Below are 57671 nucleotides of genomic sequence, written 5' to 3' on the forward strand. Positions count from 1 at the left end.
CAAAGTGCTTATTTCTTTAACGTTAAAGTACTTATCCATTAGGGGGGATGAAAAATTTGAAAGTGAAGGCTGTTTACTGATACACTCTTTGCTTCTATATAAATAACCATACTGTGTCATACAAAATGTTTTTTGGAAATAGAGATGGCTTAGTGTAGATGTTACTTTCTTTCATAGGGGAGCTCTGTTCTTCGCTCATTGCATTCAGGTGCATTATTACCAGTCCGCTCTATTCATAGTGGCTTTCCGTTTATATATAAAGGAAGAGAGAGGTATTAATGGTACTGAACATGCTGCAGTAATCGTTGAGCAAGTACCTATTATAAGGAGGAACTTCATTTGCATAAAAAAATTGGATATGGTATAGTTTTTATGGAAATGCTAACGATTACCGAGACAAGAGTGGGGAAACCCGCTCTTTTGTATTGAACAGGCAATTTTTGTCTCGACATTATTCATCCGTTTTCTGCTCCCCCTGCTCACATAAAGCAGGGTTTTTATGCAGAATGATTGATAAGAGCGTTTATCGAAAGCACAAGGAGGAAGAGAATGAGCAAAAAAGTAGTGGATGTCGTAAGCGAAATGGTGCAGCCAATTTTAGATGGCTTACAGCTTGAACTCGTTGATGTTGAATTTGTCAAAGAGGGTCAAAACTGGTTCCTTCGCGTGTTTATTGACTCTGATAAAGGTGTCGATATCGAAGAGTGTGCCAAAGTGAGCGAAGCCTTGAGCGAAAAGCTTGATGAGGCAGATCCGATTAGCCAAAACTACTTTCTTGAAGTGTCCTCTCCTGGAGCGGAGCGCCCATTAAAGAAAAAAGCTGATTTTGAAAAAGCACTTGGAAAAAATGTTTTCATGAAAACATATGAACCAATTGATGGTGAAAAAGCATTTGAAGGTGAGCTTACAAGCTTTGATGGTGAGATTGCAACAGTGACAGTGAAGATCAAGACAAGAAAGAAAGAGATCAATATTCCATACGAAAAAATAGCTAACGCAAGATTAGCAGTTTCGTTCAATTAACCTTTTCATTGATATAAGGGGGAACCATAAAAATGAGTAGTGAGTTGTTAGATGCCCTGACTGTTCTTGAGAAAGAGAAGGGTATTAGTAAAGAAATTATAATTGAAGCGATAGAAGCTGCACTCATTTCTGCATATAAGCGTAATTTTAATCAAGCACAAAATGTTCGTGTTGATTTAAACCGCGAAACGGGAACAATTCGTGTGTTCGCAAGAAAAGATGTTGTAGATGAAGTGTATGATTCTCGCCTTGAAATCTCTGTAGATGATGCAGCCAATATTAACCCGAATTACATGGTTGGTGACGTCGTTGAGATTGAAGTCACACCAAAAGACTTCGGACGCATTGCAGCTCAGACAGCGAAACAAGTTGTGACGCAGCGAGTGAGAGAAGCAGAGCGTGGTGTGATCTACACTGAGTTCATCGACCGCGAGGAAGACATTATGACGGGAATCGTTCAGCGGATTGACAGTAAATTTATTTACGTGTCACTTGGCAAAATCGAAGCCCTTCTTCCTGTCAATGAACAAATGCCAAATGAAGAATACAAACCACATGACCGCATTAAAGTGTTCATTACAAAAGTAGAAAAAACAACAAAAGGACCACAAATTTATGTGTCTAGAACACATCCAGGTCTTTTAAAGCGTTTATTTGAAATTGAAGTACCAGAAATTTATGATGGTACTGTAGAGCTTAAATCGGTTGCTAGAGAAGCTGGGGACCGTTCTAAAATATCTGTTCGTACAGATGATCCTGATGTTGATCCAGTTGGCTCCTGTGTTGGACCAAAAGGTCAGCGTGTACAAGCAATTGTCAATGAGCTAAAAGGCGAAAAAATTGACATTGTCCATTGGTCTAATGACCCGGTTGAATTTGTTGCCAATGCGCTCAGTCCATCAAAAGTACTTGATGTCATTGTGAATGAAGAAGACAAGGCGACAACAGTCATTGTCCCTGATTATCAGCTGTCATTAGCGATTGGTAAAAGAGGTCAAAATGCCCGCCTTGCAGCGAAGCTGACTAGCTGGAAAATCGACATTAAAAGCGAAACAGATGCAAGGGAACTCGGTATTTTCCCAAGAACTGAAGACTCTGAATCTCTTTTCTTAGAGGCTGAACCAGTAGCTGAGGAATCTGACGAATAAGAGGTGATATTAAAGGTGAAAAGCCGAAAAAAAATCCCGCTTAGAAAATGCGTCGTGACGGGAGAAATGAAACCAAAGAAAGAACTGATCCGTGTTGTTCGTTCTAAAGAAGGAGAAGTGTCTGTTGACGCTACCGGAAAAATGAACGGACGCGGAGCTTACCTTTCTCTCGATAAAGAAACCATTCTTGCGGCAAAGAACAAACGCAGTTTACAGCAGCAATTTCAGACACAGATTGACGAACACATATTTGAAGAATTACTAGAACTGGCTGAAAAGGTGAAAAAACCTAATGAATGAATCTGAATGGTATCCTTTGCTTGGTCTAGCAAATCGAGCTCGTAAAGTCGTGTCAGGAGAAGATCTGGTGATCAAAGAAATTAGACATGCGCGTGCTAAGCTGGTTCTTCTTGCAGCAGATGCCTCATCTAACACAGAGAAAAAGGTATCTGACAAATGCAAATTTTATAATGTTCCGGTTAGAAAAGTTGAAGACCGTTCCGTTCTCGGACGTTCTATTGGGAAAGAAGCTCGCGTAGTTGTCGCTGTCACTGACCAAGGCTTCGCTAAGAAGCTCATAAGCTTGCTCGATTAATTTATTTGGGGGTGAACGAATGGCTAAAGTGAGAGTATATGAATACGCAAAAGCCATAGATGTTTCAAGTAAAGATATTATAGCAGCGCTTAAGGATATGAACGTGGAAGTGAACAACCACATGGCGACGCTTGAAGACGACACTGTGAAAAAGCTAGACGCTATCTATAAAAAAGCCAAAGCAAAAGAGACAGCTAACGAGAAACCCGCAGAACAAAAAAAACAATCATCTAACAAAAACAATGATAGAAAGAAGAATGACGTGCAGAATAATCAATTTAATAAAAACAAAAAAAACAACAACCAAAATAAAAACAAAAATAAACGCGGTGGAAATAACAAATCGCAGCATCAGCAAGCTAGACCTGTGAAGCCTAAAAAAGAGCTTCCTGAAAAAATTGAATTTACAAATTCAATGACTGTCGGCCAGCTGGCTGATGAGCTTGGAAAAGAAACAGCTGAAATCATCAAAAAGCTGATGATGCTTGGTGTCATGGCAACGATCAACCAAGAACTTGATAAAGATACAGTTGAATTAATCGCTTCTGAATATGGTGTTCCAGTAGAGGAAGTCATTATTTTAGAAGAAACTGAACTTGAAAAGTATGAAGTTGAAGATAAAGAAGAAGATATGCAAGTACGCCCTCCAGTTGTAACGATCATGGGACACGTTGACCACGGGAAAACAACTCTTCTTGACAGCATTCGTAAGACAAAAGTCGTCGAAGGCGAAGCAGGTGGAATCACGCAGCATATCGGTGCATACCAAATTGAAGAAAACGGCAAAAAAATTACGTTCCTTGATACACCTGGACACGCAGCATTTACAACGATGCGTGCACGTGGTGCCGAAGTAACGGATACGACAATTCTAGTCGTTGCAGCAGATGATGGTGTCATGCCTCAAACAATTGAAGCGATTAACCATGCGAAAGCGGCAGAAGTGCCAATCATTGTTGCTGTTAACAAAATTGACAAACCAACAGCGAACCCTGACCGCGTGATGCAGGAATTAACTGAGCATGGTCTTGTACCAGAAGCTTGGGGCGGCGAAACCATTTTCGTTCCACTATCTGCGAAAACAGGTGAAGGCATTGACGAATTGATCGAAATGATCCTTCTTGTCAGCGAAGTAGCAGAACTGAAAGCCAACCCTAATCGTGCGGCAAAAGGGACTGTCATCGAGGCTGAGCTTGATAAAGGAAGAGGTTCTGTTGCAACCCTTCTTGTTCAAACAGGTACACTTCATGTAGGTGACCCAATCGTTGTCGGAAATACATTTGGCCGTGTACGTGCAATGGTCAATGACATCGGCCGCCGCGTGAAAACAGCAGGACCATCTACACCTGTTGAAATCACTGGTTTAAACGATGTACCGAATGCAGGGGATCAGTTCCTTGTATTCAAAGATGAAAAGACAGCTCGTCAAGTCGGTGAGGCGCGTGCTTCTAAACAGCTGGACGAACAGCGTTCAGATAAAGCAAAATTATCTCTAGACGACCTATTTGAGCAAATCAAACAAGGTGACGTAAAAGATATCAACTTGATCGTGAAAGCAGACGTACAAGGCTCTGCTGAAGCATTAACAGCAGCTCTTCAAAAAATTGAAGTCGAAGGCGTAAAAGTGAAAATCATCCATACGGGTGTTGGAGCGATTACAGAATCAGACATCATTTTAGCAAGTGCTTCTAATGCTATCGTGATTGGCTTTAACGTACGTCCTGATGGAAATGCGAAGAGCACAGCTGAAACAGAGAACGTAGATATCCGCTTGCACCGCATTATCTATAAAGTCATCGATGAAATTGAAGCTGCGATGAAAGGAATGCTTGACCCTGAATATGAAGAAAAAGTCATCGGTCAAGTTGAAGTTCGTCAAACGTTCAAAGTATCTAAAATCGGTACAATTGCTGGCGGCTATGTAACTGAAGGAACGATTACAAGAGATAGCGGAATCCGCTTAATCCGTGACGGCGTCGTTATTTTTGAAGGCGAAGTTGACGTGTTAAAACGATTTAAAGATGATGTGAAAGAAGTTTCACAAGGCTATGAATGTGGTATTACCATTAAGAAATACAATGATATCCGTGAAGGTGATGTCATGGAATCATTCGTTATGCAAGAAATCGAAAGAAAATGATCGGTTATACCGAATGTGAGTGCATGATCTATGATGCATCCTCACTGAAGGAAAAACGTGCGGTTCTTCAGCGAATATTGACAAGAACGCGTCATAAATTCAATGTAACCATTGCTGAAATGGATTACCAGGATACATGGCAGCGTACATCAATCGGAATCGCCGTGATTTCCTCATCTCGGGTTCAAGTGGAAAAGGAGCTTCAGCGTGTATTAAGCTTTATCGATTCTTTTCCTGAAATTGAACGAACGATCACGAAAACTGAGTGGTTTTAATTAGAGGTGATAAGATCATGAGTATGAGAGCAACCCGTGTGGGTGAGCAAATGAAAAAAGAATTGGGCGACATCTTAGGCAGAAAGCTAAAAGATCCAAGAATCGGCTTTTTGACTGTAACTGATGTCGAAGTATCCGGTGATTTGCAAATTGCCAAAGTCTACATTTCTGTTCTTGGCGACGAGAAGAAAAGAGAGGAAACCTTAAAAGGTCTTGCAAAGGCTAAAGGGTACATCCGCTCTGAAATTGGCAATCGAATCAGACTTCGCAAAACACCAGAACTGCATTTTGAATTCGACGAATCTGTAGATTACGGAAATCGAATTGAAAGCCTGATTGCTGAATTAAACACAAAAGATCACGAATAAGATGTTGAAATAAGGATAGGCGATGATCGTCTGTCCTTTTTCATCGTTTATGAAAGGAGAGAACGCAGATGATAAATGGTGTTCTTTTATTACATAAAGAAAGAGGCATGACCTCACACGACTGTGTGTTTAAAGTAAGAAAAATTTTGCACACAAAAAAAGTCGGCCATACAGGCACCCTCGACCCAGAGGTTTCAGGTGTTCTGCCTATTTGTATCGGAAGAGCAACGAAGATTGTAGAATACTTAACAGATAAATCGAAAACGTATGATGCGGAAATCACGATTGGCTTTTCTACAACAACAGAAGACCAAACAGGTGAGATCGTAGAAGAAAAAAAAGTGGAAAAACCGATCTCAGAAAAAGAAATTGATGAGGCGCTGAAGCAGTTTGAAGGAACCATAGAACAAATTCCTCCCATGTTTTCTGCTGTGAAAATTGGCGGGAAAAAGCTCTATGAATATGCAAGAGAAGGCATTGAAATTGAGCGGCCGAGCCGAGAAATTACTATTCACCGTATCGAGCGGACTACACCTGTCACATATGAGGATGGCAGCGTGTCATTTAGGTTTACCGTTCTATGCTCAAAGGGAACGTATGTGAGGACTTTAGCGGTTGATATCGGGAAGAAACTAGGGTTTCCAGCCCACATGTCACATCTCATTCGTACAGGGTCTGGTGATTTTACACTTGATGAATGTATCACGCTGGATGAGCTGCGAGATATAAGCGAGGAAGGAACTGTAGATGAGCACCTTGTTCCGATCGAGCGTGCGCTCAATCATTTGCCGAAATGGGAGATAAATGATACATTAGCAAGTAAAGTGGAAAACGGTGCAGTCCTGCCAATGCCTGATGAATTTGCTCATTTCGCAGAGGCGGATCGTGTCGCTGTTTTTGCTCCTTCAGGCCGTTGTCTGGCGATATATATGAAGCACCCGACCAAACAGAACCTGATGAAGCCGGCGAAGATCTTATCTCAGGACAAGCAATCTTAAAGAAAAGGTGACATCTCGTGAAGACTATACATATTTCACACCCACATACATTGAATCAAAAGGATCAAGTCCCGTCTGTTATGGCTTTAGGGTACTTTGACGGTGTTCACCTCGGGCATCAAAAAGTCATTGACGAAGCGAAAAGCATTGCGGAAAAAGAAGGATTGGCCTTAGCAGTCATGACCTTTCATCCGCATCCATCACATGTTTTGCAAAAGGCACGGGAACCAAAAGACTTAATTACACCGCTTGAGGATAAAATTGATTTTATCGAACAGCTGGGCGCTGACTATTTATACATCGTACAATTCAGCGAGAGCTTTGCAGCTCTATCTCCTCAAGAATTTGTGGATCAATATTTGGATGAATTGAATGTGAAGCACGCAGTAGCGGGGTTTGATTTTACGTTTGGCCGTTTTGGTGCAGGCACAATGGAAACGTTCGACGAATACGGAAAAGGCCGTATCAATGCAACCATCGTACCTAAGCTGTCCAATCAAGACCGAAAAGTCAGCTCCACTCTCATCCGTTCCGCATTAAAAAATGGGGATGTTGAATATGTGAGCGAGCTTTTAGGAAAACCTTATCAGCTTCGCGGCATTGTCATCCATGGAGACAAACGCGGACGGACGATCGGGTTTCCGACAGCTAATGTCGGCTTATCTGCTGAATACATTATTCCGCCAACAGGGGTATATGCAGTAAGAGCAGAAGTAAAAGGTAAAGTATATGACGGTGTTTGTAATGTCGGCTATAAACCAACATTTTATGAAAAACGTCCTGATCAGCCTGCCATTGAAGTAAACCTCTTTGATTTTAACGAAGAAATATATGGCCAGCCGATTAAATTACAATGGTTCAAGCGCATTCGCAGTGAACGAAAATTTAATGGAATCCAGGAGCTGACGGCTCAAATCAGTCAAGATAAAGAAGAAGCGATTCAGTTTTTTCAAGATCAGCATAAGCAAACAAAAAAATCATAGAAAAACTGCTCTACCATTTGCAAATTCAGCATATTTTTAGTATGATTATTCCTGTAGCTTTAAAACCACTTACTTGGCAGGCCGACTTCACCGACGGCTGCGAGGTAGATGGGGCTAACATGATTTGGAGGTGAAACAGGATGGCAATTACTCAAGAGCGTAAAACGCAATTAATTAATGAGTTCAAAACACACGAATCTGATACTGGATCTCCAGAAGTTCAGATCGCTGTCCTAACAGAATCAATTAACAACTTGAACGAGCATTTACGTACTCATAAGAAAGATCACCACTCACGTCGCGGTCTTTTGAAAATGGTAGGTAGACGTCGTAATCTTCTTACGTATCTACGTAATAAAGACGTAACTCGTTACCGTGAGTTAATTAACAAACTAGGCTTACGTCGATAATCGTAAAAAGCGGGAGGATTCCCGCTTTTTTATCGTATAATCACTAATATTTTATGGTTAAAATGTTGAAAGAATGGCAAATACCCTTCTACATACAGCTTTCACATTGATATGTGAAAATCATTTTGTTCATAATAAGAACTAACTAAAATTTTACGATAAGAGAGGAGTTTATCTCAGAATGGGACAAGAGAAACATGTCTTCACCATAGACTGGGCTGGACGTCAACTGACAGTTGAAACTGGCCAGCTTGCAAAGCAAGCAAACGGAGCGGTCCTCGTACGCTACGGAGATACGGCTGTGCTTAGCTCAGCAACAGCTTCTAAAGAACCAAAACCACTTGATTTCTTCCCGCTCACTGTGAACTACGAAGAAAGACTATACGCAGTAGGTAAAATTCCTGGCGGCTTCATTAAAAGAGAAGGCCGTCCAAGTGAAAAGGCTATCCTTGCGAGCCGCTTAATTGACAGACCAATTCGTCCGCTGTTTGCAGATGGATTTAGAAACGAAGTACAAGTCATTAGTATCGTCATGAGTGTGGATCAAGATTGTTCATCTGAAATGGCTGCAATGTTTGGCTCATCTTTAGCTTTATGTGTGTCTGACATTCCATTTGAGGGACCAATCGCCGGCGTTACAGTAGGACGAGTGGATGGAAAGCTGATCATTAACCCAAATGTGGAGCAGCTTGAACAAAGTGACATCAATCTTGTGGTTGCCGGAACAAAAGATGCGATCAACATGGTAGAAGCTGGTGCTGATGAAGTGCCGGAAGAGACAATGCTTGAAGCGATCATGTACGGTCACCAAGAGATCAAACGCTTAATTGAATTCCAAGAAGAAATTGTGAAGGCAGTCGGTAAAGAAAAAATCGATATTCCTTTATATGAAGTAGATCAAACGTTAGCAGACGAAGTAAAAGCACTTGCTGAAGCTGACCTGCTGAAAGCGATTCAAGTACATGAGAAGCATGCGCGTGAGGATGCGATCAGTGCTGTGAAAAAAGCTGTAGTTGAGAAGTTTGAAGCAGAAGAACGTGATGAAGCAACGATTAAACAAGCGAAAGATGTATTAAACAAGCTTGTCAAAAACGAAGTTCGCCGTCTGATCACTGAAGAGAAAGTACGTCCAGATGGACGCGGCGTAGATCAAATCCGTCCACTTTCTTCAGAAGTAGGACTTCTGCCAAGAACGCACGGTTCAGGCCTATTTACAAGAGGACAAACACAGGCGCTCAGTATTTGTACATTAGGTGCACTTGGCGATGTGCAAATTCTTGATGGTCTAGGTGTTGAAGAATCAAAACGCTTCATGCACCATTACAACTTCCCGCAATTCAGTGTTGGTGAGACAGGTCCAATGCGCGGTCCAGGCCGTCGTGAGATCGGACATGGTGCACTAGGTGAACGTGCACTAGAACCAGTCATTCCATCCGAAAAAGATTTCCCTTATACGGTTCGCCTCGTTTCAGAGGTATTAGAATCTAACGGATCTACTTCACAAGCAAGTATTTGCGCAAGCACACTTGCGATGATGGATGCGGGTGTTCCAATTAAAGCACCAGTTGCAGGGATTGCAATGGGACTTGTGAAATCTGGGGAATACTACACAGTGCTGACAGACATTCAAGGAATGGAAGATGCACTTGGAGATATGGACTTTAAAGTGGCAGGTACATCAAAAGGTGTCACAGCCCTTCAAATGGACATCAAAATCGATGGCTTGTCAAAAGACATCTTAGAAGAGGCTCTTCAACAAGCAAAAAAAGGAAGAATGGAAATATTAGACAGCATGCTGTCAACGATTCCTGCTTCTAGAGGAGAATTGTCTCGTTATGCACCTAAAATCTTAACGATGACAATCAATCCGGATAAAATTCGCGATGTCATTGGACCAAGCGGTAAACAAATCAATAAAATCATTGAAGATACCGGTGTGAAAATCGATATTGAACAAGATGGTACAATCTTTATTTCTTCTACAGAAGAAGATATGAACCAAAAAGCGAAGAAAATCATTGAAGATCTTGTGAGAGAAGTTGAAGTAGGACAGCTTTACTTAGGTAAAGTCAAACGCATTGAAAAATTCGGTGCCTTCCTTGAAATCTTCAGCGGAAAAGATGGACTTGTTCATATTTCTGAGCTTGCGCTTGAGCGTGTGGGCAAAGTAGAAGATGTCGTGAAACTTGGCGATGAATTACTTGTCAAAGTCACTGAAATCGATAAACAAGGCCGTGTGAACCTTTCTCGGAAAGCTGTTTTACGTGAAGAAAAGGAAAAAGAAGAAAAGCAGTCTTAATGAGATCAAATAAAATGTGTTAGAAGCCAGGTATCCGTGCCAGGCTTCTTTCTTTTCTTACGCTAACAATAGTTCTAGCTTGTTTCTCCCCGTCATAATTTGTGGTAAAGGGGAGGGACAACCATTGAAAAAAACGTTACCATTCATTGTGTTTGTATTTTTACTGCTCGTGTCATATCAAACGATGAAGCAGCCGGCTGCTGTTACATATATTGAATCAATGAAAGAGCATGCCGAGGTTGCATCTGTTTCAAAAGATATTTTATTTCAGGAAATTGAATCGAAGTCTTCTGACTATGAAGTAAAGGCGCAAAATGCTAAGATTGATAAAGTGTGGAAAAAGATGCCTGGCTTAAATGGACAGACAGTTGATATCGATGCCTCTTATGAAAAAATGAAGAAACAGGGGTCATTCGATGAAAAGCTGCTTGTTTTTAATGAAACAAAACCATCTATTCATTTACATGAGCTTGGTCCAGAGCCCATTTATAAGGGACATCCAGATAAAAAAATGAATGCATTCCTCATCAACGTAGCTTGGGGTGACGAGCATTTAATCAACATGTTAAAGACGCTGGAAAAGCATCAAGTCAAGGCGACCTTTTTCTTAGAAGGCAAATGGGTGAAAAAAAGCACAGAGCTTGCTAAAAAAATCGTGGCCGATGGTCATGAAATTGGAAATCATTCATACAATCACCCAGATATGCGCACACTGACAAGAGAACGAGCATTAGAGCAGATAACGAAAACAAATCGCCAAATTGAAGAATCCCTTGGGAAGAAACCAAAATGGTTTGCGCCTCCAAGCGGCAGCTTTAAAGAAGAAACAGTCAAGCTTGCCAAACAAGAAGGCATGGAAACCATTATGTGGACAGTAGACACCATCGACTGGCAAAAACCATCCCCGGCTATTTTACAAAAGCGGGTGCTTAGGAAAATTCACAATGGGGCGATGATATTAATGCATCCAACAGATGCAACAGCGAAAAGTCTTGACGCACTTATCACTCAAATCAAGGAAAGAGGATATGAATTAGGGACGGTTTCTGACCTCCTAAGTGAAAAAAGACATCCGTGATGCGATCTGTTTGTTGAATAGGAGGAGCAAAACTTGGTCAAAACGTATACATGCCAAAACGGAGTAAGAATTGTACTCGAAAACAATCCCACTGTAAGGTCTGTCGCAATTGGCGTCTGGATTGGCACAGGCTCTAGACATGAGACACCTGAAATTAATGGGATCTCACACTTTTTAGAGCATATGTTCTTTAAAGGGACAAAGACAAGATCTGCACGTGATATCGCAGAATCCTTTGACCGCATTGGTGGTCAAGTGAATGCCTTTACATCAAAAGAATACACTTGCTACTATGCGAAGGTGCTTGATTCACATGCTGGCTACGCCCTCGATGTATTAAGCGACATGTTCTTTCACTCAGCTTTTGATGAAGAAGAGCTGAAAAAAGAAAAAAATGTGGTGTACGAAGAAATTAAAATGTATGAGGATACTCCTGATGACATCGTTCATGATTTATTAAGCAAAGCCATTTATGGGGATCATTCATTAGGATATCCGATTTTAGGAACAGAGGAAACACTCTCTACCTTTAACGGAGACTCACTTAGAAAATATATGGATGAATTCTATACGCCGGACCGCGTCGTGATCTCTGTTGCAGGGAACGTAGATGAGACCTTTATTCGTGAGGTTGAAAAGCTGTTCGGTTCTTATGAAGGAAAAGGGAAAAAGCAGCCTGTAGAAGCTCCAGCATTTCATTATGACAAGCTCACACGCAAAAAGGAAACGGAACAAGCGCACCTATGCCTGGGCTTTAATGGCCTTCCAGCTGGAGATAAGGGCATCTATGACTTAATCGTCTTAAATAATGTTCTTGGCGGAAGCATGAGCAGCCGATTATTCCAAGATGTAAGAGAGGACAAAGGACTTGCTTATTCCGTCTTCAGCTATCACAGTTCATTTGCAGATAATGGAATGCTGACGATTTACGGCGGAACTGGAGCCAAGCAGCTAAACCTGCTCTCTGAGACCATCTTACAAACATTAGACGTCTTAAAGCGTGAGGGAATCACGCAGAAAGAACTAGAGAACTCTAAGGAGCAAATGAAAGGCAACCTTATGCTCAGCCTTGAAAGCACAAACAGCAAAATGAGCCGAAACGGTAAAAATGAACTGCTCCTTGGCAAACATCGGACACTCGATGAAATTATTGATGAAATCAACAGCGTCACATTAGACGGCGTGAATAACTTATCTAAACGCATCTTTACAGAAGATTATGCGCTCTCGCTTATTAGTCCGACGGGTGATCAGCCATCATAACGTAAACAACACGGCAGACTCAAAAAAGTCTGCCGTTTTATTGTAGGTAAATAAGAAAGGGGTTCTGCTTTCATGGAACATGAAAAGCTGAAACAGCTCTCTCCACTTCTGACACAAGCTTCTTTCCAAGCCATGACATCTGGTTTTTCGGGAGATCGTACCTTTTTGGTTACAATATCATCTAGTGAAAAGCTGGTGCTTAAGTTATCAGACATTCAAACGTATTCGCGTTATAAAAGAAAAGCATCATTTCAGCGGAAGTTAAAAGATCGAGGGATTCTTTGTTCTGAAGTGATTGAGATTGGAATGAGTGCTGAACTAAACTGTACCTATCGTATTTTCTCCTTTATCGAAGGCGAGAATGCTAGAGACTCCATCCATCTACTTACAAATGAAGAGCAGTATGAAATCGGGAGGCGGGCAGCGAGAGAGCTAAGTTTGATGCATACATGCCGTGCACCTTCTCATGTTCGTCCGTGGGATGAGAAAGTCATAGCAAAACATGAACGGTATATACATGCCTATCAATCAAGTGGCGTGACGTTTTCCAATGATCAGTTTGTATTAGATTTTATCAAGTCGAATGTTGATGCGGTAAAAGAGAGGCCTAACCAGTTCCAGCATGATGATTTTCATTTAGGGAATATCATCATACAAGGTAATCAATATGCCGGTGTGATTGATTTCGATCAATCCGACTGGGGCGACCCGGTTCATGACTTTTATAAATTGTCCTTATTTAGTCGAGAAAGCAGCATTCCGTTCTCAGCTGGACAACTGGATCAATACGTGAGTACGCAGTCCACAAACGATTTTTGGCTTCTTTTTTCCATCTATACAGCAATGAGCTGCTTTTCATCTATCATCTGGACGCTTTCCTATGATCCGGGACATGTAAAAGACATGGTGAAACGAGTGGAGAGAATGCTAAAAGATCATAATTACTTTCATCAACTTAAGCCTGTTTGGTATACCAACTCACATTATACATAACTTGAAAAGAGCAGGACGGTCTATTTCTTCCTTTTGCTGCATATATGATACGGAAGGGAAGTGATGCGATTTTGAGGCTGAGTGAACTGTCAGGAAAAGAGATCGTCGATATTAAAAGAGCGGAGCGGCTTGGCGTGCTTGGACAAACCGACCTTGAAATTAATGAACAGGACGGTCAAATTACAGCACTCATTATACCTTCCGTGAAGTGGTTTGGCTTTCGAAAACAAGGAAATGACATCCGCGTCCCGTGGAATCACATTCAAAAAATAGGATCAGATATGATCATTCTCGATGTGCCTGAAGAACTTCAGCCGCACGGAGAAAAAGAGCACCCGCAATAATGGGTGCTCTTTTTCTTTTCTCTCTCTGATTCGTTCACAGGCTGAATCCTCTCCTCATATGCTGAAAGGGAGATTCAGAAAATATTACAGACTTTTTTAAATAAAGAAGGTGAACGGTCAGTATGTTGAGCGGTTTAACGGTTGCGGTGATCGGGGGAGATGCAAGGCAGCTTGAAATTATTCGCAAGTTGTCACAGCAGCATGCCAAAGTATTTTTGGTTGGATTTGACCAGCTGGATCATGGATTTATCGGTGCTGAAAAGCTGAAAATGTCTGAACTTCCATTCGAACAAGTAGACAGTATGATCCTGCCAGTATCTGGGACAACGGATGAAGGCGCTGTTGCTACCGTTTTTTCAAACGAGCAGGTCTTGCTGGAAGCTAAATATTTAGAAAGAACCCCTGCCCATTGTATCTTGTACTCAGGTATTTCAAATACGTACTTAGACAATCTGGCAAAGCAGGTGAACCGGAAGCTTGTGAAGCTGTTTGAGCGAGATGATATTGCCATATATAACTCAATTCCAACAGTTGAAGGAATTATCATGATGGCCATTCAGCAAACGGACTATACGATTCACGGGTCTCATGTCGCTGTTCTCGGACTTGGAAGAACAGGACTCACCATTGCCCGCACATTTCGGGCACTAGGGGCAGACGTAAAAGTAGGGGCTGCAGACACAGCACATTTAGCGCGGGCATTTGAGATGGGGCTTAATCCATTTTCAATGGACCAGTTAAAAGAGGAAGTAACGGATGTTGATATTATCATCAATACCATTCCAAGTCTTGTATTAGATTCATCTGTCATCGTCAGCATGACACCAAAGACACTCATTTTGGATATCGCCTCACGCCCAGGCGGAACAGACTTTGACTTTGCACAAAAGCACGGAGTGAAGGCACTTCTTGCACCAGGACTCCCGGGGATTGTTGCACCAAAAACAGCAGGACAAATCATTGCAAAAGTGCTTTCCGGGCTTTTATGTGAACTTGCGGAGGAAAAAAGGGGGATGGAATCATGACAACATTAAAAGGGAAAAGAATCGGCTTTGGTTTAACAGGTTCCCACTGTACGTATGAAGCTGTTTTTCCGCAAATCGAAGCGCTTGTAAAAGAAGGGGCAGAGGTGCGTCCAGTGGTGTCGTACACGGTGCAGAGCACGAATACGAGATTTGGAGATGGAGCCGAGTGGATCGAGCGGATTGAGAAGCTGACTGGTTTTCAAGCGATTGACTCAATCGTGAAAGCAGAGCCGCTCGGGCCTAAGCTGCCGCTTGATTGTATGGTTATTGCTCCTCTAACTGGTAACTCGATGGCGAAATTTGCAAATGCCATGACAGACAGTCCTGTTTTAATGGCTGCTAAAGCAACCATACGGAATCATCGACCTGTCGTTTTAGGTATCTCAACAAATGATGCGTTAGGTTTAAATGGTACAAATCTGATGAGGCTGATGTCGACAAAGAATATTTTCTTTATTCCGTTTGGTCAGGATGATCCATTCAAAAAACCGACCTCTATGGTCGCGAACATGGATCTGCTATCTCAAACAGTAGAAGAGGCACTCCAGCATAGACAAATTCAACCAATTTTAATTGGACCAAACGAATAATAGATTCACTAGAAAATCAAGAAAGATTCAAAAAAGATGCTTCAAGCCTTGCTTTTCTATGGTAAAATAAAATGTAAAAAGTCATAGGATGGCCATCCGAAAGAAAAGAATCATGGATGGGTCGGAAGGAGTTTTACTGATGGGAAGAGGATTGCATGTAGCTGTAGTTGGAGCGACTGGAGCTGTCGGTCAACAAATGTTAAAAACACTAGCTGACAGAGATTTTGAAATGGATACACTTACTCTACTATCCTCAAAACGTTCTGCTGGAACAAAAGTGACATTCAGAGGTCAAGAGTACACTGTTCAGGAAGCAACACCTGAAAGCTTTGAAGGAGTGAACATCGCATTATTCAGTGCTGGAGGAAATGTTTCTAAAGCGCTGGCTCCTGAAGCAGTCAAACGAGGTGCGATTGTTGTTGACAACACAAGTGCTTTTCGTATGGACGAAAACATCCCTCTTGTCGTACCAGAGGTAAACGAAAAAGATTTGCATGATCATCAAGGGATCATTGCAAACCCTAACTGTTCAACGATTCAAATGGTAGCGGCATTAGAACCGCTTCGTCAGGCATATGGAATGAAAAAAGTCATTGTCTCTACGTATCAAGCAGTATCAGGTGCGGGACATGAAGCCATTGACGAACTATACAGCCAATCACAAGCCATTTTAAATAAAGAGGATGTAACGCCAGAAGTCATGCCTTATCAAATTGCATTTAATGCGATCCCGCAAATTGATAAATTCCAAGATAACGGTTATACATTCGAAGAAATGAAAATGATCAATGAAACGAAAAAAATCATGCATATGCCTGAGCTGGAAGTAGCGGCAACATGCGTAAGGCTTCCAATTGAAACAGGTCATTCAGAATCTGTCTACGTCGAACTAGAATCAAATGATGCAACAGTGGAAGACCTCAAATCAATTCTAAAAGATGCACCAGGAATTACGCTGCAAGATGATCCGTCTCAGCAAATTTATCCAATGCCTGCAGATGCTGTTGGGAAAAACGACGTATTTGTCGGCCGCATTCGGAAAGATTTGGACCGTCCAAACGGGTTCCATATGTGGATTGTATCTGATAATCTGCTTAAAGGCGCTGCATGGAACTCAGTTCAAATTGCAGAAAGCTTAAAAGCATTAAAATTAGTTTAACATTCAATGGATGATGAGGACGAACAGAAGAGAGTTAGGCATCTTTCGCCTGCTCTCTTCTGTTACGTCAGAATGAACTTGGAGTGAAAACAGTGAAAATAATTGTCCAAAAATTTGGCGGTACATCTGTCAAAGATGATCAAGGTAGAAAAAGGGCACTTGCACATATCTTATCTGCAAAAGAGAAAGGCTATAAGTCGGTTGTTGTCGTTTCTGCAATGGGACGAAAAGGCGATCCCTATGCGACAGATACGCTGCTTGGTCTGCTTTACGGCAGCGCGCAGCATATGACAAATCGAGAAAAAGACTTGCTTGTTTCCTGCGGAGAGAATATCTCAGCTGTTGTGTTTTCAAGTATGCTGAATGAAAACGGTCTAAAGGCTGTAGCGATGACTGGAGCTCAGGCGGGCTTTGTGACAGATAAGGAGCATACGAGTGCGAAAATTATTGACATGAAGTGCGAACGTCTGGAGGCAGCACTGTCTGAACATGATGTGGTCGTTGTCGCTGGGTTCCAGGGAGCCGCGAAAAATGGAGACGTGACAACAATCGGACGAGGTGGCAGTGATACGTCCGCTGCTGCTTTAGGCGCTGCATTGCAGGCAGACTTTATTGATATTTTTACAGATGTAGAAGGCGTTATGACAGCAGATCCCCGCATTGTTGAAAATGCAAAACCGCTGAGAGTCGTGACATATACGGAAATTTGCAACCTTGCATATCAAGGGGCAAAAGTCATTCACCCGCGAGCTGTCGAAATTGCGATGCAGGCAAAAGTACCAATGAGGGTCCGTTCAACATACTCTGATGATGAGGGCACACTCGTTACATCACATTACTCCGATAAAATGAGCCATGATGTGTATGACCGCCTCATTACGGGTATTGCACATGTCAATGATGTGACACAAATCAAAGTCCCTGCAAAAGAAGGTCAGTACAGCGTACAAACAGAGGTCTTCAAAGCAATGGCAAACGCACAAATCAGTGTCGACTTCTTCAACATCACACCGAGTGAAATTGTGTATACAGTGACAGGTGCAATGACTGAAAAGGCAACGTCGATCCTAAAAGAACTTGGCTATACACCAATTGTGACAACAAATTGTGCGAAAGTATCAGCTGTTGGCGCAGGCATTATGGGTGTACCAGGTGTCACATCGAAAATTGTAACGGCTCTATCCGAGCAAAACATTCCGATTTTACAATCGGCTGACAGTCATACGACCATTTGGGTGTTAGTGAACGAAGAAAACATGAGAGCGGCTGTCAATGCCCTGCATGAAGTGTTTGAACTTTCAAGATAAATGTGATTGAATCATGATGAGGTGAAAAAAATGAATTTCGGAAATATCGCAACAGCTATGATTACACCTTTTGATAAAAAGGGCAACATCGATTTCCAAAAGCTATCAATTCTCATTGATTACTTGTTAAAAAACGGCAGTGACTCCTTAGTCGTTGCAGGGACAACAGGCGAATCGCCAACTTTATCGAATGAAGAAAAAGTCGCTCTTTTTCAGCAATCGGTCAAATTAGCAAATGGTCGTTGTAAAATCATTGCAGGAACAGGCAGTAATAATACAAATGCGTCTATCAAACTAACGAAAAAAGCAGAAGAAGCGGGCGTTGATGCAGTGATGCTTGTCGTACCTTATTACAACAAGCCATCACAGGAAGGCATGTATGCACACTTTAAAGCCATTGCCGAGTCTACATCTCTTCCTGTCATGCTTTACAATGTACCAGGAAGAACGGCAGCTTCATTAGCACCAGAAACAACGATTAAGCTTGCGCAAATACCTAACATTGTTGCCATTAAAGAAGCAAGCGGCGATCTTGATGCTATGACAAAAATCATTGCAGAGACGCCAGAAGATTTCGACGTATATTCAGGGGACGACAGTTTAACACTTCCGGCTGTATCTGTTGGTGCAAAAGGAGTTGTCTCTGTTGCATCTCATATCGTAGGACTGGATATGCAGCAAATGCTGAAAAGCTATGCTTCAGGCCAAACAGCGAATGCAGCATTGATCCATCAAAAGCTGCTTCCAATCATGAAACAGCTTTTCTCAGCACCAAATCCAACGCCTGTCAAAACAGCCCTTCAGCTGAAAGGACTAGACGTCGGATCTGTTCGTCTTCCGCTTTTGCCTTTGTCAGAAGAAGAGAGACTGGATTTAAGCAGCGTATTAAACAGCTGATCAAAACAAAAGATTTCGTAAGCGGTCATTCTCAGATGTCCCTGAGTATGACCGTTTTTTATACATAAACACTTTCTTAAAATGTGACTTCATCTTGTTTTCTAAAATTAGATTCAGTTATAATAGCATTAAGCGATGATGGACGGGCTTGAGACTAGGAGGATAAGAATTTTGAAAAAGAAAAATACAGAGAACGTAAGAATTATTGCACTCGGAGGCGTTGGAGAAATCGGAAAAAACCTATATGTCATTGAGATTGATTCGGACATATATGTAGTAGATGCAGGTTTAATGCATCCAGAAAATGAAATGCTGGGCATTGACGTCGTCATTCCTGATATCTCTTATTTAACAGAGCGTGCTGATCGGGTGAAAGCAATTTTTCTTACCCACGGACATGATGAAGCAATCGGAGGCGTATTCCATTGCTTGAGCAAATTGTCTGTACCAGTCTACGGAACGAAGCTGACCCTTGCGTTACTTCGAGAAAAATTAAAGCAGTATGGCTTCAATCAAAAAGCTGATTTGCGTGAGGTACATGCAAAATCAGTCATTACTTTTGAAACAACAAAAGTATCGTTCTTTAGAACGAATCACAGCATTCCTGATTCAGTTGGGATCAGCTTCAAAACCTCTCTTGGTTCAATCGTATGCACAGGTGATTTTAAATTTGATCAAACCCCAGCGCTTAACCAAGCCTGTGACATCGGAGAGATTGCGAAAATTGGGAACAACGGCGTTTTAGCACTACTTTCAGACAGTGCAAATGCTGAAAAACCAGGCTATACACCTTCTGAGGCGCTCGTCCAAGACGAAATCTCAAATGCGATGTACAATGCTGAAAATCGTGTGATTGTTGCTGTGTCTTCATCTAATATTAACCGCGTGCAGCAAATCATTAATGCAACAAATCAAAATGGCCGTAAGCTTGCAGTTGCAGGGAAAAATATGATGACAACCCTTCAGCTGGCGATCAAGCTTGGTTATGTTACAGCAGACGAAGAATTATTTGTACCCGTTCAAGAAGTGAAGAAAATGGCGAAAAACGACGTAGTTATTCTGACCGCTGGAAGCCACGGAGAGCCGCTTGCTGCTTTAACAAAAATGGCGAAGCAAAATCACAAACAGCTTCATATTGAAAAAGATGATACAGTTGTGATTGCATCTACACCTCTTCCTGGACAAGAACTCACATATTCTAAAACAGTGGATTTCCTTACAAGAAGCGGAGCACAAGTCATTTTTGCGCAAAAACGTGTACATGTATCTGGACATGGCTGCCAAGAAGAGTTAAAGCTAATGCTGAACTTACTAAAACCGAAGTATTTAATTCCGGTGAATGGCGAATATCGTATGCAAAAAGCACATTCTCGTATTGCTGAAGAAGTAGGCATGAAACGCAGTGACATTTTCTTGATTGATAAAGGCGATGTTGTTGAGTTTAGAGGACAGAATGTCAAAATCGGTGAAAAAGTTCACCAAGGAAACATTTTGATCGATGGTCTTGGTGTTGGTGATATCGGAAACATCGTGTTACGCGATAGACGTCTATTGTCTCAAGACGGCATCTTGATTGTTGTCATTACGCTCGATAAACAAAAGAAACAATTAATTTCTGGACCTGAAATCATCACAAGAGGATTTGTCTATGTAAGAGAATCCGAAGAGCTGATTGTAAAAGCAACAGAAATGGTCAAAGGAATTGTCAAAGAGCAAACTGAAAACTCAATTGTTGAATGGTCAACATTGAAACAATCCATGCGCGATGTGCTAAATCAATTCCTATATGAAAAAACAAAACGTAAGCCGATGATCATTCCAATTATTATGGAAGTGTGATGAGAAAAGCCCAAAGAGTATAAGCTCTTTGAGATTGTTGACAAAGTGCTAAAATGAACTTTATTTTAGCACTTTGTCTTCTTTTTAGCGTGATAGAAAACCTTTGCAGTCTAGAAAGGACGAGCACCGGAGCGAATTTGACATTCGTGAGCACCGAAGCGTAGGACTGCGGGCGAATGCGAGGGTTTGTCTACACGCTAAGCCCAAGGAGCATAAGCTCTTTGGGCTTTTTTGATGTGGCATGAGGAATGCGGATGGAATATGCCCTATTTGTTCATAATAGGAGAAGAGTTTGAGGAAAGGATGGAGACAAATGGACGAAAAGAATGAACAGCAGCCTGAGCGAAAGCCAGAAGAAAAAGACAGCATTATGAGCAAAATACAGCAGCTTGGTGAAACAGCCGTTCCGCAGCTGCCGCAAGATACAAATATCCATTGCCTCACCATTATTGGACAAATTGAAGGCCATATGCAGCTTCCACCGCAAAATAAAACAACCAAATACGAACATGTCATTCCACAAATCGTAGCCGTTGAACAAAACCCTAAAATAGAAGGTCTTCTGATCATCTTAAATACAGTAGGGGGAGATGTTGAAGCGGGACTTGCGATTGCAGAAATGCTTGCTTCTTTATCAAAGCCAACTGTCTCAATTGTGCTTGGCGGCGGCCACTCGATAGGTGTGCCGATTGCTGTATCGTGTGACTATTCGTATATTGCAGAAACAGCTACGATGACCATTCATCCTGTGCGTTTAACAGGTCTTGTGATTGGTGTTCCGCAAACCTTTGAATACTTAGATAAAATGCAGGAAAGAGTCATTAACTTTGTCACAAGCCACTCCAACATTACAGAAGAGAAGTTTAAGGAGCTCATGTTCTCAAAAGGCAATTTGACGAGAGACATCGGAACAAATGTCGTTGGTCATGAGGCAGCAGAATACGGACTCATGAATGAAGTGGGCGGTGTAGGACAAGCAATTAAAAAGTTGAACGAACTTATCGGAGACAGGGCATCTCAAAACGAGGGGCTGATCCAATGATTTTATATACGCCTATGCCATATGAAGCCATTTACGCTGAGGAACAGGGAGAACGCAAACTCCAGCAGGTAAACATTCAAGGTGTGCCAGTGATGGTAGAAATGAAAGAAGATGAAGCAGAAATCGTTCAAGTCATGAGCACCAATCCAATGGATTTTCTCAATCAAGAGCTTGCACCAGGCAAGCGATTGAAGTTACATTTAGGCACCAATCAAACCGACTCATATGAATGATTCTATGCTATAATAAAGGGAAAACTTACAACAAGATGCAGCCAAAACCAGGCTGCTTTCTTTCTGATCTTTCGGTAGGTTATATTTTCTTTCGTAGTAAGGTGATGAGTATGGCTAAAAAGAGAAAACGGAAAACGAGAAAAAAACAAAATAAACAGCTAAAACTGAAATATGAATTAAATGGGTTAGTCTGTATTGCCATAGCGATCATTGCCATTTTACAGCTGGGCGTTGTTGGACAAACCTTTGTACATCTATTCCGATTCTTTGCAGGTGAATGGTTCATTCTCTGCCTTATCGGATTATTTCTTTTTGGTGTGACGATTTTCTGGAAAAAACAAATCCCAGATATTTTAACAAGAAGAAAAGCAGGTCTCTACTGCATCATTGCGAGTATCTTGCTTTTGTCACATGTGAAGCTCTTTCAGCATCTTTCATCTGCTGGCGTCATTGGATCTCAAAGTGTGATTAGAAATACATTTGAGCTTTTCTTGATGGATATGAAAGGTGAAACAGGATCGCCTGATTTAGGGGGCGGCATGATCGGCGCCGTCTTGTTTGCTGCTTCTTATTTCTTATTTGCGCAAGCAGGCTCGCAAATCATGGCGATTGTTCTGATGCTGATTGGAATTGTCCTGATTACAAACCGATCTCTTCAGGAAATGGTGAAAAAAGTGACGATTCCTGTATCACAATTTATGGTGAAGCAGTGGAAAGCCTTTGTTGAAGATATGAAAGGAATCAGGCAGGCGAAAAAGAGCGCGTCCTCTCAGAAAACAGGTGAAAAGAAAAAACGTTCACGCATTCAAGAAGAAGACGAGGATGATCTGATCTTGATCGAAGAGGAAACGCCGTCTTCTGATAATAGCCAGCCGATTATTTCAAGCTTTGCAGATAGAGATGACATTCTCACCCCGACGGTTCAAAAAAAGCAGGCGGCAACAGAGACAGCGCCTCTTCAGGACTCTGTGCAAAGTACACCAGTTCAATCAGATACAGCCGATGAACCAAAAGAGGCGCCTCCGATGACATTTACAGAACTTGAAAACAAAGATTATGAATTGCCGTCACTTGATATTTTGGCCGAGCCTCAGCATTCAGGTCAGCAAACAGATAAGAAAAATATATATGAAAATGCCAGAAAGCTTGAAAAAACATTTCAAAGCTTTGGTGTGAAAGCAAAAGTCACACAGGTTCATTTAGGTCCAGCTGTGACCAAATATGAAGTATATCCAGATGTCGGCGTGAAGGTCAGCAAAATCGTCAATCTAAGTGATGATTTAGCCCTTGCCCTTGCAGCAAAAGACATTCGAATTGAGGCGCCGATTCCTGGTAAATCAGCCATCGGCATCGAAGTTCCGAATGCAGAAATTGCGATGGTTTCATTAAAAGAGGTATTAGAATCGAAGCAAAATGACCGTCCAAATGCTAAGCTCCTCATTGGACTTGGCCGTAATATCTCGGGTGAAGCTGTTCTTGCTGAAATGAACAAAATGCCGCATTTGCTTGTAGCAGGTTCGACTGGAAGCGGAAAAAGTGTGTGTATCAATGGTATTATCACAAGCATTCTCATGAGAGCGAAGCCTCATGAAGTGAAAATGATGATGATTGATCCGAAAATGGTTGAATTAAATGTGTATAACGGCATTCCGCATCTTTTGGCTCCTGTCGTAACAGACCCTAAGAAAGCATCGCAGGCCCTTAAAAAAGTAGTCAGCGAAATGGAACGCCGCTATGAATTGTTTTCGCATACGGGGACAAGAAATATTGAAGGATACAATGATTACATTAAACGGATGAATCAAACAGAAGATGCTAAACAGCCAGAGCTTCCTTATATTGTTGTCATTGTAGACGAGCTTGCAGATTTAATGATGGTCGCTTCCTCTGATGTGGAAGATTCCATTACAAGACTTTCTCAAATGGCTCGTGCTGCGGGAATTCATTTGATTATCGCCACACAAAGACCTTCTGTCGATGTCATTACAGGTGTCATTAAAGCCAACATCCCGTCCCGTATTGCCTTTAGCGTATCCTCACAAACCGATTCAAGGACGATCCTTGATATGGGAGGCGCAGAAAAGCTGCTGGGCAGAGGGGACATGCTGTTTTTACCTGTTGGTGCAAACAAGCCGGTTCGTGTGCAAGGCGCCTTTTTATCAGATGAAGAAGTGGAACATGTTGTGGATCACGTGATCACACAGCAAAAAGCACAATACCAAGAGGAAATGATTCCGAGCGAAGAAACGCAGGATCAGCTTGCGGCTGTGGAAGATGATCTGTATGATGAAGCAGTAGAATTGATCATCGGTATGCAGACGGCTTCTGTTTCTATGCTGCAAAGAAGATTCCGCATCGGTTATACCCGGGCGGCACGTCTCATTGACGCAATGGAAGAGCGGGGCGTTGTAGGCCCGTATGAAGGAAGTAAACCGAGAGAAGTTCTGCTCTCAAAAGAACAATATGACGAGCTCTCTTCATAAATTGAAGAGAGCTTTCCTGAAAAACAGTAAACAATAGTATGATTATGTTAACTGGATGTCAGACTATTTATTTATTTGCAAAAACATGATATAGTTATGTTCAACTTATCTCGGAATAGAGATTTCTCATCTTATCATTTGCATTGATTAGACGGAGGGAAAACATGTCGACCAAAACAGACAATCGCCATTTATATTTGAAAGTGATTGACCGTATTAAAGAAGATATTCAAACAGGTGTATATGCTGAAAAAGAAAAACTGCCTTCTGAGTTTGAGCTCTCAAAACTTCTAGGTGTGAGCAGAGCGACACTGCGTGAGGCCCTTCGTATATTAGAAGAAGAGAAGTATTTAATTAGAAGGCATGGGGTAGGGACTTTCGTCAATTCAAGACCGCTTTTTTCGACAGGCATAGAACAGCTGACAAGTGTTACGAAAATGATTGAGCAAGTCAATATGACGCCTGGCACCATCTTTTTATCCTCGCAAGAAGGGGAGCCAACAGAGAATGATGTCATTCGTTTTCAGTGTGATAAATCTGATGGGATTTTTTCAATGGAACGCGTTCGAACGGCAGATGGGCAGCCAGTTGTTTATTGTTTAGATAAAATTCCGGTCAAACATCTTCCCGCTTCTTTTACACATGAAGAAGAGTCTCTTTTTGAGCTGTTTGGAAGAGAACCGCACAGCGGGATTAAATATGCAGTTGCTGACATTGAACCAATTGGCTACCACGATCAGGTCTCACCGATTCTAGATTGTGACCCTGAAACGGCGTTATTATTACTGAAACAAATGCACTATGATCAGGATGATCAGCCGGTCTTATACTCCCTCAATTATTTTCGAGCGGATAAATTCAGCTTTCATGTCATACGCAAACGATTTTAATAAGCAGTCGCTTCCATAGGCGGCTGCTTTTTGTTTGCCCATACATAATACTCGTCAAACTTGCCACACTAATACGTAACAGTATATAGAATTGGGTGAATGATGTTGGGCGAGAAAACAGTCAGTAAAAAGAATATCATTGCATTATCATCAGTGCCTCTAATCATGACACTAGGCAACTCGATGTTAATACCAGTATTGCCAGAGATAGAAAAGAAACTCTCGATTACTTCCTTTCAAGTCTCTCTCATTATTACGGTATATTCGGTTGTAGCCATCTTATGTATTCCAATCGCTGGTTACTTATCAGACCGGATTGGGCGGAAAAAGGTACTGCTGCCGTGTCTTTTAATCGCTGGACTTGGAGGAGCTGTGGCAGCAGTCGCCTCAACGATCATGAAAGAACCTTATATGTGGATTTTGTTTGGCAGGGTCCTTCAAGGGATTGGTTCAGCTGGAGCCGCACCTGTCGTTATGCCGTTTATTGGAGATTTGTTTCATGATGATGAAGAGGTCAGTGCCGGACTTGGCGCCATTGAAACCTCTAATACAGCAGGTAAGGTACTAAGCCCTATTATTGGGGCACTTCTTGCTTCATGGTTTTGGTTTGTGCCGTTTTGGTTCATTCCGTTCTTTTCGATCATCAGCTTTCTCATGGTACTGTTCATGGTAGAGTCGGCGAAAAAAGAGGAGGATCCGCCTACATTTAAAGAATTTTTAAAATCAACAAAGACCATTTTTAAGCATGAGGGACGCTGGCTTTATGCCATTTTTGCTATTGGCGGTTTTATTATGTTTCTTCTTTTTGGTGTGCTTTTTTACTTATCCGATAACCTAGAGGCAGCTTATCAAATAAAAGGCGTTAAAAAAGGACTCCTGCTGAGTATTCCGCTCCTTTTTCTATCAATCAGTTCCTACATTGCTGGAAAAACGATTGGAAAAGAAAAAGGAAAAATGAGAATCTTTTTAATCGTAGGGATGGCTTTGTTATCACTTTCTTATATTTTTTTATGGTGGAATCACAGCTTTTTCGTATTGTTTATCTGTTTAAGCATTGGCGGAGTGGGCATCGGTATTGTGCTGCCTGCACTTGATGCGCTGATTACAGAAGGAATTGAAAAAGAGCAGTGCGGTACCATTACGTCATTTTATAGCAGTATGCGTTTTATCGGTGTTGCTTTAGGACCTCCGATTTTTGCCTATCTAATGGATAAAGGGGACTCCATTGTTTTTATTCTCTCGACCATCTGCAGTCTCATTTCACTATTTTTGGTTCTCTTTTTCATCCAGCCAGATGAAGAGGATGAGAGTGAACAATTAAAAACGGTTTAAATATAGAAAAAAGATGGTATTTTGCCATCTTTTTTCTTTTTTATAAATTGACATGTAAAATTTTGATAGTTAAACTAATGTATAGTAATATCTTTTAAATTATCCCAAATTGGAGGTGTTCAAAAACATTCATTTTCTGTCTTTCTTTAGGCAGAAATTGATTTCGCGTGCTGATGATGGAGATATGCTTCTTCAACACGAAAGGACAATTGAATAGGTCATCCTGCCATTTGAAGGAGACGCAGTCAGCACTTCAGACACGCTCAAATACAGCAAATTGATTGAAGAAGTAGAAGGAGCTTGAAGCAGCTATGTTGCAAATAATTAAAGCAAGATGGATTGTATTAGTGGTGTGGATGATAACAGCTGTGATTCTGTTTATTACTGCGCCCGATTTAGAGGAATTAACAAGAGAAAAAGGGCAATTAAAGGTTCCGGAGGGGACACCAACAGCTGAGGCACTTCACCTATTGGATAAGCTGTCAGATAAGAACGGGAAAAAAGATACAGGTGTGCTTGTATTCTCCGAACAACATCTGTTCCCTGCGAAAGAGCAGGAATTAAAAAAGGCTTTAGCTGCACTCATGTCAAATGCCCCAGAACTCCACATTGACGGAATTACTTCGTATTTTCATGTAGATCCGGACATTCAAAAACAACTTTTATCAAAGGATAAAAGTACACTTCTTGTTCCATTCAAATTCGACCACTACGAAACAAAAGCTGTGAAGATTAAAGAACAAATTGAGGAAGTTTTAAAGCCCTATCATGTCTCATATGAAATAACGGGTCAAAAGTTTGTGGATTCAGATGTCATTCAAAGCTCTCAACAAGGTCTGAAGAAAACTGAACTTATCACGATGATTTTTATTTTCTTTATTTTAATTATTGTTTTCAGATCGATATTGGCACCTGTTGTTCCGCTCATTACGATAGGCATTTCTTACGCTGTCAGCCGGTGTATTGTGGCTTTTCTCGTAGAATATACACAATTTCCTCTATCTAATTTTACTCAGATTTTTATGGTAGCCATTATGTTCGGTATCGGAACAGATTATTGCATCCTGCTGTTAAGCCGTTTTAAAGAGGAGATCGGTCAAGGCCGTGATGTCAAAGAGTCGATTATCGTCACGTATCAATGTGCAGGGAAAACGGTATTTTTCAGCGGCTTAGCCGTGTTAGTCGGCTTCTCAAGTATTGGATTTGCTAAATTCCAATTGTATCAATCAGCCGTTAGTGTTGCCGTTGGAGTAGGCATTCTGCTGATTGCCCTTGTCACCATCGTTCCCTTTTTTATGTCTGTTTTCGGAAAATCTCTATTCTGGCCATCTAAAAGAGAAAACATTCGGCACCCGCAAAGTAAAATGTGGGAATGGGCTGGGCGTTTTTCATTTAAAAGGCCGCTGATCAGCTTAGGGTTAGTCGCTCTTATTACGGTACCTCCTATTCTGATGTACGACGGCACCCTATCTTATAACAGTTTAAATGAAATTGGGAATAAATATGAGTCGGTGTCAGCATTTAATACGATATCAGAGCAATTTGGTTTTGGTGAAGCGCTGCCGCTGAATGTGCTTGTCGAAAATGACCATAAGCTGGATAATCAAGAAAAGATTGTCATGATTGAAAAACTGACTCGTAAATTAAATGACATTGACGAAGTCAAAACAGTCCGCAGTGTCACGCGGCCTGTTGGGGACGGGCTGAGCCAGCTTTATGTCACCTCTCAAGCGAAAGAGCTTGGAGGAGAACTTGGCAAAGGCCATGAAGGAATCGGGAAAATTTCAGATGGTTTGACCGAAACAAATCTCGCTCTTCTCAAACAAAAACCAAAAATTGAAGAATCCGCTCAAGGCATTGACCAGCTGATTGATGGAACAAAAGCAATCAAAAGCGGTATCGGAGAAGTCAGGGAATCCTTAATCTCTTTAGAAGATGGGGTGAGACGCAGTAAGGAAGGCGTGGGCACCATTCGAAGTAAAATCAAAAAAGCGAAAAAAGAATTAGAGCAAGAATATCGCAGTAGCGAAACGATGATTCAAGAGCTAGATCGAGTGGTGAATACACTTGAACGCCATGCGAAATCGAATCAGCAGCTGATGACAACCATTAAGAAAGTAAGGGCATCCTATGAAAATCTATCATTTGAAGCACTAGAAAATCGTCTTCCAGAAGTAAAAGACGTGGATGAATATAAAGAAATCAAGAAGGTATTCAAAGAAACAAAAGGAATGCTTGATCAAGCAGGGGATCAAATGAGTGTATATGAAGAGGAAGCCGCTCACTTTAAGCAAAAGATCAAGCAGGCAGATCAAGTGATTCAAACCTTATCAAGCAAGCAAAAAGAAGTAAAACGCCAAGTACAAGCGCTCATGGATGGGCTTGATCAAATTTATGACGGCCTTGACCAAACAAATGAGGGCCAAAAACAATTGATTAAAGAAATGCCTAAAATCGAAGATGGTGCAGATCAGCTGACAGACGGCCAAAAAGCCATCAAAAAAGGATTTAGCCAGCTTTCATCAAAACTTACGTTGTTAACAGATGGATTAGGTGAAAGTATTGAAGGGCTTGAACAGGTCAAAAGCGGCTTCACCGAAGCTGACGGCTACTTAAAGCAGCTTCAGCAAGCGCCAGATGAAGAAATAACGGGCTGGTTTATTCCAGAAGAAGTGCTGAAACGCCAAGAATTTAAGCAAATCTTTCATACGTATATGTCTCCAGATCGTAAATTAACGACTTTTGAAGTCATTTTAAATGTGAATCCATACAGTAATGAAGCGATGAAAGGTGTCGCGAAAATTGAGGAAACCCTTGATCAATATTTACCTGAAAGTGGACTCAAAAATGCCAAATACGGTGTATCTGGTATCTCAAGCTTAAATGTGGACTTAAAAGAAACGTCTGACGGTGACTTTATTCGAACTGTTATCTTCATGTTAATTGGTATTTTTATTATTTTAATTATTTTATTACGGTCAATCGTCATGCCGATATACTTAACACTTTCACTGATTTTAACGTATTTTACATCAATCGGGTTAACAGAATGGATCTTTAAAACATTTTTTGGCTACGATGGTGTCAGCTGGGCTGTTCCATTTTTCAGCTTTGTCATTCTTGTGACGCTCGGGATCGATTATTCCATCTTCCTCATGGATCGTTTTAATGAATGGAAGGGAGAGCATGTACAAGCATCGATGATATCAGCGATGAGAAATATGGGTTCTGTTATTATTTCTGCAGTGGCCATTTTAGCAGGTACGTTCGCTGCTATGCTGCCATCAGGAGTATTATCGCTTGTTGAAATTGCAACAGTCGTACTCATTGGACTTTTATTATATGCTTTTGTTGTATTGCCGCTCTTTATTCCGGTCATGGTTCGTATTTTTGGTAAATGGAATTGGTGGCCGTTTAGAATGAAATAACGACTGGCGTCTCTGCTATGAGCAGAGGCGTTTTTATTTCCTATCCTTTCCTCTGATTGATATAATGTCTATTAAATGGCTGTTTCACGTATATATCAGCTATGTTCTAATACATAATAAATAGGATGAACAAAGGAGGTTTCTCATGACGTACTTACAAGAGAAGACACTGGACACACCGGGTCTTCATACTCATATTGTCAAAACAGAAAAATTTAAAACCGTGACAATCCTTTTTAAAATGCTTGCACCGCTATCCAAAGATGACGTCACCATGCGTTCTCTTTTCCCGCATGTGCTGTTAAGAGGAACAGAAAAGATGCCGAAAACAGGCGCACTGCGTGCCTATTTTGATGAGCTCTATGGAGCAACCGTTTCCGCCGACATGGCGAAAAAAGGTGAGAATCACATCATTACCTTTCGCCTAGAAATGGCGAATGAAAAATATTTAAAGGATCAAACCCCTTTACTAGAAAAAGGGATTGCCTTACTATCTGACCTATTATTCAACCCGTATGTTGAAGAAGGAGTATTTAGTCAATTATATGTGGATCAAGAAAAACGCACATTAAAACAGCGAATTCAGGCAGTTTATGATGACAAAATGCGTTATTCGAACTTAAGACTTGTGCAGGAAATGTGTAAAGGTGAACCATATGCGCTGCACGTCAATGGTGAAATGGAAGACATCGACGCAATCACACCTCACTCGCTCTTTGAAGCTTATGAGCATGCGCTTCAATCAAACCAGCTTGATCTTTATGTTGTCGGAGATGTTGACGAACAAGACATCAGCCGCATGGTCTCCCAATACTTTAAAACAAGTGAAAGAGAACCAGTCAAACAGCAGGCTGAATCAGCAAGGCCTCAAAATGAACCAAAAGAAGTCATTGATGAAGAGGACGTGAAACAAGGCAAGCTGAATATCGGCTTTCGTACACATACAACGATTGCAGATAAAGATTATCCGGCGCTGCATTTGTTTAATGGTATATTCGGCGGTTTCTCGCATTCTAAGCTATTCATTAATGTTCGTGAAAAGGCAAGTCTTGCGTACTATGCTGTGTCTAGACTTGAGAGCTTTAAAGGCTTGATGATGGTCATGTCAGGGATTGAAGTCGGCAACTATCAGCAGGCAGTAGACATCATCAAAGAACAATTTGAAGCGATGCAAAAAGGTGATTTTTCAGATGAAGCAATTGATCAAACAAAAGCAGTCGTCAAAAACCAGCTGCTTGAAACGATCGATACGTCTTATGGAACAGCAGAATATTTGTATCAGCATGCCGTTGTTCCAACTGGGGAAACCCTTGATTCCTTTTTAGAAGCATTAGACCGAGTGACAAAAGAGGACATCATCAAAGTGGGTCAGAAAATCGAATGGGATACGACCTATTTTCTTAAAGGAACGGAGGGTGCTTCATGACAGTGAAAACAATTCAATTCGATCAGCTGCAAGAAACGGTCTATCACGAAAAAATGGAAAGCGGACTTGACGTCTATGTGCTGCCAAAGCAAGGGTTTAACAAAACCTATGCGACCTTTACAACAAAATATGGCTCTGTCGATAACGAATTTGTGCCGCTTGGAAAAGAAGACATGATTCGAGTGCCTGACGGAATTGCCCATTTCTTAGAGCATAAGCTATTTGAAAAAGAAGATGGAGACGTGTTTCATACTTTTAGTAAACAGGGAGCATCCGCAAACGCTTTTACAACGTTTACGAGAACGGCTTATTTATTTTCAAGCACCTCAAATGTCGAACAAAACCTTGAGACACTCATTGATTTTGTTCAAGAGCCTTATTTTACTGAAAAAACAGTCGAAAAAGAAAAGGGCATCATTGGTCAAGAAATTAACATGTATGATGACAATCCGGACTGGCGTTTATTCTTTGGTCTGATTGAAAATTTATATCAAGAGCATCCTGTGAGAATAGATATTGCTGGAACAGTAGAGAGCATTGCCCCTATTACAAAAGATCATTTGTATGAATGCTATGAAACGTTCTATCACCCGAGCAATATGCTTCTATTCGTCGTCGGGCCTGTTGATCCGAAGCAAATTTTAGATCAAGTCAGAGCGAATCAGGCGAAAAAGCCATTTACAGACCAGCCGGAGATCAAACGAAAAGACATCAATGAGCCAGAAGGTGTGTACCGGAAAGAATACGAACTTCCAATGAACGTACAAGGCTCTAAATGTATGTTCGGTTTGAAAACAAAGAACCCGCATAAAAAAGGAAATCAGCTGCTAAAGCATGAGCTTGGGATGAACCTCATTTTAGAGACGCTGTTTGGCAAAAGCTCCTTACAATATGAACAGATGTATGAAAAAGGCTTAATTGATGAAACATTCAGCTACGATTATACAGAAGAGGGCGGCTTTGGCTTCACTTCAGTTGGCGGGGATACAAATGATCCTGATCAACTCGCAAAGGTATTAAAAGAAACCCTTCTTCAAGCAAAAAGCCTCATGACAGAAGAGAAAATTGAACTCGCGCGCAAGAAAAAAATCGGCAGCTTTTTAAAAGCCATGAATTCTCCAGAATATATTGCGAACCAATTTACTCGATATGCATTCTTAGACATGAGCTTATTTGATGTCGTCACAATGCTGGAACAAATTCAATTAGCTGATATTCAGCAAATTTTAGATGAAGAAATTGATGAAGAACGGATGTCTGTTTTCAAAGTCGTCCCAAAAACAAAATAAATTTAAAAAGACAAACTCATATCGGCAGAGTTTGTCTTTTTTATGTTCATTGAAAAAGCAGCTTTATTTACGAGGATATTGATTGACAATTGTTTTGGTTATTAGTTAAACTCTTTAATAGTTAAACACTTAAACTAAAAAGGAGCAGCGTATGGAACAAAATAAAATTGCCCAGCTTATCCAAAGGTATACAGATGTCTATCTCATGTTGGAGAAAAAAGTATCGAGTATGATCACCGAAAAGCTTGATAAAGAGCTGACGCTTGATCAATATTACTCGCTTCGATACATCAATCTACATCCAGGATGTACATCAACGGACCTGGCTTATGTATGTAATGTAAACAAAAGTGCTGTAACATCCATGACTAATCGTCTTTTTACGAAAAACTATATTTTTCGTGAACATGATCAAGCTGACAGAAGGAATGTTCACCTGTACGTCACGCCCGAGGGCAAAGAAGTGGTCAGCCGAATGGAAAAGCAGCTTCAAGACCTGGTTCGGTCTTATTTTGAAAAGCTTGAAGAAAAAGAAATGGAATCATTTATTCAAACATATGAAAAGATCTATCAAGTGATCATCGAAGAGGAGGCACAAATTACTAATGAGAGCAATCATAAAGGGTAGATGGCTGATCACGATTCTGTGGATCGTATTAGCGGCAGTGTTACTCATCACCGCTCCTAATATGGCGCAATTAACAAAAGAAAAGGGACAAATTTCTGTACCAGACGGCTATCCGTCTTCATATGCCAATCAGTTATTAGAGAAAATGTCTAAAAACGGTGATACAGAAAAATCAATCGTGATTGTTTTTCAAGAAAAGAACATTGTGAAAGAAAGAGAAACATCTTTAAAAAAGGCAATGGACATTTTAGAAAAGGATCAAGATCTCCACATAGAAGACATCACTTCTTACTTTGAAGCCAATAAAGATATCAAAAAACAAATGCTCTCAAAAGATCAAACGACGCTCCTTGTTCCAGTTACATATGACTCAAACAAAATCAAAGCGTCCGATTTTAAAGAAAGAGTCAATGAAAAGCTGAAAAGCTTAAACCTGAAATTTGAAATGACAGGGCAGCCGTTAATTGATGATGATGTCATCACAAGTTCGCAGGAAGGCCTGAAGAAAACAGAGTTCATTACGATTGGGTTTATTCTCGTCGTCCTTGTTCTAGTCTTTAGGTCAGCTGTGGCGCCTTTCGTTCCGTTAGTCGCAGTGGCACTGTCTTACTTGGTGAGTCAATCGATCGTGGCTTATTTAGTGAAATATTTAGACTTCCCGCTCTCGACCTTTACTCAGATCTTTATGGTCGCGATCATGTTTGGAATTGGAACGGACTACTGCATACTGCTTCTCAGCCGCTTTAAAGAAGAGATCGCACACGGTAAAGATAAAATTGAAGCCATTCTGATTACGTATAAAACAGCAGGAAAGACCGTCTTATTCAGCGGAATTGCGGTTCTGATCGGTTTTACATGTATTGGTCTTGCACAATTCCAGCTTTATAAATCAGCTGTTGCAGTAGCAGTCGGGGTTGCTGTGCTCATTGTGGCCCTTCTCACGATTGTGCCGTTCTTCATGGCGGTTTTAGGAAAAGTGTTATTTTGGCCGATTAAAGGCGATATTGCCCATCCGCAGTCAAAAATGTGGGAAACAGCAGGCCGCTTTTCATTTAAGAAACCGCTTTTCAGCTTATTAATCGTAGGAATCATTACACTTCCACCCATTCTGATGTATAAAGGAACCCTTTCTTATAACAGCTTAGATGAAATCGGTAATAAATACGAATCGGTCAACGCATTCAATACCATTTCTGACAAGTTTGGACCGGGTGAAGCACTCCCAGCAACAGTGGTCGTGAAATCATCTGACCTTTTAGACAACAATGAAGGGCTGATTGCCGTCGAAAAACTCAGCCGTGCAATTGAACAAACAGATGGGGTCAGTAAAGTCAGAAGTGCCACCCGTCCTGTCGGTAAAGGGCTGAGTGATCTGTATGTGAAATCACAAGCCAAAGAACTGAACACAGGACTTGATAAAAGCAATGAAGGCTTGAAAAAAATCCAAGATGCACTAACGACAATGAGTCAATCCATTGAGGATCAAACGCCGCAAATCAAATCCTCTGGAAAAGGCATTAATCAATTGATTTCTGGTACTGAATCGGTACAAACAGGTATTCAAAATGTTGAAAAATCCTTAAGAAAATTACAAAACGGCATCGACCAAAACAAAAAAGGTGTAGCAGCCATTAAAGAAGAAATCAAAGGTGCGAAAAAGGAATTAACAGCTCAAGTCGCACAAGTGAATCAGCAAGTTTCGCTGTATAAAAGCATTTCGAAAGAATTAAAGGCGGCATTAGCGCAAGTGGATACGTCATCCTCTGCCGCAGCAGATGTAAAAGCGTTAATCAAACAAGCAAATACACAATTTAATACACTTGAAAAGCAAATCCCGCAAGTAAAAGAAAATCAATCGTATCAAGCGATTAAAGCTTCGTACAATGAACTTTCTGCGACCTTGCAAGAAGGGGCGAAACAGGCAGACAGCTATGCCAAACAAGCGAAGGAAGCTAGAAAGCAGCTAGAAGCAGCTGATGCCTTTATTGCAAAAGCTTCTGAGCAGCAAAAAGTCTTGACGAATCAAATCGATGAACTCATTGCGGGCTTAGATGCTATCGAAACTGGACTGGATCAAACGTCTAAAGGTCAAGGACAAATAGCTGATAATATGCCAAAGCTTGCAAATGGAGCGGGCGATATCATTAATGGCCAAAAGCAAATGAAAGAAAAGATTGGCGGCTTTGGGGATGATCTGACCAAGCTGACAGGTGGCCTGAATAAAAGTGTAAAAGGACTGGAGAAAATTTCGAGCGGCTTAATGGGTGCAGGTGACTACTTAGATGAACTGAAAAATGCACCAGATCAAGACATGGCCGGCTGGTTTATTCCAAAAGACGTCTTGAAAAATAAAGCATTCAAGCAAGTATTTGATTCATACATGTCAGATGATCGCAAGATGACAAAGATTGATGTCATTTTAGAGAAAAATCCATATGGAAATGACGCCTTGTCGACGATTAAACAAGTGGAAGCTTCTGTCGAGCGGGCACTTCCTGAAACAAACCTAAAAGATGCATCATTTGGCGTCTCAGGTGTATCAAGTATGAACGCTGATCTAAAACAACTGTCAGACCAAGATTTCAATAAGACAGTGCTTTACATGATGATTGGTATTTTCCTTATTTTGGTGATCTTGTTCCGTTCGCTTGTCATGCCGCTTTACTTGGTAGGTTCACTCATATTGACTTACTTTACAGCAATCGGTGTAACAGAATTTATTTTCACCCATTTCTTCGGATATCCTGGCATTAACTGGGCTGTACCATTCTTTGGATTTGTGATTTTAATGGCGCTCGGAGTCGATTATTCGATTTTCTTAATGGAGCGGTTCAATGAATACAAAACAAAAGACATCCAGTTTGCCATGACTGAATCAATGAAAAATATGGGGTCTGTCATTATGTCTGCTGCTGTTATTTTGGCAGGAACATTTGCCGCCATGCTTCCATCAGGTGTGCTGTCTCTCCTGCAGATTGCAACACTTGTCCTCACAGGACTTTTACTGTACGCACTCGTTGTGCTACCATTGTTCGTACCTGTAATGGTGAAATTGTTCGGATCAGCCAACTGGTTCCCATTTAAACGAAAAGAATAGGTATTCTATATAGAAAGAAGGAATCAATGTGATGAGTCGTTGGGCGCTGATAACAGGTGCCAGTGGCGGGATTGGGCAGGCAGCAGCGAAAAAGCTTGCCCAAGAAGGCTGCCATGTGATGCTCCATTATCATAAAAATGAACAGGCAGCTGTGCGCCTCGCCGCTCATTTGGATGAGGCATATTCCATTCAAACGCACGTCGTTCAAGCCGATTTATCTAAAACGGGCGGAGCAGATGAGCTTGTCAGCCGTCTGCCGCTCTGTCCAGATATTCTTGTTTTAAACAGCGGCAGAAGCCATGTCGGATTGGTGACAGACACAGAAAAAGACGTATTAGCCAGTATGGTGCAGCTTCATGTCACAAGTCCATATGAGCTTACCCAATCCCTTTTACCCGCCATGATTCGAAAGAAAGCAGGCCATATCATTGCGGTCAGCTCGATATGGGGAGAAACGGGAGCATCATGTGAAGTGCTGTACAGCATGGTCAAAGGTGCGCAAAATGCGTTTATCAAAGGATTAGCAAAAGAGCTTGCTCCAAGTGGAATTAGAGCAAATGCTGTCTCGCCAGGTGCTGTCAAAACAGACATGATGAATCGTTTTACGCAGGAAGACATCGCAATGCTGGAAGAAGAAATTCCGCTTGGCCGGCTTGCATCGCCTGAGGAGGTTGCAGATGTCATTTGGTTTCTCGCCTCAAAACAGTCAAGTTATATCACAGGTCAAATTTTATCTGTCAATGGCGGCTGGTACTGTTAAAAAACGTGTATAATTCGGCTCTCCATGACAAAAGCTATGGCTGTAATTCATCTTTTCGAATGGAGGAATCGACATGTCTGTACTTGAGAACTGGGACCATTGGAAAAACTTTTTAGGTGATCGCTTAAATCATGCGCAGGATAAAGGTTTAGAAGATGAGACCATCAATAACCTTGCGTATGAAATTGGCGGATATCTAGCTAACGAAGTTGAGGCAAAGAACGAGCAGGAAAGAGTACTTGCTGACCTTTGGAGCGTTGCATCAGAAGATGAGCAGCGTGCCATTGCAAATATGATGGTCAAGCTGGTTGAAAATAATAGCTCGCACTAAACAAAAAGAGAGGTCGTTTGTGCCTCTCTTTTTATTTTAACCGTTTCACAACATTGTGCTTTCTAAAAATGTGAAAATGCTTTATGATAAAGGAAGGTAAAAATTTGCCACAATGAAGGGGGTAATATCATTTGGCAAAGCTCGAATGGTATTTTGAATATGAGATACAGGTAAACCGTCCCGGACTTTTAGGAGACATTTCTTCTCTAATGGGGATGCTTTCAATTAATATTGTGACAATTAATGGTGTTGATGTATCAAGACGCGGAATGCTTTTACGCTGTGACCACACAGATCAAATTAAGCGGCTTGAATCAATTTTAAATACAATGGAAACGATAAAAGTAACGAAATTAAGACAGCCGAAGCTTCGTGACCGCTTAGCTGTTCGTCATGGAAGATACATACAGCGTGATGCGGATGACAAAAAGACGTTCCGTTTTGAAAGAGACGAGCTCGGTCTTCTTGTTGATTTTATGGCTGAACTCTTTAAAAAAGAAGGACATAAATTGATTGGGATTCGCGGAATGCCGCGTGTCGGAAAAACAGAATCAATTGTGGCTTCAAGTGTTTGTGCAAGCAAGAGATGGCTGTTTGTATCATCAACTCTTTTGAAACAGACGATTCGAAGTCAGCTGATCGCAGATGAATACAGCCCAGATAACGTCTTTATTATTGATGGGATTGTGTCGACAAGAAGAGGTTCTGAGAAGCACTTGCAGCTTTTAAGGGAAATTATGAGACTGCCGGCAACGAAGGTGGTCGAGCATCCAGACATCTTTATTCAAAATTCAGAATATACAATGGATGATTTCGACTATATCATTGAATTGCGTAATAGCGCAGACGAAGAGATTACATATGAACACGCTGAAGAACCACAAGTGTTTGATCATTCTGGTTTTTCCGGCTTCGATTTTTAATATGGTAATGGTAGGTGTTTGTTTTGACTGAATTGGGAAAACGGCTCGTTGAGGCCAGAGAGGAAAAAGGGATGTCGCTGGAGGATCTTCAGACGGTGACCAAGATCCAAAAGCGCTATTTGCTAGCAATCGAACAAGGAAACTATGATATTATTCCAGGTAAATTTTACGTCAGAGCGTTTATTAAACAATATGCCGAAGCCGTTGGACTGAATCCTGAACAATTGTTCGAAGAATTTCGTAAAGATGTTCCAAGCACGTATAACGATGAAGTATCTGATAAATTATCGAATATTAAGCCGCAAAGAGAGCTGCCAAAGCCTGCTTCGAAAGTGCTTGAACTATTGCCGACAATTTTAATTATTGGAGGCATCATTGTGGTCATCGCCATCATTTATGTGATCGTGCAGGCGGTCAATCATGATAGCGGACAGAAGAATAATCAGGCGGCTCCTCAGCAATCAGAATCTAAATATGAAGTATCTGAGGATTCATCTCTTGCAAAAGATCAAAAGAAAAAAGAAAAAGCTTCGTCAGATGATAAAGAAAAATCATCTAAAAAAGATGATTCATCAAAAGACGATGAAACTGTATCTTTAAAGGCGACGAATACAGAAGGCTCGACAACAACGTATGAAGTATCAGGTGCAGACGAAATGGAGTTAAAAATTTCTGCCTCGCAAGCTTCATGGCTGCGTGTAAGAGACGAATCTGGAAAAGTGCTGAAGATGGGTGAACTAAAAGATGGCGAATCGTTTAAAACAGACCTGTCTGATCTTTCTCAGGTCGATATCCGTCTAGGCAATGCGTCTGGAATTGATATCAAGGTAAATGAAGAGACACTTAAGTACGAATTAGACCCTAAGGACACCATGACACAAAACATTGTGATTGTGAATAAAGGAAAGGAAAAGTCATCTTAAGCAAGTAGATGACTTTTCTTTTGTTCCTACTATTATATACATAATAAAATTGCATTATTGGAGGATTGGATTTCATGTTTAACTTACCGAATAAAATAACCCTTTCTAGGATCGCCTTGATCCCTGTTTTTATGATTATTATGCTTGCACCGCTAGATTGGGGTGTTGCGCGCTTTGGCGACGTCAGCATCGAAGTGACGCACCTTGTTGGAGCGATCCTGTTTATTGTTGCTTCAACAACTGACTGGATTGATGGATACTATGCACGTAAGCTTAATTTAGTGACGAACTTTGGTAAATTTTTAGATCCGCTTGCAGATAAATTGCTTGTTTCAGCTGCTTTAATTATACTTGTTCAATACAACCTCACACCGGCATGGATGGCGATTGTGATCATCAGCCGTGAATTTGCTGTAACAGGTCTAAGGCTTGTATTAGCCGGAGGCGGTGAAGTAGTGGCAGCGAATATGCTTGGAAAAGTGAAGACATGGGCGCAGATCATTGCGATTTCAGCACTTTTACTGCATAACCTGCCGTTTGAACTTGTGTCATTCCCGTTTGGTGATCTAGCGATGTGGGTAGCGGTGTTCTTCACTGTTGTCTCAGGCTGGGATTACTTTGCAAAAAACTGGGAAGCTTTAAAGAATTCTAACTAAAAAGGACGTGTACGCTTTGAAGTCAGAGAGAAAAGCAGAAATTATTGCAGTCGGTTCCGAACTATTGCTAGGGCAAATTACGAATACGAATGCACAATTCATCAGCAAACAACTAGCTGAAATTGGTGTGAATGTTTATTATCACACAGCAGTTGGTGACAATCCAGAGCGTTTAAAACAGGCCATTCAGGTGGCGCAGGAAAGATCTAATTTTATTATCTTCTCAGGTGGTCTTGGACCAACCAAAGATGACTTAACAAAAGAAACCATTGCGAGTACGCTTGGCAAAGAGCTTGTACTAAATGAAGAAGCATTTGAATCAATTCAAGACTACTTTCTAAAGACCGGACGCGTTATGTCACCGAACAACCGTAAGCAGGCACTCGTTCTAGAAGGGTCTGATGTGCTCGTGAACCGTTTCGGGATGGCCCCGGGTATGTTTGTTCAAGAAGACGATACGTTTTATATGCTTCTTCCTGGACCGCCAAGTGAACTGCACCCGATGTTTGAAAACGAGGCAAAGCCGCTGATTTCTGAGAAACTTGGCTTAAAGGAAAAGATCGTGTCTGTTGTTCTGCGCTTCTTCGGAATCGGTGAATCGCAGCTTGAAACAGACCTAGAAGATTTAATTGATGCTCAAACCAACCCGACGATTGCACCACTCGCATCTGACGGTGAAGTGACGCTAAGGCTGACTGCTAAGCATGAGGATGAAAAAGAAACAGAGCGTCTGTTAAAAGAAACAGAAGCGCAAATTTTAGCGCGGGTAGGAGAGTACTTCTACGGATATGGGGATACATCACTTGTCCGCGAAGCGTCCAAAGCCTTGCACGAGCACGGGAAAACAGTAGCAGCAGCAGAAAGCCTGACTGGCGGAATGTTCTCCGAATGGCTGACAGATCTCGAAGGAGCATCATCCATTTTGAACGGAAGTGTGGTTTGTTATACAAACCAAGTCAAGCAGCAGGTACTTGGCTGCCGGGAAGAAACATTGTCTTCTCATGGTGCTGTCAGCAAAGAGTGTGCTTTAGAGCTTGCTGAAGGGGTTAGAAAGCTGACCGGAAGTGATATTGGCATTAGCTTTACGGGTGTAGCAGGACCTGATACCCAAGAGGGTCAGCCTGTTGGAAAAGTGTTCATTGGACTATCGACGAAAGACCAGACGGACGTGTTTGAATGGATGTTTACAGGCAGCCGGTCAGGCATTCGAAAGCGCGCTGTGAAATATGGTCTGCATCACTTACTCAACTTATTAAAAGAGAGTTAATTTTGTTTTTTGTTAGGTTTACTCCTTTATAAAAGAGCGTTTTTTCTAATAGAAAACACTCTTTTCTTAAGAAATCTGCCAAGAAAAAAACGAATATGTGTTCGTTTTTTTCTTGGCAAATGACGTAAAACAAGGTATAGTATAGATAGTGGAATTGATAAAGGAGGAAACAATAGAATGAGTGATCGTCAAGCAGCCTTAGATATGGCTCTTAAACAAATAGAAAAACAGTTTGGTAAAGGCTCTATTATGAAACTAGGAGAGCAAACAGATACACGTATTTCAACAGTACCTAGTGGTTCGTTAGCACTTGATACTGCGCTTGGAATAGGCGGATATCCCCGAGGCCGTATTATCGAAGTATATGGTCCAGAGAGTTCTGGTAAAACGACAGTAGCCCTTCATGCCATTGCTGAAGTTCAGCAGCAGGGAGGACAAGCTGCATTTATTGATGCAGAGCATGCACTCGATCCAGTTTACGCTCAAAAACTAGGTGTCAACATTGATGAACTGTTACTTTCTCAGCCGGATACAGGAGAGCAAGCACTTGAAATTGCAGAAGCTCTTGTCCGCAGCGGGGCAGTTGATATTGTTGTTATTGACTCTGTAGCTGCTCTTGTACCAAAAGCAGAGATTGAAGGAGATATGGGTGATTCACACGTTGGTCTTCAAGCACGTTTGATGTCCCAAGCACTTCGTAAACTATCAGGTGCTATCAATAAATCAAAAACAATTGCCATCTTTATTAACCAAATTCGTGAAAAAGTTGGGGTCATGTTCGGTAACCCTGAAACAACGCCAGGTGGACGTGCGCTGAAGTTCTATTCGTCTGTTCGTTTAGAAGTGCGCCGTGCTGAACAGCTGAAACAAGGCAATGACATTATGGGGAATAAAACGAGAATTAAAGTGGTCAAAAACAAAGTAGCACCGCCATTCCGTATTGCCGAAGTAGACATTATGTACGGTGAAGGGATCTCAAAAGAGGGAGAAATCATCGACCTTGGAAGCGAGCTAGATATCGTACAAAAGAGCGGTGCTTGGTATTCTTACCAAGAGGAACGTCTTGGACAAGGCCGTGAAAATGCGAAACAGTTCCTAAAAGAAAATAAAGATATCATGCTGATGATCCAGGAGCAAATTCGCGAACATTACGGTTTGGATAATAACGGAACAGTGCAGCAGGAATCTGAAGAGGCGCTAGAACAATTAGAATTAGAATAAAATAAAATCAGTATGAAATGATAAAAAAGGCTGGGTGAAAAACTCAGCCTTTTTTATTTTTGCAAAAAACTTTCGACAACTTTTTCAGTACTTCATCCGTCTAAAGTGTACAAAATGGAATTTATTTTGGGAGGAAAAAATAATGACAAGCCCGACCCGCAGAAGAACTGCCAAACGCAGACGGAGAAAACCTAGTCAGAGGGGAAAACTTGTGCTTGTTTTTTTATCAGCGATGATTTGCTTTACGATGTGGAATGTGCTTCATCGAAATAGTGAAGAGAACAACCCGTTTCAAAAAACTGCAGTAGCCTTAGAAAACAGCCAGAATAAAGAAGTTAAAAGGGAAACCGCCAAAAAATCAGAGAAACAAATCAAAACAGTGGACCGTAATCACAAAATCAGCAGTTATTTAAATGGGATCGGTTTCAGCGGAACAGTCATGATTGTTAGAAATGGAGAAATCGTAACAAATAAAGGTTTTGGTTATGCAGACCGTAAACAAAAAATTCGAAATAATCCTTTGACATCTTTTTATGTCGGTTCGTCACAAAAAGCGCTGATTGCAACCGCTATTTTGCAGCTTGAGGAAAAGGGGAAACTTCAGACAAGTGCTCCGGTAAGCACGTATTTACCTCATTTCCCTAACGGACAAACGATTACTTTGAAAAATCTGCTGACACATACATCGGGAATAAACGGACATATTGAAGGAAATGGTGTAATTACTCCGGACGAATTAATAAAAGACATAGAACGTCAGGGAATTAATCGTCAGCCAGGCGTATGGAGCTACAAGGATTCCAACTATTCTGTTCTTGCTTATATTGTGGCTGAAGTGAGCGGTGAGTCCTATGAACAATATATAACGAATCATATTTTTAAACCGGCGGGTATGACGCATGCAGGCTTTTACAAAACATATGAAAAAGAACCTTATCCTGCTGTCGGGTATAAGCTGAAAGGCAGCAAAGCGGTTACACCGTATATGCCCGATCTATCTCAGCTTTACGGTGCTGGAGATATTTATATGAGTGCTATAGATATGTACAAATTTGACCAAGCTCTGATAGACGGCAAACTGTATTCGCAGAAGAGCTATAAAAAGATGTTTACGCCAGGAAGCAGCTCCACATACGGAATGGGATTTTATGTTGCTCCCGGTAGCTATTCAAACCATGGTGTCATGCCGGGCTTCAACATTTTGAACAGCTTTAGCAAATCTGGGCAAACCATCGTTGTTTTGTTTTCAAATATACAAAATAACACTAAACTGGGCCAAGTAAACAATAAAGTATATCAGCTGCTGAATCAAGAATAATTCTGATCTGCTTTTGCAAACGCTAAGATGGCTAGCTTGACAAGTATTTCCGACACAATTACAATGGGAATGTATCACTTGTTTTTCTTAACATGATTGATAACTAATTTAAACTTGACAAGGGCAGTGAGGATCTCATTCCCTGTGAAGGCCCTGTATGTTGAGACACAAAACAATGTACATGCCGACACTTTATTTGTAAAACCAAGTTCATAGCAAGAGGAGGTGAAAATATGTCGCCTACGATGTTTACGATCATCTCCATTTTGCTGAGCCTAATCTGTTTAGTTGTTGGCTACTTTGTTCGTAAAACCATTGCAGAAGCAAAAATATCCGGCGCAAGAAACATGGCCGAACAAATTGTTGAGGATGCAAAGCGTGATGCGGAAGCATTGAAGAAAGAAGCGCTCTTGGAAGCGAAAGATGAAATTCATTCGTTTCGTGTAGAGGCGGAGCAAGAAGTTCGTGAAAGACGAAATGAGCTTCAAAGACAAGAAAACCGTTTACTTCAAAAAGAGGAAAATCTTGATCGCAAAGACGAATCTTTAGATAAACGGGAGTCCCTGTTGGAGAAGAGAGATCATTCTCTGAATGAACGACAACAACATATTGAAGAGATGGAAAGCAAAGTGGATGATATGATTCGTTTGCAGAAAGCCGAGTTGGAACGTATTTCAAGTCTAACTCGAGATGAAGCGAAACAAATCATTCTGGATCAAGTTGAAAATGAGCTTTCCCACGACATTGCAGTCATGACGAAAGAATCTGAAAACCGAGCGAAAGAAGAGGCTGACAAAAAGGCGAAAAATATTCTTTCACTTGCGTTACAGCGTTGTGCAGCTGATCATGTGGCTGAAACAACGGTATCTGTAGTCAATCTTCCAAATGATGAGATGAAAGGTCGTATTATCGGACGTGAAGGACGAAATATCCGTACGTTAGAAACGTTAACAGGTATTGACTTGATCATAGATGATACACCTGAAGCTGTTATACTATCGGGCTTTGATCCGATTAGACGTGAAACAGCGAGGATAGCTCTGGACAAGCTAGTCCAGGATGGCCGCATTCATCCTGCACGAATTGAAGAAATGGTGGAAAAATCACGCCGTGAAGTCGATGATTATATCCGCGAGATGGGTGAGCAAACGACATTCGAAGTCGGAGTTCACGGTCTGCATCCGGATCTGATCAAAATTCTCGGCCGCTTAAAATTCCGTACAAGTTATGGACAAAATGTCCTGAAGCATTCAATTGAGGTTGCACATCTTGCAGGTCTCATGGCTTCAGAGCTTGGAGAAGATGCAAAGCTTGCAAAACGAGCAGGTCTTCTGCATGACATTGGAAAAGCCATTGATCACGAAGTAGAAGGAAGCCACGTAGAAATTGGCGTTGAGCTTGCGACGAAATATAAAGAGCATCCTGTTGTCATCAACAGTATTGCCTCTCACCACGGTGACCAAGAACCGACATCTATTATCGCTGTTCTTGTTGCGGCAGCTGATGCATTATCTGCAGCACGCCCTGGTGCAAGAAGTGAGACGCTTGAAAATTACATTCGGAGACTTGAGAAATTAGAAGATATCTCTGAATCTTATGAAGGTGTTGAAAAATCGTTTGCGATACAGGCTGGACGTGAAGTACGTATTATGGTGAAGCCAGATTCAATTAATGATCTTGAAGCTCACCGTCTAGCAAGGGATATTCGTAAGCGAATTGAGGACGAGCTCGATTACCCTGGTCACATTAAAGTGACAGTCATTCGAGAAACTCGCGCAGTAGAGTATGCAAAATAGAGCGGTGCGCTTAGCGCCGCTTTATTTTTTTGTGTAAATATGCAACACTGATAAGAAGATCAATTTAAAAGAGAAAGGGTTCAAAAGCGCATGAAAATATTATTTGTTGGAGATATTGTCGGTTCACCTGGCAGAGACACACTGAAAGAATATTTGCCAAAGCTAAAGAAAAAATATCAGCCGCACTTTACCATTGTCAACGGAGAAAATGCTGCTCACGGGAAAGGTCTGACTGAAAAAATCTATCATGAGCTGCTGCAAGCAGGAGCTGATGTGCTCACAATGGGCAACCATACATGGGATAAAAGAGACATATTCGATTTCATCGATGATGCAGCTAATATGGTCCGTCCAGCTAACTTCCCAGAAGGCACACCTGGAAAAGGTCTCACGTTTATTAAAAAACAAGGAAAAGAATTGGCTGTCATCAACCTGCAAGGACGTACGTTTTTACCGCCAATTGACTGCCCATTTCAAAAAGTAGATGAATTAATTGCGGAAGCATCCAAACGAACACCGTTTATTTTTATTGATTTTCATGGTGAAGCCACAAGTGAAAAGCAGGCGATGGGCTGGTATACAGACGGCCGTGCATCATGTGTCGTGGGCACGCATACACATGTTCAAACAGCAGATAACCGCGTATTGCCAAAAGGAACTGCGTATATTTCAGATGTCGGGATGACAGGACCTTATGACGGCATTTTAGGTGTTGACCGAGAAACGATCATTAAACGATTCAAAACAAGTCTCCCAGTACGGTTTGAAATTGCAGAAGGCCGAACGACGTTAAGTGCAGTAATCGTAGAAATTGACGAACAGTCGAAAAAAGCTGTCAAAATTGATCGAATTTTGATAAATGATGACCATATTTTCTTTGAATAAATGTTCACATATTTATTTCAGAAAAATATTAATCAGAAAGAAGGAATATGCGCCCTCTATCGTGAATATAGTAAAAATGGTAGGTAGCCTGCTATTTTTGAAAAACATTTTGGGGATGGATTTTCAAAAAAATAGCATCATCTAACAAAGATTGTTCTAATGAACACTCACTTATCCATTGTAAATTTAAGGGGGAGCAGAAATGGAAATTTTAAAAGTTTCAGCAAAGTCAAATCCGAATTCAGTAGCAGGAGCATTAGCCGGCGTTTTACGTGAACGCGGTGCAGCGGAAATACAAGCAATCGGCGCTGGAGCACTGAATCAGGCGGTTAAGGCTGTCGCCATTGCAAGGGGATTTGTCGCGCCAAGCGGAGTGGATTTGATATGCATTCCAGCCTTTACTGACATTCTGATCGATGGAGAAGAAAGAACAGCCATCAAATTGATTGTTGAACCACGATAATTCTAATTTTATTATTTTCAACCTGCTTACATCATGTAAGCAGGTTGTTTTTGTTTACCGCTATACATTTCTTATATAACATATTCAGTTCGTGAAATAGATAAAAATGACATATTAGAGCTTGCATTTTTTCACCGTGATGATAAATTAAGATTAAGTTGAATTTACTTCATCAAAAATAAATATTTAAGTAGGTGAAATAATGTTTGAAGCTTTTTTGAAAAGAGGAAAGCTTGTTTTTATTTTATTTTTTATCGTTCTCATTACTGGCGGCTATTTATTCGCGCAGCTTCCTAAACGAGAACTGCCAGAATTCGAGGCGAATCTCGTCACGATTTCTACCGTTTTTCCTGGTGCAGATGCAAAACAGGTGGAAAGAGATGTCACCAATAAACTGGAATCAGCCCTATCTGATATCAACGGTGTAGAGAAAACGAGCTCGGTTTCTGCCATTGGTTTCTCAAATATTGTGCTTGAAATTGAGGACCAAGCTGACTTTCAAAAGGTGGCAAGTCAAATTAAGAATGAAACCACAAGTGCTGCGTCGTCTTTTCCTGACGGGGTGAAGGAGCCGGAAGTAAAGGATGAATTCGGCAGCGTGCCGGTTGGCTCTTATATGATTGTGTCGAGTGAATCATCAGACTTAGCAAAGAGTCAGCAATCGCTGCGTGCATTGAAGGAAAAAGTAGAGGACATCAAAGGGGTAGACAGTGTCATTATCAAAGGCTTCAATGACAAACAAGCGATTTTAAACTTAGATTCAAACAAGCTGGAGGGTGAAGGGCTCAATGTAACTGATGTCACAAATGCCATCAATCAGGAATTTGACACATCTCCACTAGGCGATATTCGGGCAGGCAAAGAGAAGGTGAAGCTGTCCATCGATACATATGACCGCCGCTTAGATCAAGTTAAAAAAATTGAGCTTTTCTCAAAAACGAAAAGAGAGCCGGTCACAATTAGTCAGCTTGGCAGTTTAAAAGAAGTAGAAAAACAGAAAAGTGATATTGTGTCGTATAACGGAAAGCCCGCTTATTCATTTACTGTGAATATTAAACAAGGGCTTGATATTCCTAAAATGTATGACAAAGTCAGTGATGTCATTGAGAAAGAAAAGCAGCTGCCAAATGGGGTGGAGTGGGTAGACTACTATTCACAAAAAAGTGAAGTGGATACCATTTTCAATGATTTAATAAAAGAAGCCATTGTTGCGGTCATTGCTGTCATAATTGTTACCACACTTGGACTCACGATTGGCGGGGCGTTTATCGTTTCACTCGCCATTCCGCTATCCATTACAATTGGAACGATTCCGCTGCCATTTTTACAAGTGGACCTCAATCAAATTTCGATCATCGGCTTTATCATTGCTTTAGGGATACTTGTCGATGATGCCATTGTCGTCAATGATAATATTTTAAGACAAATGAAAAAATACGAAAGTCCGCTTAAAGGAACAATTGCAGGGGTGAAAGAAGTCGCAGGGTCCATTTTGACATCAACACTGGCTGTTGTGTTTGCCTTCCTGCCGCTTGTATTCCTATCAGGTGCAAATGGTTCATTTATTCGGGCATTACCGTCTGTTCTAGTGACGACTGTGCTTGCGTCCATGGTGATTTCTCTGACACTTGTACCGGTCTATCAATATACTGTGAACCGGAAAAGAAAGAACAAAAACAGTCAAAAAGAGCCGGGATTCCTAGGGAAACCATTAAAAAGGCTGGCTGATTTCTATGCAGACCGTGTGCTGACAAACATTGTGAAGCGGCCGCTCGTTATTGGACTAAGTGGTTTGCTCGTTGCAACGCTTGCTTTTTTACTTATTTTCGTCACACCATTTGAATTTTTCCCTGCGGCAAATAAGAAAGAAGTGGTCGTCACTGTCACGCTTCCAAGTGAAACAACATTAGACAAAACAAATGAAACATTAAAGAAAATAGAACAAGAGATCAAACAGCAAAAAGGCATTGAGGAAACGGCGATTTTTGCAGGCGGCGGTGTGCCGAACCTGTTTAATGAAAGTATTTCAAATGCAAGTGACCACACGGGTCAGGTTGTCGTGAGAGTAGACAATGATCAGATGACAAGTAAGGCATTAATAGATCGTATGACCGAGCCTTTGCGAGAGACATTCAAAGAGGCTGAAATCTTTATGAAAACCATTGTACAAGGACCGCCAACTGGAGCGCCAGTGACAGTAACGGTTGCGGGTGACTCTTTTTCAAAGCTCATTGATGTCAAAGAAACACTGACAAATGAAATGAAAGACAAAGGGGCAAGCTTGATTACGGACGATGTCAATCAGCCGGTGAAAACGATCTCCTTTGAATTAAACCGCGAGCGGATGGCAGAGGATGGGCTCAGTGCTCAATTTGTCAGCAGACAGCTTGGTCTTGTGACAGAAGGGATGCCATTAGGTACCTTTCAACAAGGAACAAATGATATCGATTTAGTAGTGAAACAGGATATAGGCACACATCAAAATGGTTTAAAGCTAAAAGAAATGAAAGTGCCTGTGAAGACAAATGAGGGCGGTATGCCTCAACTTGAGCCGCTTAGCCGATATGTAAAAGAAAAAGAAACAGAGCAGTACGAAAGCATTCCACATGAAAATGGAGTTCCGACCATTACGCTGAAGGCGTATCCCGGCGCATCAGATTCGTTTAAAGACGATATGAAAGAAGTCGTCAATCAAGTGGGGAAAAGCGCTACAGCGAAGGATTTGACCATCTCACAGGGTGGAGAAAATGAAAATCAGACCCAGTTCTTTATTGAAATTAGTCTCTTATTTGCAGTAGTCTTGCTGCTCATTTACGTGACCATCGCATTCCAGTTCAATTCATTGATGCTTCCGCTGTTAGTTCTAGGAACGGTTTACTTAGCCGTATCAGGAGCCATTATCGGACTGTTTGTCACACAAACACCATTCAGCTTTATGGCAACAATGGGGATTGTCTCATTGGCTGGTATTGTCGTCCGAAATGCGGTCGTCCTATTTGAATTTATTGAACAGCGGCGCAAGCAAGGGTTTGATCAACAGACAGCTGTCATTGAAGCAGGAAGAGCAAGGATTAGACCGATTCTCTTAACAGCATTTACGGCACTTGTTGCACTAATGCCTGTTGCATTAAGTCATGATCCACTCTTTAAGCCGCTGGCCATCTGCATTGTATCTGGTGTCTTTTTCTCAACAATACTGACCTTATTCATTGTGCCAGCACTATATGTTGCCGTTTCAAAGAAACGCTGATGATGAAAGCAAATCTCCGATCGAAAGGAGATTTGCTTTTTTTTTAGAAAAATATCCAAAAAAATATGTGGGGTGTTCATTTGTCTTTTTGTCGTGGACGGTGGTGTTTACGGCTAAAATAAGTCGTGTTAAAATCTGATTGGGAGAAGTTTTTTAACAAAGGGGTTGTACGTCATGTGTGGAACGATGAAAGCAATTGTTAAAAAAGAAAGCGCTTACGGATCGGTGATGATGGAGATGCCGATTCCAGAAATCAAAGATCATGAAGTTTTGATCCAAGTGAAAGCCACTTCGATATGCGGAACAGACGTGCATATTTATAATTGGGATGACTGGGCTAAGGGAAGAGTCAAAGCGCCCTATATTTTTGGACATGAATTTACAGGGGAAGTTGTCAAAGTGGGGAAGCAAGTCTCACGAGCAAAGGTAGGGGACTTTGTATCGGCTGAGACGCATGTTGTATGTAATCAATGTTATATGTGCTTAACAGGGCAGCAGCATTTGTGCAGTGAAACGAAAATTTTAGGGGTAGACATTGATGGCTGTTTTGCTGAATATGTCAAAGTACCTGAACAAAATGTGTGGCACAATCCAGCTCAAATGCCGATCGAGCTTGCCTCTATACAAGAGCCGCTAGGAAATGCTGTTCATACTGTACTGCACACACCTGTTTCAGGTAAGTCAGTGGCGATTTTTGGCTGCGGACCAATCGGTTTAATGGCAATCGCTGTTGCAAAAGCCTCCGGGGCTGTTCAAGTGTTCGCTGTTGATAAAAATGAATACAGGCTCGATCTTGCCCGAAAAATGGGTGCAGATCATATTGTGGATATTGGAAAAGATGATCCAGTCGCGATAATTAAGCAGCTCACACGGATGGAAGGGGCAGATGTGATGTGTGAGATGTCAGGTCATCCAGCTGCCATTAATCAAGCACTCGAAGCTTGTGCAAATGGAGGGAAAGTCAATATACTAAGCTTGCCAGAACGGCCAGTAACAATTGATATTACGAACCAAATTGTTTTTAGGGGATTAACCGTGCAAGGGATCACGGGGAGAAAAATGTTTGAGACGTGGCGTCAAGTATCTGAGCTATTAAGAACAAATACCATTGATGTAAAGCCAGTTGTCACTCATACACTGCCATTTGAAGAGTTCGAAAAGGGATTTGAACTTATGCAAAGCGGTACGTGCGGGAAAGTCGTACTGATGATGCCATCATATCAAAGGGGGAAGAAATGATGAAAGAATTCACGTATTTACAAGATGAATTGGAAACAATGAAGCAGCAAGGCACCCACCAAACTTTGAAAGAGATCGACTCAAAACAATCATCCACTGTGACATTAAATGAACAATCTGTCATACAACTCTCCTCAAATAACTACTTAGGGCTCACCTCACACCCAAGGCTGATGAAAGCAGCAAAAGAGGCAATCGATGAATTCGGTGCGGGTACAGGATCTGTACGTACCATCGCCGGCACAATGACGATGCATGAACGTCTTGAAAAAAAGCTTGCTGCATTTAAAAAGACAGAAGCAGCACTTGTGTTCCAATCAGGCTTTACGACCAATCAAGGGGTCTTATCCAGTATCTTGACAAAAGATGATATTGTCATTTCGGATGAACTGAATCATGCCTCAATTATTGATGGCATCCGATTAACAAAAGCAGATAAAAAGGTATACGGTCATTCCAATATGGAAGAGCTGGAGAAGATTTTGAAAAAATCAATGAATTACCGCGTCCGCCTCATCGTTACAGACGGTGTATTCTCGATGGATGGAGATATCGCGCCACTTCCTGAGATCGTCAGGCTCGCAGAGGCATATGATGCATTTGTGATGGTAGACGATGCACATGCCTCGGGCGTGCTTGGAGAGAATGGCCGCGGGACGGTCAACCATTTTAAACTGGACGGCAGAGTGCACATTCAGGTCGGGACACTTAGTAAGGCTGTCGGAGTGCTCGGCGGCTATGTGGCTGGTTCAGCGGTTTTAATTGATTATTTAAAGCATAAAGCAAGACCGTTTTTATTCAGCACCTCTCATCCGCCAGCTGTAACTAGAGCGTGTGAAGAAGCGATTGAAGTGCTGTTAGATGAACCGGAACGAATCGATACACTTTGGGAGAACGCCGCTTATTTTAAAGAAAAGGTCATTAGCCTAGGATTTCAAGTCGCCCCAACAGAGACACCGATTATCCCAATCATGATTGGAGACGAAGCACTTACTTTTCGATTCTCAAAGGCTTTAATAGAACAAGGCGTGTTTGCCCAAGGCATCGCCTTCCCAACTGTAGCAAAAGGCAAGGCAAGAATTAGAGCCATCATCACAGCCGAGCACACAAAAGAAGAACTAGACCGGGCACTGACAATCATTGAAGAAGAAGCAAAAAAACTAAACATACTTGATTGAGAGAGCGCAGGCTCTCTTTTTTCTTTTTGTGAAAAATGGTTATGACTAATAGGCAATTTTCATAGAAGAACCGTATATGATTTATTTTCAATTCATCACAAAATAGTCTATACTGTAGGGTGGAACTTGGTTTGAAAGGAGTACAAATTCATGAATGAAGAGCAGAGAAAAGCGAGCGGACAAGTAAGTTCATCGGACAAAAAATCCGAGAAGGACTACAGCAAATATTTTGAAGCTGTGTACATTCCGCCTTCCTTAAAAGATGCAAAAAAACGGGGTAAAGAAGAAGTCGAATACAATCAATTTCAAATTGACGAGCAGTTTCAAGGGTTAGGGAACGGCCGCAAGTTTTATATTCGCACATATGGCTGTCAAATGAATGAGCATGATACAGAAGTGATGGCTGGTATTTTTATGGCGCTTGGCTATGAACCAACAAACTCAACGGAAGATGCAAATGTTATCTTATTAAACACTTGTGCGATTCGTGAGAATGCAGAAAATAAAGTGTTTGGAGAGCTTGGACATTTAAAAGCATTAAAACGTGAAAAGCCAGATTTAATTTTAGGTGTCTGCGGATGTATGTCACAAGAAGAATCTGTCGTGAACCGTATTTTGAAGAAACACCCATTTGTTGACTTGATTTTCGGCACGCACAACATTCACCGCCTGCCAGAGCTGTTATCTGAATGCTACCTTTCAAAAGAAATGGTCATTGAGGTTTGGTCAAAAGAAGGCGACGTGATTGAGAACCTTCCAAGAGCCCGTCAAGGTAAAATCAAGGGCTGGGTGAACATTATGTACGGCTGTGATAAATTCTGTACATACTGTATCGTGCCTTACACGCGCGGAAAAGAAAGAAGCCGCCGCCCAGATGAAATTATTCAAGAGGTCAGACGTTTAGCGGCAGAAGGATATAAGGAAATTACCCTTCTTGGTCAAAACGTGAATGCATATGGAAAAGATTTTGAAGATATGGAATATGGTCTTGGCCACCTGATGGATGAGCTGCGAAAAATTGATATTCCGCGTATCCGTTTTACAACAAGCCACCCGCGTGATTTTGATGATCACTTAATTGAAGTGCTTGCCAAGGGCGGAAACCTTCTCGATCATATTCACCTGCCAGTTCAATCCGGAAGTTCTTCTGTGCTGAAACTTATGGCGAGAAAATATGACCGTGAGCGTTACCTTGATCTTGTGCGCAAAATCAAAGAAGCTATGCCGAATGCTTCATTAACAACGGACATTATTGTTGGGTTCCCAAATGAAACAGATGAGCAGTTTGAAGAAACACTTTCCCTCTATCGTGAGGTTGAGTTTGATGCTGCTTATACATTCATTTATTCTCCAAGAGAAGGAACGCCTGCAGCGAAAATGAAAGACAACGTGCCAATGCGTGTGAAAAAAGAACGTCTGCAGCGCCTAAATGCACTTGTGAATGAAATTTCTGCGAAAAAAATGAAGGAATATGAAGGGCAGATTGTCGAAGTATTAGTAGAGGGTGAAAGTAAAAACAACCCTGAGATCCTAGCCGGATATACAAGTAAAAGCAAGCTTGTGAATTTTAAAGCACCAAAAGAAGCGATTGGCAACATCGTCAAAGTGAAAATCACACAAGCCAAAACTTGGTCTCTTGACGGAGAAATGGTTGGAGAAGCTATCGAGGTGAATTAAAATGACACTTTATTCAAAGAAAGAGATTGTCGAGCGTGCAAGAGAGCTCGCTAAAATGATTTCTGAAACGGAAGAAGTTGATTTCTTCAAAAAAGCAGAAGCGCAAATCAATGAAAATACAAAAATTTCAACGATTATTAATCAAATTAAGGCGCTTCAAAAACAAGCTGTGAACTTAAAGCATTACGGCAAACATGAAGCCTTAAAACAAGTCGAAGAAAAAATCGATGCCCTGCAAGAAGAACTGGATGACATCCCAGTGATTCAAGAATTCAAAGAATCACAAATGGAAGTCAATTCCCTGCTTCAACTTGTGGCGCACACGATTTCGAATCAAGTAACAGATGAAATCATTCTTTCAACCGGCGGTGATCTCTTATTAGGAGAAACCGGTTCAAAAGTGAAAAACTCATCACCAAGTTGCTCCATTAAATGAGAAAACCCCGCAGATGCGGGGTTTTTTGCTTTCCTATTAACATTTTTTGAAAAGCACTACCCATTCTTTTTCTTGCTTCATCGCCTCCAAACCTCCCACTCTCCAACTTTTCCAATTTTCAAGGCAAGTTTATGGGCGACCATGCATACACTGAAACAGAAATGAATTTAATTGAACATGAAGTTCAAAATCGTGACACACTAGACGAATGCCCAGCATAAGATAAAACGATCAAGAACAAGGAGGCATGCCGGAATGTCTGAATACAGAGAAATTATTACAAAAGCGGTGGTTGCAAAAGGGAGGAAATTCACCCAAAGCACACACACCATTTCTCCATCGCAAAAACCAACCAGCATCCTAGGTGGTTGGATCATTAATCATAAGTATGATGCTGAAAAGGTCGGTAAAACCGTTGAGATCGAAGGAACATTTGATATTAACGTATGGTACTCTTACGCCGACAACACGAAAACAGAAGTCGTCACAGAGCGTGTGAAGTATGTAGACATCATTAAACTGAGATATAAAGATAAAAATTTCCTTGATGATGAGCACGAAGTAATTGCGAAAGTATTGCAGCAGCCCAATTGCTTAGAAGTGACCATTTCTCCAAATGGCAATAAAATTATCGTTCAGGCAGAGCGTGAATTCATTGCTGAGGTAGTCGGTGAAACAAAAATTGTCGTAGAGGTCGATTCAAGCTGGAAAGAAAAAGATGATCACGAGTGGGAAGAAGAAGTGGATGAGGAGTTAGAGGATATTCATCCAGAATTCCTAGCAGGTGAGACAGAAGAGTAAGGAATGACTAGGGCGCATATCCCCCTAGTTTTTTTGTGCCTGATCTAGGAGAAAAAAGGTGATTTTTTATGCTATAATTAGAGATGGTATGAATTCGAAAGTAATATAGTGAGGGATTAGAAATATGGCAAGTTATACGCCCATGATACAGCAATATTTAAAGATCAAGGCAGATTATCAAGATGCCTTTTTATTTTTTCGCCTAGGCGATTTTTATGAGATGTTTTTTGATGATGCAAAGGAAGCCGCGCAAGAACTAGAAATTACGTTAACAAGCAGAGACGGCGGCACAATTCCAATGTGCGGCGTTCCTTATCATTCTGCTTCTGCATACATAGAACAGTTGATTTCAAAAGGCTACAAGGTCGCCATTTGTGAGCAGGTGGAAGACCCTAAAACGGCAAAAGGTGTAGTCAAAAGGGAAGTCGTTCAACTGATTACACCAGGTACTGTCATGGATGGTAAAGGATTAAGTGAAAACGAGAACAACTTTATTGCGTCTGTTACCAGCTTTCAAAATGGGTACGGTCTTGCGTTGTCTGATTTATCAACAGGTGAAAACATGGCAGCTTTCATCGATCGATTAGATGAAGTCGTATCAGAAATTTATTCTGTCGGTGCAAAAGAAATTGTGGTGTCAAAACAGCTGGATGAGGAAACAATCAAAACCCTTAAAGAACGCTGCCAAGCAACTATTTCATACGAAGATAGTGATGCATTATTAGAGGAAGCTGAGCGGCTCGTTTCCCATCTAGACGAAAAGTTAAAAACGTCATTTTTAACACTATATGCCTATTTAAGAAGAACGCAAAAAAGAAGTTTGGATCATCTTCAGAAGGTTCAAGTGTTTGAGCTTGAACAAACGATGAAAATCGATCTTTACTCAAAACGAAACCTTGAATTAACAGAAACGATTCGTTCAAAAAGCAAAAAAGGCTCTTTATTATGGCTGTTAGATGAAACAAAAACAGCGATGGGCGGCAGACTGCTCAAGCAATGGATTGATCGGCCGCTTATTCGCCTTTCGCAAATTAATGAGCGTCAGGAAATGGTGCAAATCCTGATGGATCATTTCTTTGAGCGAGAGGAACTGCGCGAACGATTAAAGCAAGTATATGATCTTGAGCGTTTAGCGGGCCGCGTGGCATTTGGCAATGTGAATGCCCGTGATCTCATCCAGCTCAAAGAATCCTTAAAACAAGTACCGGATATTAAACAACTCGTTCATTCATTACCAGAGGAAATGGCAAAATCAAGAGCGAATGAGATTGATCCTTGTGGTGATTTGCTTGATTTATTAGAAGATGCACTTCATGAAAATCCGCCGATGACGATAAAAGAAGGCAATTTGATTAAAGATGGCTACAATGCAAAATTAGATGAATACCGTGATGCCAGCCGAAACGGAAAGGACTGGATTGCACGGCTTGAACAGCAGGAAAGAGAATATACCGGCATTCGCTCCTTAAAAGTCGGGTTTAATAAAGTGTTTGGTTATTATATCGAAGTGACACGCGCAAATACACATCTGCTGGAGGAAGGGCGTTACGAAAGAAAACAAACGCTTGCCAATGCAGAGCGGTATATCACACCTGAATTAAAAGAAAAAGAAGCACTGATTCTTGAAGCAGAATCAAATATTAACGAATTGGAATATGAACTATTTACAGCTCTCAGGGAGCAAGTAAAAGGCTATATTCCTAGATTACAGCTGCTTGCAAAACAAATGAGCGAGCTTGATGCGCTTCAATGCTTTGCGACTGTCAGTGAAAAGCGCCGTTATATCCGTCCGGAATTCTCAGAGGATGACGTGGATGTCAAAGATGGCCGTCACCCTGTCGTTGAAAAAGTGCTGGATCACCAGGAATATGTACCGAATGACTGCCATATGGGAAAAGGAAGACAAACCTTACTCATCACTGGACCGAATATGTCAGGGAAAAGTACGTATATGAGACAAATGGC

49 protein-coding genes (1 of these 49 running past the window's edge) are annotated in these 57671 nt (G+C 41.3%); all 49 read left to right on the top strand.

Features of this window, described 5'->3' with window-relative positions; genetic code table 11:
• Nucleotides 1–549: 549 nt before the first annotated feature.
• Complete coding sequence (rimP, locus tag NSQ76_RS08710) at nucleotides 550–1023, top strand: ribosome maturation factor RimP (RefSeq protein WP_003211398.1); 474 nt, start codon at nucleotides 550–552, stop codon at nucleotides 1021–1023.
• A gap of 32 nt (nucleotides 1024–1055) precedes the next feature.
• Nucleotides 1056–2171 (top strand): transcription termination factor NusA, encoded by a 1116-nt coding sequence (nusA, locus tag NSQ76_RS08715; protein ID WP_024424140.1) that lies wholly within the window; start codon nucleotides 1056–1058, stop codon nucleotides 2169–2171.
• Between the two features lie 15 nt (nucleotides 2172–2186).
• Nucleotides 2187–2471, top strand: coding sequence for an RNase P modulator RnpM (rnpM, locus tag NSQ76_RS08720; RefSeq protein ID WP_024424139.1), 285 nt, complete (start codon nucleotides 2187–2189; stop codon nucleotides 2469–2471).
• A complete protein-coding gene (locus NSQ76_RS08725; protein WP_024424138.1) occupies nucleotides 2464–2766 on the top strand; it encodes a YlxQ family RNA-binding protein in 303 nt (100 codons plus the stop codon). Before rnpM ends, NSQ76_RS08725 begins: the two co-directional genes overlap by 8 nt.
• A gap of 19 nt (nucleotides 2767–2785) precedes the next feature.
• A complete protein-coding gene (infB, locus tag NSQ76_RS08730) occupies nucleotides 2786–4906 on the top strand; it encodes a translation initiation factor IF-2 (RefSeq protein WP_034623586.1) in 2121 nt (706 codons plus the stop codon).
• On the top strand, nucleotides 4903–5181 hold the full coding sequence (locus tag NSQ76_RS08735) for a DUF503 domain-containing protein (RefSeq protein ID WP_024424137.1): 279 nt from the start codon (nucleotides 4903–4905) through the stop codon (nucleotides 5179–5181). The genes infB and NSQ76_RS08735 overlap by 4 nt, the downstream gene beginning before the upstream one ends.
• Nucleotides 5182–5198: 17 nt before the next feature.
• Complete coding sequence (gene rbfA / locus NSQ76_RS08740; RefSeq protein WP_007499525.1) at nucleotides 5199–5549, top strand: 30S ribosome-binding factor RbfA; 351 nt, start codon at nucleotides 5199–5201, stop codon at nucleotides 5547–5549.
• 68 nt (nucleotides 5550–5617) lie between these two features.
• Complete coding sequence (gene truB / locus NSQ76_RS08745; RefSeq protein WP_024427004.1) at nucleotides 5618–6547, top strand: tRNA pseudouridine(55) synthase TruB; 930 nt, start codon at nucleotides 5618–5620, stop codon at nucleotides 6545–6547.
• A gap of 17 nt (nucleotides 6548–6564) precedes the next feature.
• Complete coding sequence (gene ribF, locus NSQ76_RS08750) at nucleotides 6565–7530, top strand: bifunctional riboflavin kinase/FAD synthetase (RefSeq protein ID WP_034623584.1); 966 nt, start codon at nucleotides 6565–6567, stop codon at nucleotides 7528–7530.
• Nucleotides 7531–7670: 140 nt separating this feature from the next.
• Nucleotides 7671–7940 (top strand): 30S ribosomal protein S15, encoded by a 270-nt coding sequence (gene rpsO / locus NSQ76_RS08755; RefSeq protein WP_008354438.1) that lies wholly within the window; start codon nucleotides 7671–7673, stop codon nucleotides 7938–7940.
• 181 nt (nucleotides 7941–8121) lie between these two features.
• Nucleotides 8122–10239: a polyribonucleotide nucleotidyltransferase gene (gene pnp / locus NSQ76_RS08760; protein ID WP_024424134.1), complete on the top strand. Its 2118-nt coding sequence runs from the start codon at nucleotides 8122–8124 to the stop codon at nucleotides 10237–10239.
• 124 nt (nucleotides 10240–10363) lie between these two features.
• Complete coding sequence (locus NSQ76_RS08765; RefSeq protein WP_341053374.1) at nucleotides 10364–11317, top strand: polysaccharide deacetylase family protein; 954 nt, start codon at nucleotides 10364–10366, stop codon at nucleotides 11315–11317.
• A 33-nt stretch (nucleotides 11318–11350) separates the two neighbouring features.
• A complete protein-coding gene (locus NSQ76_RS08770; RefSeq protein WP_025092599.1) occupies nucleotides 11351–12580 on the top strand; it encodes a M16 family metallopeptidase in 1230 nt (409 codons plus the stop codon).
• 72 nt (nucleotides 12581–12652) lie between these two features.
• The gene (locus NSQ76_RS08775) at nucleotides 12653–13573 is read left to right on the top strand and encodes an aminoglycoside phosphotransferase family protein (protein WP_341053376.1); all 921 of its coding nucleotides are present in this window, start codon (nucleotides 12653–12655) and stop codon (nucleotides 13571–13573) included.
• 71 nt (nucleotides 13574–13644) lie between these two features.
• Nucleotides 13645–13917: a YlmC/YmxH family sporulation protein gene (locus tag NSQ76_RS08780; protein WP_024424130.1), complete on the top strand. Its 273-nt coding sequence runs from the start codon at nucleotides 13645–13647 to the stop codon at nucleotides 13915–13917.
• A gap of 122 nt (nucleotides 13918–14039) precedes the next feature.
• Nucleotides 14040–14942 carry a dipicolinic acid synthetase subunit A gene (dpaA, locus tag NSQ76_RS08785; RefSeq protein WP_024424129.1) on the top strand — a complete coding sequence of 301 codons (903 nt, stop codon included), beginning with the start codon at nucleotides 14040–14042 and terminating at the stop codon, nucleotides 14940–14942.
• On the top strand, nucleotides 14939–15532 hold the full coding sequence (gene dpaB / locus NSQ76_RS08790) for a dipicolinate synthase subunit B (RefSeq protein WP_024427009.1): 594 nt from the start codon (nucleotides 14939–14941) through the stop codon (nucleotides 15530–15532). The genes dpaA and dpaB overlap by 4 nt, the downstream gene beginning before the upstream one ends.
• A gap of 139 nt (nucleotides 15533–15671) precedes the next feature.
• Nucleotides 15672–16691, top strand: coding sequence for an aspartate-semialdehyde dehydrogenase (gene asd / locus NSQ76_RS08795; RefSeq protein WP_024427010.1), 1020 nt, complete (start codon nucleotides 15672–15674; stop codon nucleotides 16689–16691).
• Between the two features lie 92 nt (nucleotides 16692–16783).
• A complete protein-coding gene (dapG, locus tag NSQ76_RS08800; RefSeq protein ID WP_024427011.1) occupies nucleotides 16784–17998 on the top strand; it encodes an aspartate kinase in 1215 nt (404 codons plus the stop codon).
• A 30-nt stretch (nucleotides 17999–18028) separates the two neighbouring features.
• Nucleotides 18029–18895 (top strand): 4-hydroxy-tetrahydrodipicolinate synthase, encoded by an 867-nt coding sequence (dapA, locus tag NSQ76_RS08805; protein WP_024427012.1) that lies wholly within the window; start codon nucleotides 18029–18031, stop codon nucleotides 18893–18895.
• 171 nt (nucleotides 18896–19066) lie between these two features.
• Nucleotides 19067–20734 carry a ribonuclease J2 gene (gene rnjB / locus NSQ76_RS08810; RefSeq protein ID WP_012010007.1) on the top strand — a complete coding sequence of 556 codons (1668 nt, stop codon included), beginning with the start codon at nucleotides 19067–19069 and terminating at the stop codon, nucleotides 20732–20734.
• A gap of 313 nt (nucleotides 20735–21047) precedes the next feature.
• Nucleotides 21048–21776: a ClpP family protease gene (locus tag NSQ76_RS08815; protein WP_024424124.1), complete on the top strand. Its 729-nt coding sequence runs from the start codon at nucleotides 21048–21050 to the stop codon at nucleotides 21774–21776.
• On the top strand, nucleotides 21773–22009 hold the full coding sequence (locus NSQ76_RS08820; RefSeq protein WP_008344712.1) for a YlzJ-like family protein: 237 nt from the start codon (nucleotides 21773–21775) through the stop codon (nucleotides 22007–22009). The genes NSQ76_RS08815 and NSQ76_RS08820 overlap by 4 nt, the downstream gene beginning before the upstream one ends.
• Before the next feature lie 110 nt (nucleotides 22010–22119).
• Nucleotides 22120–24492, top strand: coding sequence for an FtsK/SpoIIIE family DNA translocase (locus NSQ76_RS08825; protein ID WP_172881510.1), 2373 nt, complete (start codon nucleotides 22120–22122; stop codon nucleotides 24490–24492).
• 164 nt (nucleotides 24493–24656) lie between these two features.
• Complete coding sequence (locus NSQ76_RS08830) at nucleotides 24657–25382, top strand: GntR family transcriptional regulator (RefSeq protein ID WP_024424122.1); 726 nt, start codon at nucleotides 24657–24659, stop codon at nucleotides 25380–25382.
• 102 nt (nucleotides 25383–25484) lie between these two features.
• Nucleotides 25485–26714 carry an MFS transporter gene (locus NSQ76_RS08835; RefSeq protein WP_029706511.1) on the top strand — a complete coding sequence of 410 codons (1230 nt, stop codon included), beginning with the start codon at nucleotides 25485–25487 and terminating at the stop codon, nucleotides 26712–26714.
• Nucleotides 26715–27025: 311 nt separating this feature from the next.
• Nucleotides 27026–30142, top strand: coding sequence for an MMPL family transporter (locus tag NSQ76_RS08840; protein WP_341053380.1), 3117 nt, complete (start codon nucleotides 27026–27028; stop codon nucleotides 30140–30142).
• Nucleotides 30143–30287: 145 nt separating this feature from the next.
• Entirely contained in the window at nucleotides 30288–31568 is a 1281-nt protein-coding gene (gene yfmF, locus NSQ76_RS08845; RefSeq protein ID WP_024427017.1) for an EF-P 5-aminopentanol modification-associated protein YfmF, read from the top strand.
• Nucleotides 31565–32857 carry an EF-P 5-aminopentanol modification-associated protein YfmH gene (gene yfmH / locus NSQ76_RS08850; protein WP_025092606.1) on the top strand — a complete coding sequence of 431 codons (1293 nt, stop codon included), beginning with the start codon at nucleotides 31565–31567 and terminating at the stop codon, nucleotides 32855–32857. Before yfmF ends, yfmH begins: the two co-directional genes overlap by 4 nt.
• A 151-nt stretch (nucleotides 32858–33008) precedes the next feature.
• Complete coding sequence (locus tag NSQ76_RS08855) at nucleotides 33009–33485, top strand: MarR family winged helix-turn-helix transcriptional regulator (protein WP_024424117.1); 477 nt, start codon at nucleotides 33009–33011, stop codon at nucleotides 33483–33485.
• On the top strand, nucleotides 33463–36582 hold the full coding sequence (locus tag NSQ76_RS08860; RefSeq protein WP_341053383.1) for an MMPL family transporter: 3120 nt from the start codon (nucleotides 33463–33465) through the stop codon (nucleotides 36580–36582). The genes NSQ76_RS08855 and NSQ76_RS08860 overlap by 23 nt, the downstream gene beginning before the upstream one ends.
• Nucleotides 36583–36613: 31 nt before the next feature.
• Nucleotides 36614–37342 carry an elongation factor P 5-aminopentanone reductase gene (ymfI, locus tag NSQ76_RS08865; RefSeq protein WP_024427021.1) on the top strand — a complete coding sequence of 243 codons (729 nt, stop codon included), beginning with the start codon at nucleotides 36614–36616 and terminating at the stop codon, nucleotides 37340–37342.
• Between the two features lie 73 nt (nucleotides 37343–37415).
• Nucleotides 37416–37673: a DUF3243 domain-containing protein gene (locus NSQ76_RS08870; protein WP_024424114.1), complete on the top strand. Its 258-nt coding sequence runs from the start codon at nucleotides 37416–37418 to the stop codon at nucleotides 37671–37673.
• Between the two features lie 131 nt (nucleotides 37674–37804).
• On the top strand, nucleotides 37805–38596 hold the full coding sequence (locus NSQ76_RS08875; protein WP_003211480.1) for a DUF3388 domain-containing protein: 792 nt from the start codon (nucleotides 37805–37807) through the stop codon (nucleotides 38594–38596).
• Between the two features lie 23 nt (nucleotides 38597–38619).
• Nucleotides 38620–39519 (top strand): helix-turn-helix domain-containing protein, encoded by a 900-nt coding sequence (locus NSQ76_RS08880; protein ID WP_151039480.1) that lies wholly within the window; start codon nucleotides 38620–38622, stop codon nucleotides 39517–39519.
• Nucleotides 39520–39593: 74 nt separating this feature from the next.
• Nucleotides 39594–40175, top strand: a complete 582-nt coding sequence (gene pgsA, locus NSQ76_RS08885) for a CDP-diacylglycerol--glycerol-3-phosphate 3-phosphatidyltransferase (protein ID WP_008358030.1) — start codon at nucleotides 39594–39596, stop codon at nucleotides 40173–40175.
• A gap of 16 nt (nucleotides 40176–40191) precedes the next feature.
• A complete protein-coding gene (locus tag NSQ76_RS08890) occupies nucleotides 40192–41442 on the top strand; it encodes a competence/damage-inducible protein A (protein ID WP_024424112.1) in 1251 nt (416 codons plus the stop codon).
• Nucleotides 41443–41619: 177 nt separating this feature from the next.
• The gene (gene recA / locus NSQ76_RS08895) at nucleotides 41620–42663 is read left to right on the top strand and encodes a recombinase RecA (protein WP_024424111.1); all 1044 of its coding nucleotides are present in this window, start codon (nucleotides 41620–41622) and stop codon (nucleotides 42661–42663) included.
• Nucleotides 42664–42805: 142 nt separating this feature from the next.
• A complete protein-coding gene (locus NSQ76_RS08900) occupies nucleotides 42806–43981 on the top strand; it encodes a serine hydrolase domain-containing protein (RefSeq protein WP_341053388.1) in 1176 nt (391 codons plus the stop codon).
• 233 nt (nucleotides 43982–44214) lie between these two features.
• Entirely contained in the window at nucleotides 44215–45777 is a 1563-nt protein-coding gene (gene rny, locus NSQ76_RS08905; RefSeq protein ID WP_003211958.1) for a ribonuclease Y, read from the top strand.
• Nucleotides 45778–45867: 90 nt separating this feature from the next.
• The gene (locus tag NSQ76_RS08910; protein WP_024424109.1) at nucleotides 45868–46662 is read left to right on the top strand and encodes a TIGR00282 family metallophosphoesterase; all 795 of its coding nucleotides are present in this window, start codon (nucleotides 45868–45870) and stop codon (nucleotides 46660–46662) included.
• A gap of 202 nt (nucleotides 46663–46864) precedes the next feature.
• Nucleotides 46865–47125: a stage V sporulation protein SpoVS gene (gene spoVS / locus NSQ76_RS08915; protein WP_003211281.1), complete on the top strand. Its 261-nt coding sequence runs from the start codon at nucleotides 46865–46867 to the stop codon at nucleotides 47123–47125.
• Between the two features lie 202 nt (nucleotides 47126–47327).
• Nucleotides 47328–50375, top strand: a complete 3048-nt coding sequence (locus NSQ76_RS08920; protein WP_341053389.1) for an efflux RND transporter permease subunit — start codon at nucleotides 47328–47330, stop codon at nucleotides 50373–50375.
• 174 nt (nucleotides 50376–50549) lie between these two features.
• Nucleotides 50550–51614: an L-threonine 3-dehydrogenase gene (gene tdh / locus NSQ76_RS08925; RefSeq protein WP_341053390.1), complete on the top strand. Its 1065-nt coding sequence runs from the start codon at nucleotides 50550–50552 to the stop codon at nucleotides 51612–51614.
• A complete protein-coding gene (locus NSQ76_RS08930; protein WP_341053391.1) occupies nucleotides 51614–52792 on the top strand; it encodes a glycine C-acetyltransferase in 1179 nt (392 codons plus the stop codon). The genes tdh and NSQ76_RS08930 overlap by 1 nt, the downstream gene beginning before the upstream one ends.
• A gap of 150 nt (nucleotides 52793–52942) precedes the next feature.
• Nucleotides 52943–54469, top strand: a complete 1527-nt coding sequence (gene miaB / locus NSQ76_RS08935; RefSeq protein WP_024427027.1) for a tRNA (N6-isopentenyl adenosine(37)-C2)-methylthiotransferase MiaB — start codon at nucleotides 52943–52945, stop codon at nucleotides 54467–54469.
• Between the two features lies 1 nt (nucleotide 54470).
• Nucleotides 54471–54905, top strand: a complete 435-nt coding sequence (locus NSQ76_RS08940) for a RicAFT regulatory complex protein RicA family protein (protein WP_008358013.1) — start codon at nucleotides 54471–54473, stop codon at nucleotides 54903–54905.
• 255 nt (nucleotides 54906–55160) lie between these two features.
• Nucleotides 55161–55706, top strand: a complete 546-nt coding sequence (cotE, locus tag NSQ76_RS08945; protein ID WP_024424105.1) for an outer spore coat protein CotE — start codon at nucleotides 55161–55163, stop codon at nucleotides 55704–55706.
• A gap of 124 nt (nucleotides 55707–55830) precedes the next feature.
• Nucleotides 55831–57671, top strand: partial view of a DNA mismatch repair protein MutS gene (mutS, locus tag NSQ76_RS08950; protein WP_341053394.1) — the 5' portion only. 736 nt of this gene lie beyond the right edge of the window; the window shows 1841 of its 2577 coding nt (coding positions 1–1841); it begins with the start codon at nucleotides 55831–55833; the stop codon falls past the right edge of the window.

Source organism: Bacillus sp. FSL M8-0256, from assembly GCF_038005765.1.
Classification (GTDB): Bacteria; Bacillota; Bacilli; order Bacillales; family Bacillaceae; genus Bacillus; species Bacillus safensis.

What these genes read in the sequence shown, in the direction of transcription:
- cotE (WP_024424105.1), top strand. Translation starts at nt 55,161, where the DNA reads ATGTCTGAATACAGAGAAATTATTACAAAAGCGGTGGTTGCAAAAGGG.
- NSQ76_RS08920 (WP_341053389.1), top strand. Translation starts at nt 47,328, where the DNA reads ATGTTTGAAGCTTTTTTGAAAAGAGGAAAGCTTGTTTTTATTTTATTT.
- ymfI (WP_024427021.1), top strand. Translation starts at nt 36,614, where the DNA reads ATGAGTCGTTGGGCGCTGATAACAGGTGCCAGTGGCGGGATTGGGCAG.
- asd (WP_024427010.1), top strand. Translation starts at nt 15,672, where the DNA reads ATGGGAAGAGGATTGCATGTAGCTGTAGTTGGAGCGACTGGAGCTGTC.
- NSQ76_RS08910 (WP_024424109.1), top strand. Translation starts at nt 45,868, where the DNA reads ATGAAAATATTATTTGTTGGAGATATTGTCGGTTCACCTGGCAGAGAC.
- NSQ76_RS08775 (WP_341053376.1), top strand. Translation starts at nt 12,653, where the DNA reads ATGGAACATGAAAAGCTGAAACAGCTCTCTCCACTTCTGACACAAGCT.
- infB (WP_034623586.1), top strand. Translation starts at nt 2,786, where the DNA reads ATGGCTAAAGTGAGAGTATATGAATACGCAAAAGCCATAGATGTTTCA.
- dpaA (WP_024424129.1), top strand. Translation starts at nt 14,040, where the DNA reads ATGTTGAGCGGTTTAACGGTTGCGGTGATCGGGGGAGATGCAAGGCAG.
- NSQ76_RS08815 (WP_024424124.1), top strand. Translation starts at nt 21,048, where the DNA reads ATGGACGAAAAGAATGAACAGCAGCCTGAGCGAAAGCCAGAAGAAAAA.
- pnp (WP_024424134.1), top strand. Translation starts at nt 8,122, where the DNA reads ATGGGACAAGAGAAACATGTCTTCACCATAGACTGGGCTGGACGTCAA.
- rny (WP_003211958.1), top strand. Translation starts at nt 44,215, where the DNA reads ATGTCGCCTACGATGTTTACGATCATCTCCATTTTGCTGAGCCTAATC.
- NSQ76_RS08860 (WP_341053383.1), top strand. Translation starts at nt 33,463, where the DNA reads ATGAGAGCAATCATAAAGGGTAGATGGCTGATCACGATTCTGTGGATC.
- miaB (WP_024427027.1), top strand. Translation starts at nt 52,943, where the DNA reads ATGAATGAAGAGCAGAGAAAAGCGAGCGGACAAGTAAGTTCATCGGAC.
- pgsA (WP_008358030.1), top strand. Translation starts at nt 39,594, where the DNA reads ATGTTTAACTTACCGAATAAAATAACCCTTTCTAGGATCGCCTTGATC.
- NSQ76_RS08900 (WP_341053388.1), top strand. Translation starts at nt 42,806, where the DNA reads ATGACAAGCCCGACCCGCAGAAGAACTGCCAAACGCAGACGGAGAAAA.
- rpsO (WP_008354438.1), top strand. Translation starts at nt 7,671, where the DNA reads ATGGCAATTACTCAAGAGCGTAAAACGCAATTAATTAATGAGTTCAAA.
- spoVS (WP_003211281.1), top strand. Translation starts at nt 46,865, where the DNA reads ATGGAAATTTTAAAAGTTTCAGCAAAGTCAAATCCGAATTCAGTAGCA.
- NSQ76_RS08820 (WP_008344712.1), top strand. Translation starts at nt 21,773, where the DNA reads ATGATTTTATATACGCCTATGCCATATGAAGCCATTTACGCTGAGGAA.
- NSQ76_RS08735 (WP_024424137.1), top strand. Translation starts at nt 4,903, where the DNA reads ATGATCGGTTATACCGAATGTGAGTGCATGATCTATGATGCATCCTCA.
- nusA (WP_024424140.1), top strand. Translation starts at nt 1,056, where the DNA reads ATGAGTAGTGAGTTGTTAGATGCCCTGACTGTTCTTGAGAAAGAGAAG.
- truB (WP_024427004.1), top strand. Translation starts at nt 5,618, where the DNA reads ATGATAAATGGTGTTCTTTTATTACATAAAGAAAGAGGCATGACCTCA.
- NSQ76_RS08725 (WP_024424138.1), top strand. Translation starts at nt 2,464, where the DNA reads ATGAATGAATCTGAATGGTATCCTTTGCTTGGTCTAGCAAATCGAGCT.
- NSQ76_RS08855 (WP_024424117.1), top strand. Translation starts at nt 33,009, where the DNA reads ATGGAACAAAATAAAATTGCCCAGCTTATCCAAAGGTATACAGATGTC.
- NSQ76_RS08940 (WP_008358013.1), top strand. Translation starts at nt 54,471, where the DNA reads ATGACACTTTATTCAAAGAAAGAGATTGTCGAGCGTGCAAGAGAGCTC.
- yfmH (WP_025092606.1), top strand. Translation starts at nt 31,565, where the DNA reads ATGACAGTGAAAACAATTCAATTCGATCAGCTGCAAGAAACGGTCTAT.
- dapA (WP_024427012.1), top strand. Translation starts at nt 18,029, where the DNA reads ATGAATTTCGGAAATATCGCAACAGCTATGATTACACCTTTTGATAAA.
- recA (WP_024424111.1), top strand. Translation starts at nt 41,620, where the DNA reads ATGAGTGATCGTCAAGCAGCCTTAGATATGGCTCTTAAACAAATAGAA.
- rbfA (WP_007499525.1), top strand. Translation starts at nt 5,199, where the DNA reads ATGAGTATGAGAGCAACCCGTGTGGGTGAGCAAATGAAAAAAGAATTG.
- NSQ76_RS08825 (WP_172881510.1), top strand. Translation starts at nt 22,120, where the DNA reads ATGGCTAAAAAGAGAAAACGGAAAACGAGAAAAAAACAAAATAAACAG.
- NSQ76_RS08870 (WP_024424114.1), top strand. Translation starts at nt 37,416, where the DNA reads ATGTCTGTACTTGAGAACTGGGACCATTGGAAAAACTTTTTAGGTGAT.
- dpaB (WP_024427009.1), top strand. Translation starts at nt 14,939, where the DNA reads ATGACAACATTAAAAGGGAAAAGAATCGGCTTTGGTTTAACAGGTTCC.
- tdh (WP_341053390.1), top strand. Translation starts at nt 50,550, where the DNA reads ATGTGTGGAACGATGAAAGCAATTGTTAAAAAAGAAAGCGCTTACGGA.
- NSQ76_RS08930 (WP_341053391.1), top strand. Translation starts at nt 51,614, where the DNA reads ATGAAAGAATTCACGTATTTACAAGATGAATTGGAAACAATGAAGCAG.
- NSQ76_RS08830 (WP_024424122.1), top strand. Translation starts at nt 24,657, where the DNA reads ATGTCGACCAAAACAGACAATCGCCATTTATATTTGAAAGTGATTGAC.
- NSQ76_RS08840 (WP_341053380.1), top strand. Translation starts at nt 27,026, where the DNA reads ATGTTGCAAATAATTAAAGCAAGATGGATTGTATTAGTGGTGTGGATG.
- NSQ76_RS08835 (WP_029706511.1), top strand. Translation starts at nt 25,485, where the DNA reads ATGTTGGGCGAGAAAACAGTCAGTAAAAAGAATATCATTGCATTATCA.
- yfmF (WP_024427017.1), top strand. Translation starts at nt 30,288, where the DNA reads ATGACGTACTTACAAGAGAAGACACTGGACACACCGGGTCTTCATACT.
- rimP (WP_003211398.1), top strand. Translation starts at nt 550, where the DNA reads ATGAGCAAAAAAGTAGTGGATGTCGTAAGCGAAATGGTGCAGCCAATT.